The organism is Winogradskyella psychrotolerans (genome assembly GCF_018860565.1).
GTDB lineage: Bacteria > Bacteroidota > Bacteroidia > Flavobacteriales > Flavobacteriaceae > Winogradskyella > Winogradskyella damuponensis.
On sequence record NZ_JAHKPS010000009.1, the window covers coordinates 256,763 to 314,433 of the forward strand.

The 57,671-nt window shown below is 32.7% G+C and carries 44 protein-coding genes (1 of these 44 cut by a window edge); 23 read left to right on the forward strand and 21 right to left on the reverse strand.

What is annotated here, in order from left to right:
* Nucleotides 1-54 precede the first annotated feature (54 nt).
* The 4 genes from KO504_RS03710 to KO504_RS03725 form a co-directional block, all read right to left on the reverse strand.
* Entirely contained in the window at nt 55-585 is a 531-nt protein-coding gene (locus KO504_RS03710; RefSeq protein ID WP_215924979.1) for a porin family protein, read from the reverse strand.
* A 108-nt stretch (nt 586-693) separates the two neighbouring features.
* On the reverse strand, nt 694-1,599 hold the full coding sequence (locus KO504_RS03715) for a Ppx/GppA phosphatase family protein (protein WP_215924980.1): 906 nt from the start codon (nt 1,597-1,599) through the stop codon (nt 694-696).
* Nucleotides 1,600-1,608: 9 nt separating this feature from the next.
* Nucleotides 1,609-3,663: a polyphosphate kinase 1 gene (gene ppk1, locus KO504_RS03720; protein WP_215924981.1), complete on the reverse strand. Its 2,055-nt coding sequence runs from the start codon at nt 3,661-3,663 to the stop codon at nt 1,609-1,611.
* Nucleotides 3,663-4,148, reverse strand: a complete 486-nt coding sequence (locus tag KO504_RS03725) for a SixA phosphatase family protein (RefSeq protein WP_215924982.1) — start codon at nt 4,146-4,148, stop codon at nt 3,663-3,665. The genes ppk1 and KO504_RS03725 overlap by 1 nt, the downstream gene beginning before the upstream one ends.
* Before the next feature lie 333 nt (nt 4,149-4,481).
* On the opposite strand from KO504_RS03725, the gene KO504_RS03730 reads away from it, so the two are divergent.
* The 4 genes from KO504_RS03730 (at nt 4,482) to KO504_RS03745 (ending at nt 22,180) form a co-directional block, all read left to right on the forward strand.
* Nucleotides 4,482-18,260 (forward strand): HYR-like domain-containing protein, encoded by a 13,779-nt coding sequence (locus tag KO504_RS03730; RefSeq protein ID WP_215924983.1) that lies wholly within the window; start codon nt 4,482-4,484, stop codon nt 18,258-18,260.
* Nucleotides 18,261-18,270: 10 nt separating this feature from the next.
* Nucleotides 18,271-19,206 (forward strand): PorP/SprF family type IX secretion system membrane protein, encoded by a 936-nt coding sequence (locus KO504_RS03735; protein WP_215924984.1) that lies wholly within the window; start codon nt 18,271-18,273, stop codon nt 19,204-19,206.
* Nucleotides 19,207-19,218: 12 nt separating this feature from the next.
* The gene (locus KO504_RS03740; RefSeq protein WP_215924985.1) at nt 19,219-21,138 is read left to right on the forward strand and encodes an OmpA family protein; all 1,920 of its coding nucleotides are present in this window, start codon (nt 19,219-19,221) and stop codon (nt 21,136-21,138) included.
* Nucleotides 21,139-21,277: 139 nt separating this feature from the next.
* Nucleotides 21,278-22,180: a carboxypeptidase-like regulatory domain-containing protein gene (locus KO504_RS03745; protein WP_215924986.1), complete on the forward strand. Its 903-nt coding sequence runs from the start codon at nt 21,278-21,280 to the stop codon at nt 22,178-22,180.
* Nucleotides 22,181-22,213: 33 nt separating this feature from the next.
* On the opposite strand, the gene KO504_RS03750 is transcribed toward KO504_RS03745, so the two are convergent.
* Both KO504_RS03750 and pdxH read right to left on the reverse strand, forming a co-directional pair.
* Nucleotides 22,214-22,711: a CAP domain-containing protein gene (locus tag KO504_RS03750; RefSeq protein WP_215924987.1), complete on the reverse strand. Its 498-nt coding sequence runs from the start codon at nt 22,709-22,711 to the stop codon at nt 22,214-22,216.
* A 199-nt stretch (nt 22,712-22,910) separates the two neighbouring features.
* On the reverse strand, nt 22,911-23,558 hold the full coding sequence (gene pdxH, locus KO504_RS03755; RefSeq protein ID WP_215924988.1) for a pyridoxamine 5'-phosphate oxidase: 648 nt from the start codon (nt 23,556-23,558) through the stop codon (nt 22,911-22,913).
* Between the two features lie 82 nt (nt 23,559-23,640).
* On the opposite strand from pdxH, the gene KO504_RS03760 reads away from it, so the two are divergent.
* Nucleotides 23,641-24,072 carry a hypothetical protein gene (locus KO504_RS03760; RefSeq protein WP_215924989.1) on the forward strand — a complete coding sequence of 144 codons (432 nt, stop codon included), beginning with the start codon at nt 23,641-23,643 and terminating at the stop codon, nt 24,070-24,072.
* Here KO504_RS03760 and KO504_RS03765 read toward each other — a convergent pair.
* The 5 genes from KO504_RS03765 to rpsA form a co-directional block, all read right to left on the reverse strand.
* Entirely contained in the window at nt 24,059-24,967 is a 909-nt protein-coding gene (locus KO504_RS03765) for a ribonuclease Z (protein WP_215924990.1), read from the reverse strand. The genes KO504_RS03760 and KO504_RS03765 overlap by 14 nt on opposite strands.
* 75 nt (nt 24,968-25,042) lie before the next feature.
* Nucleotides 25,043-25,375 carry a ribonuclease Z gene (locus KO504_RS03770; protein WP_215924991.1) on the reverse strand — a complete coding sequence of 111 codons (333 nt, stop codon included), beginning with the start codon at nt 25,373-25,375 and terminating at the stop codon, nt 25,043-25,045.
* 3 nt (nt 25,376-25,378) lie between these two features.
* Nucleotides 25,379-26,308 carry an aspartate carbamoyltransferase catalytic subunit gene (locus tag KO504_RS03775; RefSeq protein WP_020897911.1) on the reverse strand — a complete coding sequence of 310 codons (930 nt, stop codon included), beginning with the start codon at nt 26,306-26,308 and terminating at the stop codon, nt 25,379-25,381.
* Nucleotides 26,309-26,452: 144 nt separating this feature from the next.
* Nucleotides 26,453-26,992, reverse strand: a complete 540-nt coding sequence (pyrR, locus tag KO504_RS03780) for a bifunctional pyr operon transcriptional regulator/uracil phosphoribosyltransferase PyrR (protein ID WP_215924992.1) — start codon at nt 26,990-26,992, stop codon at nt 26,453-26,455.
* Between the two features lie 183 nt (nt 26,993-27,175).
* Nucleotides 27,176-29,005 (reverse strand): 30S ribosomal protein S1, encoded by a 1,830-nt coding sequence (rpsA, locus tag KO504_RS03785; RefSeq protein WP_215924993.1) that lies wholly within the window; start codon nt 29,003-29,005, stop codon nt 27,176-27,178.
* Nucleotides 29,006-29,289: 284 nt separating this feature from the next.
* On the opposite strand from rpsA, the gene KO504_RS03790 reads away from it, so the two are divergent.
* Both KO504_RS03790 and KO504_RS03795 read left to right on the forward strand, forming a co-directional pair.
* Complete coding sequence (locus KO504_RS03790) at nt 29,290-29,667, forward strand: LysM peptidoglycan-binding domain-containing protein (RefSeq protein WP_215924994.1); 378 nt, start codon at nt 29,290-29,292, stop codon at nt 29,665-29,667.
* Nucleotides 29,668-29,752: 85 nt separating this feature from the next.
* Nucleotides 29,753-30,166: a hypothetical protein gene (locus KO504_RS03795; RefSeq protein WP_215924995.1), complete on the forward strand. Its 414-nt coding sequence runs from the start codon at nt 29,753-29,755 to the stop codon at nt 30,164-30,166.
* Between the two features lie 8 nt (nt 30,167-30,174).
* On the opposite strand, the gene cmk is transcribed toward KO504_RS03795, so the two are convergent.
* From cmk to lon, 4 genes are all read right to left on the reverse strand, one after another.
* Nucleotides 30,175-30,861 carry a (d)CMP kinase gene (gene cmk, locus KO504_RS03800; RefSeq protein ID WP_215924996.1) on the reverse strand — a complete coding sequence of 229 codons (687 nt, stop codon included), beginning with the start codon at nt 30,859-30,861 and terminating at the stop codon, nt 30,175-30,177.
* Between the two features lie 16 nt (nt 30,862-30,877).
* On the reverse strand, nt 30,878-31,909 hold the full coding sequence (porQ, locus tag KO504_RS03805; RefSeq protein WP_215924997.1) for a type IX secretion system protein PorQ: 1,032 nt from the start codon (nt 31,907-31,909) through the stop codon (nt 30,878-30,880).
* 73 nt (nt 31,910-31,982) lie between these two features.
* Complete coding sequence (locus KO504_RS03810; protein ID WP_215924998.1) at nt 31,983-32,741, reverse strand: LysM peptidoglycan-binding domain-containing protein; 759 nt, start codon at nt 32,739-32,741, stop codon at nt 31,983-31,985.
* Nucleotides 32,725-35,178, reverse strand: a complete 2,454-nt coding sequence (gene lon, locus KO504_RS03815; RefSeq protein WP_215924999.1) for an endopeptidase La — start codon at nt 35,176-35,178, stop codon at nt 32,725-32,727. The genes KO504_RS03810 and lon overlap by 17 nt, the downstream gene beginning before the upstream one ends.
* A gap of 230 nt (nt 35,179-35,408) precedes the next feature.
* Between lon and KO504_RS03820 the strand changes: the two genes are divergently transcribed.
* The 8 genes from KO504_RS03820 to KO504_RS03855 all read left to right on the forward strand — a co-directional run bounded on the left by KO504_RS03820 (nt 35,409) and on the right by KO504_RS03855 (nt 41,742).
* Nucleotides 35,409-35,951, forward strand: a complete 543-nt coding sequence (locus KO504_RS03820) for an RNA polymerase sigma factor (RefSeq protein WP_215925000.1) — start codon at nt 35,409-35,411, stop codon at nt 35,949-35,951.
* 19 nt (nt 35,952-35,970) lie between these two features.
* On the forward strand, nt 35,971-36,534 hold the full coding sequence (locus tag KO504_RS03825; RefSeq protein ID WP_215925001.1) for a hypothetical protein: 564 nt from the start codon (nt 35,971-35,973) through the stop codon (nt 36,532-36,534).
* A complete protein-coding gene (locus KO504_RS03830) occupies nt 36,512-37,600 on the forward strand; it encodes a hypothetical protein (RefSeq protein WP_215925002.1) in 1,089 nt (362 codons plus the stop codon). The genes KO504_RS03825 and KO504_RS03830 overlap by 23 nt, the downstream gene beginning before the upstream one ends.
* A gap of 92 nt (nt 37,601-37,692) precedes the next feature.
* A complete protein-coding gene (locus KO504_RS03835) occupies nt 37,693-38,412 on the forward strand; it encodes a head GIN domain-containing protein (RefSeq protein WP_215925003.1) in 720 nt (239 codons plus the stop codon).
* Nucleotides 38,413-38,630: 218 nt separating this feature from the next.
* Nucleotides 38,631-40,349 carry a DNA polymerase III subunit gamma/tau gene (dnaX, locus tag KO504_RS03840; protein ID WP_215925004.1) on the forward strand — a complete coding sequence of 573 codons (1,719 nt, stop codon included), beginning with the start codon at nt 38,631-38,633 and terminating at the stop codon, nt 40,347-40,349.
* A gap of 29 nt (nt 40,350-40,378) precedes the next feature.
* Nucleotides 40,379-40,549 (forward strand): hypothetical protein, encoded by a 171-nt coding sequence (locus KO504_RS03845; protein WP_215925005.1) that lies wholly within the window; start codon nt 40,379-40,381, stop codon nt 40,547-40,549.
* 24 nt (nt 40,550-40,573) lie between these two features.
* Nucleotides 40,574-41,158, forward strand: coding sequence for a hypothetical protein (locus KO504_RS03850; RefSeq protein ID WP_215925006.1), 585 nt, complete (start codon nt 40,574-40,576; stop codon nt 41,156-41,158).
* Between the two features lie 2 nt (nt 41,159-41,160).
* A complete protein-coding gene (locus KO504_RS03855; RefSeq protein WP_215925007.1) occupies nt 41,161-41,742 on the forward strand; it encodes a tRNA-(ms[2]io[6]A)-hydroxylase in 582 nt (193 codons plus the stop codon).
* 98 nt (nt 41,743-41,840) lie between these two features.
* On the opposite strand, the gene KO504_RS03860 is transcribed toward KO504_RS03855, so the two are convergent.
* Genes KO504_RS03860 through KO504_RS03875 form a run of 4 tightly spaced genes read right to left on the reverse strand, consistent with a single transcriptional unit; the run spans nt 41,841 to nt 47,011 of the window.
* Nucleotides 41,841-42,794 (reverse strand): AAA family ATPase, encoded by a 954-nt coding sequence (locus tag KO504_RS03860; RefSeq protein ID WP_215925008.1) that lies wholly within the window; start codon nt 42,792-42,794, stop codon nt 41,841-41,843.
* 3 nt (nt 42,795-42,797) lie between these two features.
* On the reverse strand, nt 42,798-44,255 hold the full coding sequence (locus KO504_RS03865; RefSeq protein WP_215925009.1) for a peptidylprolyl isomerase: 1,458 nt from the start codon (nt 44,253-44,255) through the stop codon (nt 42,798-42,800).
* Nucleotides 44,203-45,054 (reverse strand): peptidyl-prolyl cis-trans isomerase, encoded by an 852-nt coding sequence (locus tag KO504_RS03870; protein ID WP_215925010.1) that lies wholly within the window; start codon nt 45,052-45,054, stop codon nt 44,203-44,205. Before KO504_RS03870 ends, KO504_RS03865 begins: the two co-directional genes overlap by 53 nt.
* 10 nt (nt 45,055-45,064) lie before the next feature.
* The gene (locus tag KO504_RS03875) at nt 45,065-47,011 is read right to left on the reverse strand and encodes a peptidylprolyl isomerase (RefSeq protein ID WP_215925011.1); all 1,947 of its coding nucleotides are present in this window, start codon (nt 47,009-47,011) and stop codon (nt 45,065-45,067) included.
* A gap of 284 nt (nt 47,012-47,295) precedes the next feature.
* On the opposite strand from KO504_RS03875, the gene KO504_RS03880 reads away from it, so the two are divergent.
* The 4 genes from KO504_RS03880 to KO504_RS03895 all read left to right on the forward strand — a co-directional run bounded on the left by KO504_RS03880 (nt 47,296) and on the right by KO504_RS03895 (nt 49,757).
* Nucleotides 47,296-47,754 (forward strand): SRPBCC family protein, encoded by a 459-nt coding sequence (locus KO504_RS03880; RefSeq protein WP_215925012.1) that lies wholly within the window; start codon nt 47,296-47,298, stop codon nt 47,752-47,754.
* Nucleotides 47,755-47,767: 13 nt separating this feature from the next.
* Nucleotides 47,768-48,007 (forward strand): hypothetical protein, encoded by a 240-nt coding sequence (locus KO504_RS03885; RefSeq protein ID WP_215925013.1) that lies wholly within the window; start codon nt 47,768-47,770, stop codon nt 48,005-48,007.
* A gap of 208 nt (nt 48,008-48,215) precedes the next feature.
* Nucleotides 48,216-49,427, forward strand: coding sequence for a CotH kinase family protein (locus KO504_RS03890; protein WP_215925014.1), 1,212 nt, complete (start codon nt 48,216-48,218; stop codon nt 49,425-49,427).
* A 57-nt stretch (nt 49,428-49,484) separates the two neighbouring features.
* Complete coding sequence (locus KO504_RS03895; RefSeq protein ID WP_215925015.1) at nt 49,485-49,757, forward strand: hypothetical protein; 273 nt, start codon at nt 49,485-49,487, stop codon at nt 49,755-49,757.
* 93 nt (nt 49,758-49,850) lie between these two features.
* Here KO504_RS03895 and KO504_RS03900 read toward each other — a convergent pair whose 3' ends face one another.
* A complete protein-coding gene (locus KO504_RS03900; protein ID WP_215925016.1) occupies nt 49,851-50,735 on the reverse strand; it encodes a patatin-like phospholipase family protein in 885 nt (294 codons plus the stop codon).
* On the reverse strand, nt 50,735-52,708 hold the full coding sequence (locus tag KO504_RS03905) for a M1 family metallopeptidase (protein ID WP_215925017.1): 1,974 nt from the start codon (nt 52,706-52,708) through the stop codon (nt 50,735-50,737). Before KO504_RS03905 ends, KO504_RS03900 begins: the two co-directional genes overlap by 1 nt.
* Before the next feature lie 402 nt (nt 52,709-53,110).
* On the opposite strand from KO504_RS03905, the gene recG reads away from it, so the two are divergent.
* The 4 genes from recG to KO504_RS03925 form a co-directional block, all read left to right on the forward strand.
* Nucleotides 53,111-55,213 carry an ATP-dependent DNA helicase RecG gene (gene recG / locus KO504_RS03910; protein WP_215925018.1) on the forward strand — a complete coding sequence of 701 codons (2,103 nt, stop codon included), beginning with the start codon at nt 53,111-53,113 and terminating at the stop codon, nt 55,211-55,213.
* A 236-nt stretch (nt 55,214-55,449) separates the two neighbouring features.
* Nucleotides 55,450-55,926 (forward strand): TlpA family protein disulfide reductase, encoded by a 477-nt coding sequence (locus tag KO504_RS03915; protein ID WP_215925019.1) that lies wholly within the window; start codon nt 55,450-55,452, stop codon nt 55,924-55,926.
* A 7-nt stretch (nt 55,927-55,933) separates the two neighbouring features.
* A complete protein-coding gene (locus tag KO504_RS03920) occupies nt 55,934-56,701 on the forward strand; it encodes a thioredoxin family protein (RefSeq protein WP_215925020.1) in 768 nt (255 codons plus the stop codon).
* A 150-nt stretch (nt 56,702-56,851) separates the two neighbouring features.
* Nucleotides 56,852-57,671: the 5' portion of a helix-turn-helix domain-containing protein gene (locus KO504_RS03925; RefSeq protein ID WP_215925021.1), read on the forward strand. Its footprint extends 44 nt past the window's final position; only the first 820 of its 864 coding nucleotides appear in the window; the start codon lies at nt 56,852-56,854; the stop codon falls past the right edge of the window.

Below are 57,671 nucleotides of genomic sequence, written 5' to 3' on the forward strand. Positions count from 1 at the left end.
TTTGAAAGGCTTTTTTATTATATCGTGCTAATTTTTTTAGCTTCTTTTCAATTTTTAAAGTTTCATTCCAAAACCAAATTGTATGACATGGTTTTTAGCTTCTAGCTTTTTTAGATCTTGATCTATCACATTTGTAACACCATAAGATAAACGAGCATCTACAAAAAATTCATCTGTAACCATATACTCTAATCCCGCAACTCCAGAAAAAGTAGCTGTTGAAAATAAGTCATTAGCTTTCCATGTCTTTAGACCTATTTTTGGTCCTACACCTAAAATGAAACGATCAGATAAAGAAAATCGCAATAAAATAGGTAAGTGAATATAATCTGCTCTAATCTCCTCTTCTTTTCCACCTTCTGCAGACCATTGCAATTCTAACAATAATGATGTTTTCTCTGTAAAACCAAAATCTACAAATCCACCAAAAGCAAATCCATTTCGGTGTTTGTTTTCAAATTCAGCATCTGGTTCAAAATCAAGATTTGATACATTAAGCGCTCCTCGTACACCGTACATAATATCTTGAGACATACCAACAGTTGCAAAAGAAACAAATAACAAGGAAAATAAATATTTTTTCATAATTTTAAATTTGAGATAACGAAGATATATTAAATTCTAAAATACCTAATGAATTAATAGATTTTAATAAAGAAAAATCGGACAAATGGGAATTTCAATACCCAAATATTACAAGACAACACTAGAAACTGTTTCATAATACATACTTTTTATAATACCATCCGAAAGTCCTATTTTGGGTACATAAATGTCCTTTGCACCACTCCATTTCATTGCAGACAAATAAATTCGAGTAGCAGGTATAATAACATCTGCCCTATCTTGGTTTAAGTTTAATTTTATAATACGCTCTTCGTAAGAATAATTTTGAAGCATTTTATAATAGCTCGTAAGATAAAAATAGGTTAAAGGTTTACCGACATCTTTGCCTGATATTTTAAAAATTTTATTAATGTTACCACCAGAGCCAATAAGTTCAATTTTATCATATTGTTGGGTATTACTTTTAATCCAACGCTCTAGATCTTGCCATGTTTCATTTTTTACAATATCGTTTAACAATCTTACGGTTCCTATTCTAAAAGATTTAGATTGCTTTTTTTCACCATTATGAATAATTGAAAACTCCGTACTTCCACCACCAACATCTACATAGAGATAGGTCTTATTTGGATTTATAAATGAATTTAAATCTGTTGCAGCAATAATTGCAGCTTCTTCTTCACCATCAATAATTTCTATATTAATACCACAAATTTCAAATATTTTTGCTGATAACTCAGGACTATTCTTAGCTTCTCTCATTGCAGATGTAGCACATGCTTTATAACGTGTAACACCATGAGCTTTTATAATGAGACTAAAAGCTTTCATAGTGTCTATCATTCGTTCTTGGTTATATTCTGATATTTCTCCTTTTAAAAAAACATCTGCTCCTAATCTAATTGGTACACGCACCAATGAATTTTTTTTAAACACTACGGGTTCGTCATCTAATTCTATAATGTTTGATATTAATAACCTTACAGCATTGGATCCGATATCTATGGCTGCATATTTCTGTATCTTCAGCATAATTATAATTTATCCTTCTAATTTATTTAAGTAATACTTATACGTATCAAATTGAGCTCTTACTTTAGGTTTGTTATTTCTGCGATAAGTATTGTCTTGATTTTCGTTAATTATACGTGCTTTTACATTATCATTCCAACATATATTATACAAATACTGTAACTCTTGTTTAATATCTGCATCGTAAATAGGACAACTTACCTCTACTCTATTGTCTATATTTCTAGTCATCCAATCTGCTGAAGAAATATAAACCTTTGGATCATTTTCGTTAGAAAATATGTATAACCTTGTATGTTCCAAAAATTTATCAATAATACTAATAACTTCAATATTCTCACTCATGCCCTTTACTCCTGGTACCAAACAGCAAAGCCCTCTAACAATCATTTGTATTTTTACACCTGCTCTACTCGCTTCATATAATTTATCTATCATTTTATAGCTACTTATGCTATTTATTTTCAACTTTATATAAGCTGGTTTTCCTCTTTTAGCACTTTCTATTTCCTTATCTATTAAAGCAAATATTTTTGTTTTAGTATAATGTGGCGATGTAATAATGTGCTTATATCTATTAACTTTATAATTAACTTCAAAAAAGTCAAATACTTTATTAATGTCTTTTAGAATTTTAGAATTAGAGGTCATCAATGTAAAATCAGTATAGATTTTTGCTGTAGACTCGTTAAAGTTACCTGTACTAATAAAACCATATCTTACTAGCTTTTTATTTTCTTCACGTTCTATAACACACATTTTACAATGCACTTTTAAACCCGTCACCCCAAAGAGCATCTTAATCCCTTCATCTTGCATTTGCTCTGCATAATTAATATTTGCTGCTTCATCAAAACGTGCTCTAAGCTCTATTGATACGGTTACTTTTTTTCCGTTTTTTGCTGCATTAATTAAAGAACTAGCAACATGCGAAATCTGGGCTAATCTATAAATAGTAATTTTTATGGTTTTAACATTAGGGTCTAATGCGGCTTCTCTTAAAAATTTTACGATATAAGAAAAGGTGTGATAAGGAGTATATACTAAATAGTCTTTTTTAGCAATAGTCTTAAAAATACTTTCTTCTAAACTTAGCCCTTTTACAGGAAGTGGTTCTATTTTTTGGTATAGTAAATCTGTCCTACCTAAGCTTGGAAAATTCATATAATCCCTACGATTATGATAACGACCACCAGGAATAATGCTTTCTTTTTTATGAATAGCCATTCTATCCAAAAGAAAATTTAAAGTACTCTCTTCTATATTTTTATCATAAACAAACCTCACAGGATCTCCGCTCTGTCTATCCTTAACACTTTCAGAAAGTTTATCTATAAAACTTTTACTTAAATCACTATCAAAATCTAATTCGCCATCTCTTGTGATTTTAATCATGTGTGCACTAATACTATCATAATGAAAGATGTTAAAAATATCGTCTAAACAATACCTTAATATATCATCTACCATTATAATATAGTTGTTATCACCTTTACTTGGTAAAACAACAAAACGATTCATAGTCGATGAAATCTCAATCAAAGCGACCTGATCTTTAGCTTTTGAGCTTGACATTTTTACCGTTAAATAAGCAGAAATATCCATAAGTTCTGGCAATGCTACATCTTCATTAAGCATAATAACGACGAGAGCAGGACTAATTTCTTGATAAAAATAGTTCTTGATAAACTCATGATGGTCTTTATCTATTTCTGTTTCATTAATTATATAAATATTCTCTTTTTCAAGTTCTTTATCAATTTCATCAAGAATTTCTAAACTATAACTTTGTTGCTCTATAACAACTTGAGTTATTTCTTCTAAAAGATCTCCAGCTTTTATACCACCTAATTCACTTTTACCTCCTTTTCCTGCGTCATAGATTCGCTTAACAGTTGCATATCTTACTTTAAAGAATTCGTCTAAATTATTTGAAAAAATTCCTAAAAACCTTAGACGTTCTATAAGCGGGACTTCTTTATCTGCAGCTTCTTGAAGCACACGTTCATTAAACTTTAACCAACTTAATTCCCTATTTATATATATGTTTTTATCTTTTGTCATTATTTTAATTCCTTTGGAATAATTATAAATTCTGTAATTCCTTTTTTTAAATCGTTCCAATCGTTGATATCAAATTTAAGTTTTACCAAACCGCTTGTTGGAAGATTATCTATAAAAGTATCCCCAAATATATTAGAAATTGATGTGAAAGCATGGTTGTGTCCAAAAATCATAACTTCATTATATTCATTTGATAAATTTTTAATAAAATCTATAACATTTCTCCCGTCAAAATCATATAACTCTTCCACTACAACTACCTGTTCTTTAGCAATATTAAGTGTATTCATAAAAATCTCACAGGTACTAAGTGCCCGACGTGCTGGACTTGAAAAAATAATTTCTGGAACACTGTTGCTATTAAAAAAGTGATTTGCAACAAGTTTAATATCATTAATACCCCTTGTTTTTAATGGCCTTTCTCGGTCTATAACATCTTGTTCCCAGGATGATTTGCCATGTCTTATCAGTGTAATTTCTTTCATATAATATCGATTAAATGCATTTTTTTTCGACAAAAGGTTGCTTATTTCCTTTTTAACGATTAAATTGCCGCCTTAACTCTAATGTTTGTTTATGATTATAGTTATAAGTTCTTTTGTTAGGTAAATTTAATGTAAATGCCCCCAAATCAAAAAATATATTAATCCATTATATATTTCATTTACGTTAAAATACTTCCCTCTTTTTATTTAACAAAGAACAAATAATTGTGTTGTTTTCAACCAAGTAGTTTTCGCTATAGTTTTTTAAACTATGGTATTAGGTCTATTTAGTTTTAACAGCATCATTTGCATGATAAGTTATATCGATAAAATATGAAAAATAACTTTACTTTATCTTTTTTCAGGTTATTAACAATTAGTGTTGTTTCATTATTATTTATAAATAATGGATTTGCACAAGAACAATTTGAAAAAGAATCTGATTATTGGCCTAAAACAGCCAAATTATCCGAGGTAGAATTGAAAAATTATATGGAGGTACTAAAAAAACGTGCCAAAATATATAATGATAATAAATCATTTTCAAGTTATAATCAAAGATCCTCTGAAATTAATCCTGTAGGTACTTGTAATGTAATTACTTGCGGTTCTTTTAATGCGCTTGATATAACACCGAATAACAATGGCTTGCCACCAGAATTTCAAATAGCTGTAGATGGAAGTACCTATTCTGCTGATGTTATTTACGATTGCTGGAATGATCAAGGTACAGTAGATTATTCAGAAGGACAATACATTTCATATTCAAATGTAAATGCTAACATTGATACACCTGCAATTATATCTCCTTCTCCAGATGGAGGCGGGTTTTCTATTTTTTCATACAAATTTGAAGGTATTGAGCAAAATTTAGAAGTACTCCCAAATGCAACTTACCGTGTCTGTTTTGAAATTGCTGTTATTCCTCGTTATAGTAATAGTAATGGTAGTTTTGTTGAGTTTATTCCAAATCTAAATTTTGGTATTAATTCTGGTGGAATACAAATAAACGATCCATTAACTTATACTCATGACGATTTAACTATACACCCTTTATCAGATTTCCCAGTTAGCTTATCAACAGCAACAACTGGACCTTTTCAAAACCCAGGTGGTTGGACAGAAATTGACCCTTTTTGGGAAACAGTTTGTATCACTTTTCAGTCTGATAGTTCTGGTATGGTAAATGTCTTTTATCAAACTCAAGACCCAGGAAGATCTGTAGTATTAGTTGATGGATTAAGATTAAGCCTTGAAGGCTATGCTGTACCTCCTACTATTGCTGAAGAAAATATAAATATAGATAATACCGCTATTGATGTTTTTTGTGATTCATTTTCGGTTGACTTAAATTCTTATATAACGTCTGCAGGTCCTGGTGGTTCTGAATTAACTTGGAGCACAAGTCCTGATCCTTTAGATACATCAGAACATTTAAGCAACACTGTTGTTAATACTCCTGGTACCTATTACGTCTTTTATTACAATCCCGATGACTTGTGTGCATCACCTGCAGGTTCCATAGATTTAATGATTTCTGATTTAGCAGCTTCTATTGATTCAAAATCAGATGCAGACTGTATTGACGATTCAAATGGTTCAGTAAGCGTTTTAGCCACAAATGGAAATCCTCCGTATAGTTATACTATAAATGGTGGTTCTTCACAATCTTCAAATACTTTTAGTGGTTTAAGCATTGGTAATCATTCGGTTGAAGTAACAGATTCTAATAATTGTGCTGTTAGTGTCAATTTCGATATCATGGCTAATGATACTGAAGCGCCTACAGCTTCAAATCTAGATCCTATAAGTGTTGAATGTATAGATGAAGTGCCCGAATACAATATAGAAGATGTTGATGATGAAATAGATAATATTACTGCGCATCCGATTGTTACTTTTATTTCGGATGTTTCAAATAATTCATCTTGTCCTGAAACAATTACAAGAACATATAGTGTTACAGATGAATGTGGAAATTCAATTAATGTTACTCAATTAATTACTGTTATTGACACAATACCTCCTACAATAGATACACCTGCTTCTGATATCATTATTGAATGTGGTGTAACACCTAGTGGAACATTACAATCTTGGTTAGATAATAATGGTGATGCTGTTGCCTCAGATACTTGTGGAAATGTAACATGGTCAAATAATTATAACGATGGAGTATCAGATTGTTCTGCATCTACAACAGTTATATTTACAGCTACTGATGATTGTGGAAATACAGCAACAACAAGAGCTACATACACTATTCAAGATACAACACCTCCGGTAATAACAAATCCTGCATCTGATCAATCAGTTGAATGTAATATAGATAATAATGCACCTCAAAGTATTCAAGCTTGGCTAAATACTAATGGTGGTGCTACTGCTACTGACGATTGTTCTGCTATTATTTGGACTAACAATTTTACCGCTCTTTCTGGTGGTTGTGGTCAAACAGGCTCTGCTACAGTAACTTTTACAGCGACAGATGGTTGTGGTAATTCAACATCTACAACCGCTACTTTTAGTAATACTGACACCTCTAATCCTATTGCTCCTAATGCACCTGATGATTTAACCTTGCAATGTATTGATGAAGTCCCTAGTCCTGGGCAATTAACAGCTACTGATAATTGCATGAATACTATAACTGTTACAGGAGTTGATAATATTGATAATTCTAATCCTTGTCATACAACTATTGTAAGAACCTGGACATTTGTTGATGATTGTGGAAATTCGTCTTCTGTGTCCCAAAATATCACAGTAGCAGATACTACAGCTCCAACATTTACGGTGCCTGCAAATTTAAATATTGAATGTGATGTTGATCCTAACAACCTTAGCATAACTGGTGATGTTACAGACGAAAAAGACAACTGTTCTTCTGGACTAAATGCAACATATACAGATAATATAACTAATGGTAGTTGTGCCAACACAAAAACTATTAGACGTACTTGGTCTCTAACTGATGATTGTAATAATACAACAACACATGTACAAACCATTAACGTTGTTGATACAACAGCTCCTACTTTAATTATTCCTAGTAATGTTACTGTAGAGTGTACAGCCCCTACAGACCCTTCTGCTACTGGTACAGCTACAGGAAGTGACTCTTGTAGTAATGTAACAATCTCCTATAATGATACGTCGTATGCTAATTGTGGTAATACAGAAAAAATAAAAAGAACTTGGACTGCGACTGATGACTGTGGTAACACTAGATCGCGAAATCAATTCATAACTGTAAAGGACACAACACCTCCTACAATAGATACGCCTGCTTCTGATATCATTATTGAATGTGGTGTAACTCCTGATGGAACATTACAAGCTTGGTTAGATAATAATGGTGGTGCTGTTGCCTCGGATACTTGTGGAAATGTAAAATGGTCTAATAACTATGATGATGGAGTTTCAGATTGTTCTGCATCTACAACAGTTACTTTTACAGCGACTGACGCTTGTGGTAATACAGCTACAACAAGCGCAACATACACCATTCAAGATACAACACCTCCAGTAATAACAAATCCTGCATCTGATCAATCTGTTGAATGTAATATTGATAATAATGCAACTCAAAGTATTCAAGCTTGGCTAAACTCTAATGGTGGTGCTACTGCTACTGACGATTGTTCTGCAATTGTTTGGTCTAACAATTTCACCACCCTTTCTGGTGGTTGCGGCGAAACAGGCTCTGCTACAGTAACTTTTACAGCTACAGATGGTTGTGGTAACTCAACATCTACAACCGCTACATATAGTAATACGGATACCTCTAATCCTGTCGTTCCTAATGCGCCAGCCGATTTAACCTTGCAATGTATTGATGAAGTTCCTAGTCCTGGTAGATTAACGGCTAGTGATAACTGTATGACTACTATAACTGTTACAGGAGTTGATAATATTGATAATTCTAATCCTTGTCATATAACTATTGTAAGAACATGGACATTTGTTGATGATTGCGGAAATTCGTCTTCTGTGTCACAAAATATCACTGTAGCAGATACTACAGCACCTACATTTACGGTGCCTGCCGATTTAAATATCGAATGTGGTGTTGACCCTAACAACCTTAGCATCACTGGAGATGTTACAGACGAAAAGGACAACTGCTCTTCTGGGCTAAATGCAACATATACAGATAGTGTAACTAATGGTAACTGTACCAACACAGAAAAAATTACACGTACTTGGTCTCTAACCGATGATTGTAATAATACAACAACACATGTACAAACCATTAACGTTGTTGATACAACAGCTCCTACTTTAATTATCCCTAGCGATGTTACTTTAGAATGTACAGATCCTACAGACCCTTCTGCTACTGGTACAGCTACAGGAAGTGACTCTTGTGGTAATGTAACAATCTCTTATAATGATACGTCGTATGCTAATTGTGGTAATACAGAAAAAATAAAAAGAACTTGGACTGCGACTGATGACTGTGGTAACACTAAATCACTAAATCAAATCATAACTGTAGAAGATACAACACCTCCTACAATAGATACACCAGCTTCTGATATAATGATTGAATGTGGTGTAACGCCTAGTGGAACTTTGCAAGCTTGGTTAGATAATAATGGTGGTGCTGTTGCTTCGGATACTTGTGGAAATGTAAAATGGTCTAATAATTATAATGATGGGGTTTCAGATTGTACTGCATCTACAACAGTTATATTTACAGCAACTGACGCTTGTGGTAACACAGCAACAACAAGTGCAACATATACCATTCAAGATACAACACCTCCAGTAATAACAATTCCTGCATCTAATCAAACAGTTGAATGTAGTATTGATAGTAATGCAGCTCAAAGTATTCAAGCTTGGCTAAACTCTAATGGTGGGGCTACCGCTACTGACGATTGTTCTGCAATTGTTTGGACTAACAATTTTACCACTCTTTCTGGTGGTTGTGGTGAAACAGGCTCTGCTACAGTAACTTTTACAGCTACAGATGGTTGTGGTAACTCAACATCTACAACCGCTACATTTAGCAATAGTGACACCACTAACCCTGTCGTTCCTATTGCTCCAGACGATGTAAAGTTGCAATGTATTGATGAAGTTCCTAGTCCTGGGCAATTAACAGCTACTGATAATTGTATGAACAATATTACTGCTACTGGAGTTGATACTATAAATGACTCTAATCCATGTCGTATAGTTATTGAAAGAACATGGACATTTGTTGATGATTGCGGAAATTCGTCTTCTGTGTCACAAAATATCACAGTAGCTGATACTACTGCACCTACATTTACAGCACCTGCTGATTTAGACATCGAATGTGGTGTAGACATTAATAATCTGGCGATTACCGGTGATGTTACCAACGAAAAAGACAACTGTTCTTCTGGGCTAAATGCAACTTATACAGATAGCGTAGCTAATAATAACTGTGGAAATACAAAAACAATTAGACGTACTTGGTCTCTGACTGATGATTGTAATAATACAACAACACACGTACAGACCATTAACCTTATCGATACAACAGCTCCTAGTCTAACTATCCCTAGTGATATTACTATAGAATGTTCTAGTTCTATTGATCCTACTGCTACTGGTACAGCTACAGGAATTGACTCTTGTGGTAACGTAACAATTTCTTATAATGATACCTCGGTTGCTGATTGTGGCAATACAGAAAAAATTACAAGAACCTGGATTGCTACTGATGAGTGTGGCAACAGTACGTCATTAAATCAAATCATAACTATAGAAGACACAACACCTCCTACAATAGATATACCTGCTTCTCAAATAATGATTGAATGCGGTATAACTCCAGAAGGAACATTACAAGATTGGTTAGATAATAATGGTGGTGCTGTTGCCTCGGATACCTGTGGTAATGTAACATGGTCTAACGATTTCGTTATGAATACTGACGTAGATTGTGATAACAGAGGAATAACTGTAACCTTTACAGCTACTGACGATTGTGGTAATGCATCAAAAACAAGAGCAACATATATCATTCAAGATACAACACCTCCTGTAATAACAAATCCTGCATCTGATCAATCTATTGAATGTAATATTGACGGTGGAGTAACTGAAGATATTATAACTTGGCTTGCTACAAACGGTGGTGCCTCTGCTACTGATCTTTGTTCTACAATTACTTGGTCGCATAATTTCACATCTCTATCTGATGGTTGTGGTGAAACAGGATCTGCCACAGTGACTTTTACAGCTACAGATGATTGTGGTAACTCAACATCTACAACCGCTACATTTAATAGTATAGATACTACTAAGCCTGTTGCGCCTAATGCTCCTGATGATTTAACTTTTCAATGTATTGATGAAGTTCCTAATCCTGGTCCATTAACTGCTACTGATAATTGTATGGACAATATAACTGTTACAGGAGTAGATAATGTAGATGATTCTAACCCTTGTCATACCTCTATATTAAGAACATGGACGTTTATTGATGATTGTGGAAATTCATCATCAGTATCACAAAACATTACAGTAATCGATACTACAGACCCTAGCTTTAACGAAAGCTTACCAACAAATATCACTGTAGATTCAAGCAGTATTCCAACAGCTTCAATTTTAACAGCATCTGATAATTGTAATGATAATATTGATGTTGTCTTTTCAGAAACATTAATTGGTAATAAATGTGATACCTCTTATACTATTGAAAGAAATTGGACAGCCGAAGATGATTGTGGAAATGATATTGAGCATACACAAATTATTAATGTTAATCAGTCTGTTCTTTCAATAACCCTAAATTCTAAAACCAATGTGAATTGCTTTGGGCAAACCACAGGTGCTATTGATATAAATGTAACTGGTGGTCTGCCTCCTTATTCTTATTCTTGGAGTACTGGAGCTACAAGTCAAGATTTAACCAATATATCTGCCGGTGTTCATTCTGTGACAGTAACAGATGCTAATGGATGTACTTCTACAAAATCATATACAATATCGGAACCTACTGCTTTTAGTTTATCGATTGATCAAGCGAATGCAACCTCAGCTCAAGGCTGTGATAATGGAACAGCGACAGCTACAATTACAGGTGGCAATGCTCCTTATACATACCAATGGTCGACTTCTGCTAATAACCAAACAACAGCTACTGCTACGGACTTATCTGTAGGAGACCATACTGTTATTATTACTGATGATAATGGCTGTACAACCTCACAAACGATTACTATTAATTGTACTGATGATTGTGATACTGCTATTACTACTGACAACATAACTAATGTACTTTGCTTTAATAGTACAACTGGTGAAGCTACGGTTTCTGCGAGTTCGGTTATTAATCCAACAGCAACTTTCACATTTACATGGTCTAACGGTCAGGTAGATACAGGTGCTGAATACAGTACGTTATCTAATGTAATTGCAGGTACATATACTGTTAGCGTAACTATGGATGGTTCGTCTTGTGATCCTGTTGAACAGGAGATTGAAATTACACAACCTAGCGCTTTAAATGTCTCTATAGATAAAGTAGATGCAACTTCAGTTCACGGCTGTGATGATGGTACAGCAACAGCTACAGTTACAGGTGGCAATGCACCTTATACTTATGAATGGTCTGCTTCCGCAGATAATCAAATAACAGCTACAGCTACTAATTTACCAGTAGGTAACCATTCAGTTGTTGTAATAGATGCTAATGGTTGTAAAACGGTAAAAAGTGTTAGCATCACATGTACCGACGATTGTGATACTGCTACAACTACTGATAATATAACTAATGTGCTTTGCTTTGGTGATGCTACAGGTGCTGCTACAGTTTCAGCGAGTTCGGTTATTAAACCTACAGCAACTTTTACATTTACATGGTCTAATGGACAAGTAAATACTGGTGTTGAGTACAGTACATTATCTAATGTAATTGCAGGCACCTACACCGTTAGCGTAGTTATGGATGGCTCATCTTGTGCCCCTGTTGTACATGAGGTTGAAATTACACAACCTAATGCTTTAAGTGTATCTATAAATAAAGTAAACGCAACATCGGCTCAAGGCTGTGATGATGGAACAGCGACAGCCTTAACTACTGGTGGAAATGCGCCTTACTCATATCAATGGTCGGCTTCTGCTAATAACCAAACAACAATGACGGCTACTAACCTACCTGTTGGTAATCATACTGTTATTATTACTGATGACAATGGTTGTACAACCTCACAAACGATTACTATTAGTTGTACTGACGATTGTGACACCGCTACAACTACTGATAATATAACTAACGTACTTTGTTTTGGTGACGCTACAGGTGCCGCTACAGTTTCGGCGAGCTCTGTTATTAATCCAACAGCTACTTTTACATTTACATGGTCTAATGGTCAAGTAGATACAGGTGCTGAATACAGCACGTTATCTAATGTAATTGCAGGTACATACACTGTTAGTGTAATTATGGATGGTTCGTCTTGTGACCCTGTTGAACAGGTGATTGAAATTACACAACCTAACACAAGTTTATCGGCTTCGATATCAACACAAACAAATATCCTTTGTGGAAGCTTAGGTCTATTTACAATAGAAGGAACTGGTGGTACATCACCTTACACATACTCTATTGATAATGGAAATAACTTTTTAACAAATGGAACTTTCACAAACCTTATTGAAGGGGATTACTCTGTTATTGTTAAGGATGCTAATGGATGTACAGAAACGGTAACTATTAATATGCTTTCAAACTGTACAGATGCCATTGCTGATATTAACAATACTTTTGTTAATCAATCAGTTACCGGAAATGTTCTAACTAACGACGAAGATTATGAAGGAGATAATCAAATAGTAACTGCTAATACTAATCCTACTAATGGAAATGTCGTAATTAATGATAATGGATCATACACATACACACCTAACCCTGGATTTATTGGTGAGGATACGTTTGAGTACACGATCTGTGATGATGGTAATCCTCAAGCCTGTGACTCCGCTATCGTTTATATTGAAGTATTACCTGAAAGCAGTACTGAAAATGAACCGCCAATTGCTAATGCAGATACAGCAACAACTCCAGAAGGAACTTCTATTGCTATTGTAATTCTTGCTAATGATTTTGATCCCGATACTGACCCAATTACTATTACAGGAACTACAAATCCTTCTAATGGAACAATTACAGTAAATAATAATGGGACAATTACTTATACTCCTAATGATGGATTTACAGGAGAAGATACGTTTACATATACGATATGTGATGATGGCAATCCTCAACTTTGTGATACAGCAACAGTAACTGTAACTGTTCAAGATACTAGCATGGCTAATACAACTAATGCTAATGATGATGCCTATCACCTTACTCCAACTAGTGTTTTAATAGGAAATGTTTTATTAAACGACAATGATATTGAAGACGATATACAAACTGTAACCTCTACAACTGTTATAACCACTCAAGGTGTTACTGTAAATATTGACCCTAATACTGGTGAGTTTACCTACACTCCTAATGCTGGATATTCTGGAACAGACTCTTTTATTTACACAATTTGTGATAATGGAACCCCTATGGCTTGTGATCAAGCAACTGTTTATATCACTATTGACGGTGTTGCAGGACTTAGTATCGTAAAATCTGCATCTAGTAATAGTACTGATTGTGTTGCTGCTGGTGATACAATAACTTACACATTTACAGTGACTAATTCTGGTGATATCCTTATTAATACTGTAACAATTATTGATGATTTATTAGGTGGTAATATCACTGATTCACTTACGCTTACTGGTGATAATGGTGATGGTATCCTTGATCCTTCTGAAACATGGATATTCACAGCACCTAATTATACTATAACTCAAGACAACGTAGATGCAGGAAGCATTACTAATAATGTAACAGTTAGCGGACTAGAACCTGACGGAACAACATCTGTTCTAGCAACTGACACCTATATTATAGATGCTAATAATCCAGATGTAACACTTTGTGATAATGGTAGTATTGAAATCGTAAAAGCAGCTTCTAGTACAGCTAGTGGTTGTGTTGGCGAAGGAGATATAGTCACTTATACTTTCACTGTAACTAATAATGGTGATGTATCTATTAATTCTCTTACAATTACTGACGATTTATTAGGTGGTGATATTACAGCTTCTCTAACACTTACTGGTGATAATGGTGATAGTGTTCTTGACCCTTCTGAAACTTGGATATTCACCGCTCCGGACTATACAATAACTCAGGCAAATGTAGATGCTGGAAACATTACAAATAATGTAACAGTTAATGGCTTACAACCCGATGGAACTACACCTGTTCAAGCAACTGATACCTATATTATAGATGCTAATAATCCAGATGTAACACTTTGTAACGAATCTGGTATACAGCTTATAAAAACTGGAGTATTCAATAACGACAACGGAAACGATTGTACTGAAATTGATGAAACTATAACTTATACATTTACAGTGATTAACTCTGGAGATGTAGCATTAGAAAATGTAATTATTACCGATTCTTTATTAGACAATGCAACACCTTCTATAAGTATTGCATTTGTTTCTGGTGATACAGACAACGATAACCAATTAGATCCAAATGAGACTTGGATATATAGTGCAACATATTTAGTTACTCAAGCAGATATAGATGCTACTGAAGTTATTAATAGTGCAACTGTAAATGCCGAAGAAGTAGTAAATGGATCAAATGTAACTGCAACATCTCAAACTACAACTGAATTAATCAAAGACACAACACCTCCAGATACATCTAATTGTGCTGTTCTAGATGAAACTTTTGAATGTAGTGGCACTGATAATGAAACACTTGCCAATGCATGGAATACTGCTAATATTTTAGCGTTAGAAAATTGTGCAACTGATGCTTGTGATAATAACATTACAATAACTTCAGATTACAACTTTGATAATCTAGTTACTAATTGTGGGGCTAGTGGTACAATCACTGTAATCTACACGTTAACAGATGCAACAGGTAACGCAAGTACGTTAAGCGCTACACTTATCATTGAAGACACAACGGGTCCTGATTTATCAGCATGTAATGTCGCAGACGAAACTATAGAATGTGATGGTTCTGATACAGAAAGTGTTGTTATAACATGGAATGCGGCCAATATTGCTGCGCTTGAAACATGTGGTACTGATACTTGTGACACAGAGCCAACAAACATAGTAACTTCCAATTATGACTTTAATAACCTAGTGCCTACTTGTGGATCTGGTGGTACAATTACAATACAGTATACAGTAGCTGATGATTGTGGAAATACAACAACTATAGACGCAACATTAACTATAGAAGATACAACACCGCCTACATTTTCTGTTCCTGCAAATATTACAATAGAATGTGATGAAGATGCAACAGACTTAACCCTTACTGGTGATGTAACTGACGAATCGGACAACTGTTCTACAGGACTTGAAGCTATTTTTACTGATAGTATTGCAGACGGTAGTTGCCCAAGCAGCTCTATTATTACACGTACTTGGTCGTTAACTGACAGTTGTGACAATACAACAACTTTTGTACAGACCATTACAATTCAAGATACTACAGCACCAAACATTGATGAATCTGCAGTAGAAAACATCAGTATTGAATGTGGAATTACTCTAGCTGGGACTCTTGAAGATTGGCTTGCAAATAATGCAGGAGCAACAGCTACGGATAACTGTAGTACAATTACTTGGACTAACGATTACGACTCTAATACAGACATTGATTGTGAAAATGGCGCTATTACTGTAACATTTACAGCAACTGATGAATGTGGAAATGCAGCAACAACTTCTGCTACATATTCATTGATAGATACACAAGCACCATTATTAACAATTCCTCTTGATGTTACAATAGAATGTAATGAAGATTCTAGTCCTGACAATACAGGAATGGGTAAAGCTATAGACGAATGTAATATTACTGCCACAATTACTTACAGTGATAGCGAAACCGATGCTTGTGGCACAACTAAAACAATTATAAGAACATGGACTGCAACTGATGCATGTGGGAATTCAGTTTCTGAAGATCAAATTATTACTGTTCAAGACTCTACACCACCAACATTTACTGTTCCTGAAGATATTACAATTGAATGTGATATAGATGCTACAGACTTAACTATAACGGGTGAAGTTACTGATGAAACTGATAATTGTTCAACAGAACTTGAGGCTACATTTACAGACAATGTTATTGACGGAGACTGTCCTAATTCTTCAATCATTACACGTACATGGTTATTAGTTGATGATTGCAATAACGCGACCTCTTTTGTTCAAACTATAACAGTTCAAGATACTACAGCACCAACATTCTCTGTGCCTAATGACATTACAATAGAATGTGATGCGGATGCTACAGACTTGACTATAACGGGAGATGTCACAGACGAAGCAGATAATTGCTCTACTGGACTAGATGCCATTTTTACAGATAGCGTTGCTGATGGTAGTTGCCCAGGTACTTCTATAATCACACGTACTTGGTCATTAACTGACGATTGTGATAATACGACAACTTTTGTACAGACCATTACTATTCAAGACAGTACTCCACCTACTTTTAGTGTTCCTGCTGATATCACTATTGAATGTGATGCAGACGCTACAGATTTAACACTAACGGGTGATGTAACAAACGTAACTGATAACTGTTCTTCAGAACTGGAAGCAACGTATACAGATAGTGTCGCTGAAGGCAGTTGCCCAAGTGCGTCTATTATTACACGTACTTGGTCATTAACTGATGATTGTGATAATACTACAACTGCTATCCAAACAATTACGGTTCAAGATACAACTGTTCCTACATTCTCTGTTCCTGCAGATATTACTGTTGAATGTGATATTGATATTACAGATGTCACACTTACAGGTGATGTTACTGACGAATCAGATAACTGTGCAACAGATTTAGAAGCTGTATTTACAGATAGTACTGCAGAAGGAAATTGTCCAAATGAGTCTATAATTACACGTACTTGGTCTTTGACAGATGATTGTGACAATACAACAACATTTGTTCAAACCATTACTGTTCAAGACACAACTGCACCAGCATTTAATGAAACGTTACCTGCAGATATTACTGTAGAATGTGATGACGTACCAACTGCAGAAACATTAACTGCTACCGATAATTGTGGTACAGCTGAGGTTACTTTTGAAGAAGAGATTACAAACGGAGATTGTATAGGATATTACATTATAGAACGTACATGGACAGCTACTGACAGTTGTGGAATTGAAGCTGTACACACGCAATTTATATCTGTTCAAGATACTTCAGCACCAACGCTTGTTACTGCATTTGATGAAAACATAACTGTTGCATGTGATGATATTCCTGTAAAACCAAATTTAGGATTTGAAGATTCATGTTCAAATGATATTAATGTTGAATACGAAGAAGTATCATATCAAGAAAATGATTTTGAAGATTATAATATAGTGAGAACTTGGACCGTTACAGACGATTGTGGTAACCAAGCACTATACACTCAAAATATTGCCGTAGAAATCAGTAATGTTATTAATGTACAAGAAGGCTTTAGATGTGTCCTTGATATTGAATTCGACTTATTTGAATTACTATCTGGAGACTTTAGCATGGATGGTACATGGAGTGTTATAGCAGGAGACACAACATTAAATGGAAGTTACTTTGACCCTTCTACTGCAGATGTTGGTGTATACACCTTTTTATACGCTATTACTGAAGGACCATGTCCTAAAGAAGTAGAAGTAAATGTAACTATAGATGACGACTGTTTAGTATTACCTTGTAGTTCTGCAGATAATGTTGTGATTTCTAAAACCGTTACTTCAAATGGAGATAATATTAACGATTACTTTACTGTAGATTCTATAGAACAATGTGGTTTTGTTATAGAGTTACAAATATTTAACCGTTGGGGAGCGCAGATATATAAATCCAACAATTATAAAAATGATTGGGGTGGTGAAGCTCATGGCTCATCTGTAGGAGGTTCAGGAAAAGTTCCAACTGGTACATATTATTATATTATTAATGTAAAAAATAGTGGTTTAGCACCGTTTTCAGGTCCTATCTACGTGGCAACAAATTAAAACTTAACCTATGAAGTTATCAAAATATCTAAGTATTGCCATACTTTTATTGAGTGTTTCTACTGCCTTTGCGCAACAGTTACCTCAGTTTACGCAATATATGTTTAACACCATATCTATAAACCCTGCTTATGCTGGTAGTAGAGAAACATTAAGTATTGTAGGTTTACATAGAAGTCAGTGGGTTGGCTTAGAAGGCGGACCGGAAACACAAACTTTATCGGTACATACTCCCTTAAGAAACGAAAATATGGGTTTGGGTATTTCCTTTATCAATGATAAACTAGGCTATGAAAACTTCTCATACCTGTATGCAGATTACTCTTATACCATTAAAACAAGTGAAAATACAAAGCTTGCTTTTGGATTAAAAGCGGGTATGACACATTACACTTTAGATGAAACCTTATTAAACGATCCTTCTGTCGTAAACGATCCGTTTTTTAATGATGTATCTAACCGTTGGAGCCCAAATGTTGGTGCTGGTTTATATTTACATTCGCAAAAATGGTATCTTGGATTATCTACTCCAAGAATATTAAATACAGATTACAACAAAGGTAAAAATGGTACATTAGACTATGTGGCACTAGAACGTGTTAGTTACTATTTTACTGGTGGTTATGTTTTTAACCTTAGCGAAAATACAAAGTTAAAACCTTCCGCATTATTAAAAGCTACAAATGGCGCACCCTTATCTTTCGATATTTCTGCAAACTTTTTATTTTATGAGAAATTTTGGGCTGGAGCAGCTTATAGAGCCAATGAGCATGCCGCTGCAATTGGCGGTATAGCAGATTTTCAAATTTCTAAACAAATGAGAATTGGTTATGCTTATGAATATCCTATTTCTGATATAGCACCCTATACTAGTGGTACACACGAAGTATTATTAATGTTTGAAGTCTTTAAAAGTAAACGTGTTAAATCGCCAAGATATTTCTAAAAAGAACGTATTATGAAAATCAAAATATTAACGCTTGTTTTAATTTTAAGCTCTTCGTTGTCTTTTACTCAGACGAAATTAGCCGATAAGTTTTTTGATAATTATGGTTATCTAAAAGCCATAGAGTTATATGAAAAAGTAGTTGAAAAAGGTAAAGCTGATACACATGTCTTAACCCGACTTGGTGATGCCTATTACAATAATTCTAATTCTGAAAAAGCGGCTTATTGGTATGAAAAAGCATTAAGCGAAAACAAAGATGTTGAAGCTGAATACATTTATAAATATATACAATCGCTTAGAAGTATTGGAGACTATAAAAAAGCAGATATCTGGTTTAAAAAACTAAGTGAAGCGCAACAAGGAGATAGTAGATTAAAAGGCTATAATCCTGATGATGTTAGTATTTTTGATAAATTAACTTCAAAAAATGAAGATCGTGTTGTGACACTCGAAAACTTATCATTCAATTCTGAAAAGTCAGATTTTGGATCATTCTTGCATGATAATACCCTTTACTTTGCCTCTGCTCGTGGCGATGAAAAAAAAGTATACAATTGGAATAAAGAACCTTTCCTAGATCTATTTCAATTGGAAGTAAAACAAGAAGAAAATGGAATGGAATCTTATAGCTCACCAATAAAACTGGCAGGTGAAGATGTCAATTCAATTTATCATGAAGCTTCAGTTGCAATTACAAACGATGGAAAAACGATGTATTTTACAAGAGACAACGTTAATGACCGAAACAGATTAAAATACGATAAAGAAGGTACAACGCATCTCAAAATATATACCGCTACATTAAAAGGTAAAGCATGGACCAATGTAACTGAATTACCATTTAATGATGATGTTTTTTCAACAGGCCATCCTACATTAAGCCCAGATAACAAAACACTTTTCTTTGTTTCTGATCGCGATGGAGGTATTGGACAAACTGATATTTATTCTGTAAAAATTAATGATGATGGTTCATATGGAGAACCAAAAAATTTAGGAGACAAAATAAATACTGAGGGCCGAGAAATGTTTCCTTTTGTTGCCAAAGACAGTACGTTTTATTTTTCTTCAGATGGTCACCTTAACTTAGGATTACTAGATGTTTTTAAATCAAACATCTTAAAAGAAGAGCCTACAACTCCAGAAAACTTAGGTGCACCTTTTAATAGTGGTTATGATGATTTTGCTTATTTTATTAATAGCGAAACCCAAAAAGGATATATTTCTTCTAATAGACCTGAAGGAAAAGGAGGTGACGATATATATAGCTTTAATATTGAAGAATGTAACCAACAAATTACAGGTATTGCAAAAGAACACAGAACTGAAATTATTTTAGCAGATGTAACTGTACAACTTATTGACGAAACTGGTAAAATAATTGAAGAAGTCCTTACAGCAGAAGATGGAGCCTATACTTTTGACGTAAAATGTAGTAAAACATATACTATTCTTGGTACTAAACCAGATTATAAAGAAGACAAAAAAACCGTTACTACAGCTAATGAAGACAAAAAAGTTAATACTGTAGATTTAGTATTACAACCTTTAATTTTAGACAGCCAGATTATTATAAACCCAATATTCTTTGATTACGATAAATCTGATATTAGAACAGATGCACAATACGAATTGGAAAATATTGTAGATGTGCTACGTAAGCATCCAGAAATGATTATTAAAATTGAATCTCATACAGATAGTAGAGGTCGTGATAAATACAATTTAAAATTATCAGACAGACGTGCAAAATCTACTGCAAAATATATTATATCTAGAGGTATTGATGCTAATAGAATAGAAAGCGCTAGAGGTTATGGTGAGACCCGTCTTTTAAATAAATGTGCCAACGGAGTGAAATGCTCTGAGGAAGAACACCAAGTTAACAGACGTTCTTATTTCTATATTATAGATTCTGAAAAAAAATAATATTACATTCCCAAACTAAATGTAAACTAAGATGAAGAGCAAGCTTGTAATGAGCTTGCTTTTTTATTATTTATTTTTTAAGCTTAAAAAAAAATTAAAGATGGTAACTTCGTTATACTAAACGTTGACATATTACCATATGAAATATCCTTTGCTATCAATACTGCTTTTATTACAGCTTTCTATACATTCTCAAACACTAAAAGGGCATGTTTTAAATAGCATTACTGATGAAAAATTAGCATATGTAAACCTTGTTATTAAAGACAAAAAAATTGGTGTTTACAGTAATGAAAATGGTGTTTACAATTTAGATTTAACTAAAACAACTACTAAAGATACCTTAGTCGCTTCTTTAATTGGTTATGAAAGTAAAAAGATTAGCCTTTCGCGTTTTATTAAACCAAATGAATATACCTTAAATTTTCAATTGGTTCCAAAGGTGGAGTCTTTAGATGAAATATTAATAGTTGGTAAGATAAAAACATATAGCAACAACAAAACTCAACTTTCGTCTGGAAATAGGAAACAAGTTTTTCCGGTTTCTATTCCTTTTGGTTATGAAACAGCTATTTTAATAGACAACCCAAAACATAAAAAAGGAAAGCTAGTAGAATTGCATTTAAAATATAAAGATTCTAATAACGATAATTATGAAACATATCAAACCTACTACAGATTAGCATTTTATAACATAGATGATTTAGGGTTTCCTGGTGAGCTTTTACATTTTGAAAATATAATTATAAAGCCAAAGAACGATACGAAGAATTATAAACTATCTTTTGAAGACAAAAGCATTCCTTTTACTGAAAAAGGAATTTTTGTAGGTATAGCAACTGTTCAACCTGGTTATATTGAAATAAAAAACACAATGTATTTAACAACACCTAGTCTCTTACATACGCATACAAAAAACATACAAAAATATACACGTTTTAGATCTAATGATTGGTCAAAAAATTCTAGAAAGTCGGTGTTAAAAAAAAAGTTATATGCTGTGCCTTTTATTAAAGCTACAGTCGTTTATGAAAAAACATAAGTATTGTAAATAGCAACGTGAGTTTAATACAATCTATCGCTTGATAAACATATTAGTAAAATACCATTTTCCATTTTCGTCTTGTTCAGCAGAAACATCAAAATCAGTATAATCACCTTTAATATTATCTCTGTGTCCAGGACTATTTAACCAAGCATTTACTACAGACTCTGCAGAATTAAAACCATAAGCAACATTTTCTGAAACCAAATTAGCACTTGCATAAGCTTGTAAGCTCTGTTGTCTTAAAAAGAAATTATCATGAGATACATGATCTACTTCTATCATATATTCTGTATGCGTAGAAGCTACCGCTTTTACAGTATCATGATTTTGCAAAGAGTTTAATCCTTCATTAATTCTATAAGCATTAATAAGCTCCATAATTTCTATTTCTATTAATTTGGCTTGCGGAGCAACAGGAACTTCAATCGTATTAACAGCATTATCCTCCATTGTATCTGTAGAACAAGAAGTAAAGCTAAAAATTACAATTATAGCCAATAAAGGCAGGAGTTTAAAAGCTTTCATAATGTAGGTTATTTAGGTTTGGGATTACTAAATTAACCACACAGCTGAGTCAAACTGTTAATGAAATGTTAAAATCGACAAACAACGTGTCGTTTGTCGATTTTTATTGTAAAACATCGACGAAATGCACTTTAAAAATCAAAAATTACGCATTTGACCGTCAAGAAGCAACCGTTAGTCGATTATTTTAAATATTAAACTAAGGAGCTAAACGTTCCTTTTTCCAATTAAAATCATTTTGAAGTTGGTAACGAATTCTATCGTGCAATCGGTTAGGCCTGCCTTGCCAAAACTCTAGTTCTACGGGTTTAATTATAAAGCCGCCCCAATTTTTAGGGCGCTCAATTTCTTTACCTTCAAACTTAGATTCTAATGCTTTTAGCTTATTTTCAAGTTCGGCTCTATCTTTAACAACTTCACTTTGATTAGAAACTATAGCACCTAATTGACTACCTCTTGGTCGTGATTCAAAATAACCATCACTTAGATTTTCTGAGATTTTTTCGGCTTTACCTTTTATAATAATTTGTCGTTCTGCAGAATGCCAAAAGAAGGATAAACAAACATTAGGGTTTTCTATAATGGCTTTTCCTTTTTCACTATTGTAATTGGTATAGAATATAAAACCTTCGTGCGTATATTTTTTAAGTAGCACTACTCTACTTTTTGGATAACCATCTAAACCTAGTGTAGAAATTGTCATAGCATTAGCTTCTTCAATATCAAAATGTGTATCAACTTCTACAAACCAATCTCTAAACAATTCAATTGGATTTTCTGGAACGTTATCTAACAACAATTCTCCTTTTTCGTAAGATTTTCTATAATTGCCTAAGTCTGCATTCATTACGTTTTTATTTTAATTTTTCTTCTTCTATTATTTTTTACACCGCAATTTTCCCTATAAATTTAAGGATTAAATTACAAAAATGAAGTTTGAAGACAGTAAATATTCTACGCAAATAGAATATAGAAAAGAAGTATTTTCTTTTGGCACAATATACGTAACAGAACATTTTTTATTATCTGAATTTAACGAAGGTATACATGTTGATTACAATATCGCTAGTGAGTTAATTTCTAGATTTAGTAACTTTATATCTAAAGGTGTTAAAATAGGCTATATCGCTAACCGTTACAACTCGTATTCTTTTGACCCACAACTTTGGGTAGATTTTAATAAGGACTATGATGCCTTTATTGCATCTGCTATTGTCACTTACACAAACTTTAGCTACCTCAATGCGTCTTTAGAAAAAAAATTTTTTAATAAAAGTTTAAAACGCTGTAAAAATATAGAAGAGGCTATAGAGTGGATTATGAATTTAGAGGAATTTAAGACTCGTGTTAATCAAAATTAAATGTTTTACCATCTTTAGCTAGTAATACATTATCAAAAATAGTTTTTGCTTCGGCTTTAAACTCATTATAACCACTGTAACGCGTAGAATAATGTCCCAGTATTAAAGTCTCTACATTTGCTTTTTTAGCAATAGTAGCAGCATGTTTTGCAGTACTGTGTTTTGTAGGTATACAGAGCGATTCGTTTTTGTCTAAAAAAGTAGATTCGTGATATAAAACTGTTGCGTCTTTAATTATGGGAATCATCTCTTCATTATAAACAGTATCACTGCAATAAGCATAGCTTTTAGCTAAAATGGGATCTTTTGTTACTTTTTCGTTAGCAATTAAAACACCATCTTCATTAACAACATCATATCCTTGTTTTAATTTTCTAAAATATGCTGTATCAATATTAGCTTCGTATACTAAATTAATATCTAGTTTACGTTCATTTTTTTTCTCTTTAAATAGAAATCCATTGGTATAAATTCTATGTTTTAGAGGAATCGTATAAACTTCTACTTTATCATCTTCAAAAATTAATTCTGAGACTTTTGAACTTAATTCATGAAAGACAAGTGGGTACTTTGTCCAACCTCCAGATAATTTCATTTGAAGTAATATGACTTCCTTTAATCCTTCTGGCCCATAAATATGAAGTTCTGTTTCGCGTGTTAAAAGACTAAAGGTATTAACCAATCCAATTAATCCAAAATAATGATCTCCGTGAAGATGCGAAATAAAAATATGCTTAATCCTTGAAAATTTAACCCTATTTCGTCGCAACTCTACTTGTGTACCTTCTCCACAATCAATTAAAAACATATGATTTTTAATTTCTAAAACCTGAGATGTTGGATTGGTATTAGTTCGTGGCGTCGCACTGTGACAGCCTAGGATTGTTAATTTCATTAATTAATAAGTTGCTTGTTGTTAAGTTGTTGAATTATTAAAATAAGCGATAACAACTAAACAACTGTACGTTTTTTAGATTCCTAAATCACGTTCAATATCTTCCATTTCAATAATATCATATGCTTCTTGCATTGTTGGTACTACAACAATTTCATCTGGCATTTGATCTAAATCTACTTTTTCAGAAACTACTACAAAACTCTTTTTATCGGCTCTGTGGTTATTACTTAAACGTAAAAATTCTATAATTTCTTCTAAAGACACCTTGTCTAAACTTGATAATCTAACTATAAGATGATAGTTTTTATACTTATCATAAGCTTTTTCTATATTACTAACCAAGGTTTTAGTTGAAGCTTTTTCTTGTGTTATTATGGTAACACTACCATCTCTATCTATAATCATAATTTATTGTTTTATTTTAGACGCTAAAAGATAAATCACTGCCATCCTAACCGCTACTCCATTTTCTACTTGATTTAAAATAATAGCTTGTTTAGAATCTGCAACATCACTTGTAATTTCTACTCCTCTGTTTATTGGTCCAGGGTGCATAATTACAATCTCTTTATCTAAGCTGTCTAATAGTTCTTTATTAACTCCAAATTGTTGTGTATATTCTCTTGTAGAAGGAAAATAACTAATATCCATACGTTCGTTCTGTACACGTAGCATATTAGCAACATCGCACCACTCTAACGCTTTTTTAAGGTTGGTTTCTACTTTAACACCTAAATCTTTTATATATTTTGGAAGCAAGGTTTTTGGACCACACACCATAACATTGGCTCCTTGTAATTGTAAGGCATAAATGTTTGAAAGCGCGACACGACTATGTAAAATATCGCCAACGATAACCACATTCTTACCTTTAACACTTCCTAATTTTTCTCTAATTGAATACGAATCTAATAAGGCTTGTGTAGGATGCTCATGTGCTCCATCTCCTGCATTAATAATACTAGCGTTAACATGTTTAGATAAAAACACACCTGCTCCAGGATTGGGATGACGCATTACTACCATATCTACTTTCATTGAAAGTATATTATTAACTGTATCTATAAGTGTTTCTCCTTTTTTAACTGAAGATTGCGAAGCTGAAAAATTAATAACATCTGCCGACAATCGTTTTTCGGCCAACTCAAAAGACAATTTTGTTCGTGTTGAATTTTCAAAAAACAGATTCGCAATAGTAATATCTCTAAGTGATGGTACCTTTTTAATGGGTCTATTTATAACCTCTTTAAACTGATCTGCAGTTTCAAAAATAAGGTCTATATCTTCTTTGGTAAGATATTTAATTCCTAATAAGTGATTGACACTTAATTCGCTCATTTTGTTTTGCTTTATTTAGCTTTTGGCTATTAGCTTTTGGCCTTTAGCGCTTCATTTTTATTTTTCAACTTCAACTTCAACTTCAACTTCAACTTCAAGTTCGAGTTCAACTTCAAGTTCAATTTCGAGTTCGAGTTCATCTTCTTACTTATCTACCAAATAAACAGCATCTTCTCCTTCATTTTCAACCCATTTCACTATAACTTTCTGATTATCGATTGCATCCACTTGACGTCCTCTGTAATTAGGTTGAATTGGTAAATGTCTACTAAACCTCCTATCGATTAAGGTTAATAACTCAATATCTTTAGGTCTACCAAAAGATTGAATTGCTGTTAATGCCGACCTGATACTTCGTCCTGTATATAAAACATCATCAATAAAGACGACATTTTTATCTTCGACTATAAAATCTATTTTGGTTGTGTTAGCTTCTAGTGGTTTGTCTCCTCTTCTAAAATCGTCTCTAAAAAACGTGATATCTAAATGTCCTAATTGAATATTCTTAATCTTATAATCGTCAGTGAGTAGCTGTGCTAAACGATCTGCTAAAAATTTTCCTCGTGGTTGAAGACCAATTAATACAGTTTCAGAAAAATCATCATGATTTTCAATGAGTTGACAAGCCAATCTATGAAGGGTAATATTGACTTCTTTTGAGTTAAGTAGTACTTTGTGACTCATATCGTTTCCAAACGTTGTTGGCTTACAAAGTTAGGATAAATTATTTTGTTGACAATACTTTTTTCTTGCAAAGGCAGTGTGCTGTATAGACAAGCAAACTATGGTATAAAAAAAGCCTCTCGAAAAAATCGAGAGGCTTTAAATTATAGATTAATGAGATTCCTTTTTTCAAAGGAATTGGGATTATTTCTTCCCGTCCATTTTATCTTTAAGCGCTTGTAAAGCATCATTTGCATCACCTAAAGTTGGCTTAGCTTCTGCCGCTTGAGCTTCCTGTTTTCTAACAGCTTGCTTAACGATTTTAGCTTCTTCTTCTCTAAATACTGCTGTATGAGATGCTACAACACGTTTGAATTCTTTATTAAATTCAATGATCTTGAATTCTGCTTCTTCACCTTTAGCAAGTTTAGAACCATCTTCTTTCTCTAAGTGACGTGCTGGTACAAAGGCAACGATATCTTCGTTAAAATCAATTGTTGCTCCTTTATCTACCATCTCTGTGATAGCTGCTTTATGTACAGTATCTAATGCAAACTCAGTTTCGTACTTGTCCCAAGGGTTTTCAGTAGTTTGTTTATGACCTAAAGATAATTTACGTCCGTCTACATCTAACTCTAATACAACTACGTCTAAAGTATCACCTACGTTACAGAACTCAGATGGGTGCTTAATTTTCTTAGTCCAAGATAAATCTGAGATATAAATTAATCCGTCGATACCTTCTTCTAATTCAACAAAAACACCAAAGTTTGTAAAGTTACGTACAATACCTGTGTGTTTAGAACCTACAGGATACTTAGTTGTGATGTCAGTCCATGGATCTGGTGTTAATTGCTTAATACCAAGAGACATTTTTCTGTCTTCTCTATCTAAAGTTAAGATAACAGCATCAATTTCATCTCCAACAGATACGAAATCTTGAGCAGAACGTAAATGCGTAGACCAAGACATTTCACTTACGTGAACTAATCCTTCTACACCTTCTTCTACTTCAACAAAAGCACCGTAATCAGCGATTACAACAACTTTACCTTTTACTTTATCTCCAACTTTTACATTTTCACCTAAAGCTTCCCAAGGGTGCTTAGATAATTGTTTAAGACCTAATTGGATTCTTGATTTGTTTTCATCAAAATCAAGGATTACAACATTTAATTTCTGATCTAACTCAACAATCTCATTTGGATGGTTGATACGAGACCAAGATAAATCTGTAATATGAACTAAACCATCTACACCACCTAAATCGATAAACACACCATAAGAAGTAATATTTTTTACAATACCTTCTAATACTTGTCCTTTTTCTAGTTGACCAATGATTTCTTTCTTTTGTTCTTCAATATCTGCTTCAATTAAAGCTTTATGAGAAACTACTATGTTTTTGAATTCGTGGTTGATTTTCACAACTTTAAATTCCATAGTTTTATTTACATACTGATCATAATCTCTAATAGGCTTCACATCGATTTGAGAACCTGGTAAGAAAGCTTCTATACCAAATACGTCTACAATCATACCACCTTTAGTTCTACATTTTACAAAACCGTTAACGATTTCGCCAGTATCGTGTGCATTATTTACACGATCCCATGCTTTGATTACTCTCGCTTTTCTGTGAGATAATACTAATTGACCCGTTGCATCTTCACGCACATCAATTAATACTTCAACTTTGTCACCAACAGCTAAGTTAGGGTTGTAACGGAACTCATTAAGAGAAATTACACCTTCAGACTTTGCGTTAATGTCAATAATTGCATCACGATCTGTGATTGTAATTACAGTACCTTCTACTACTTCGTCATCTAAAGTGTCAACGAAATTTTCTGATACTAATTTTTCAAACTCTTCTAATTTAGTGTCTGCAACCTGCTCAATTCCTTCTTCGTAATTGTGCCAATCGAACTCTTTTAAGAATTTTTCTGGGTTTGCTTGAGCTTCAGAGATTACTGGAGCTTGAACTGCTTCAGTTGCTTCAACCTCAGCTTGATTTGTTTCTTTTTCAGACATGTGCTGAATTAAAATTTGTATTCTGTATACTTTGAAAGATTAGCGAAAATCTACAGAAGTTATTATTAAATTTGTTTTGTTCCCTTTCCTTACTTTCTTAACATCGCTAAAAAGGAGTGCAAAAGTACTATATATTATTCTGAAAACCAAACACTAATAATGTGACTTTATTTTAAGTCTCGTGTCTTATATAATAGTATATCATAATGATGCTTAGAAACACAAAAAAATGGCACATAATTTGGTATATTTACAATACTATTAACAATTAAAAACTTAAAACAATGGTTAAAGCAAAATATCAAGGTGTATTAGACTTAGGCGAAAAATTAAATATCCAAAACGGAGATGTTAGTGAAAAAGATGGAGTACTACAAGTAAAAGGTACTGCAGCGACACAATACGAAAAAAACTTAATTTGGGATAAAATTAAAGAAATAGGAGGTGTTGATCCTTCTGACATTATGGCCGACATAAAAGTAGCAGATGAATCTGTTTATGCAAGACATACAGTTGCTTCTGGTGAAACTTTAGGTAAAATTGCAAAGCATTATTATGGTGATGCTATGAAATACAAAGAAATCTTTGCTGCTAATTCTGATTTACTTAAGAATCCAGATGTAATTCATCCTGATCAGGAGTTAATTATTCCTAATTTGTAATAGGACTGATAGATTAGATAAAAAAGCGATAAACTAAATATTTATCGCTTTTTTGTTATCTTAGATTCCTTAATTATAATGACAAATGAAATCTGCTAAAGCTATTTTTTTAAGTTTAATCTTATTAATAAATGCTCTATCATGTGATTCTTCTAGTGATGAACTCAATAATAGCACAACCGATGATTATAACAATAGAATAGCATTAATGCAGTTTGACCACAACAACAATATAACGAACGACCTTAAACCCATAGAGTTAGATAAAACAAACCAAACTTTTACCGATAAGTCAAATAATAATCTTTTTGGATATGCAACTCCTTCAGGAACGTCAATCTATAAAAATGACGAATATATTAATCTATTCTCATCTGCCGATTTAGAGATTTACTATGGTATTCTTAAATGTAATTTTGAAACAAATACTATTGATATGGTTACGATTAACTCTACAACGATCAATAGGAATATGGTAATATTAGGAACGGTAGATTAGTTATTTTATTACTGTATTAAATCATTTGCCAAACCAACAATAGTCTCCAGCTGCTCTTCTATGGTCAAATCAGAGTTATCAATTTCAATGGCATCCTCTGCTTTTACTAAAGGAGAATCTTCTCGTGTAGAATCTATATGGTCTCTAGTGGTTACATTTTCTAAAACATCTTCATAACTCAATTCATGGCCACGATCTGTTAATTCTTTATAACGTCGTTTGGCTCTAGTTTCTGCAGAAGCGGTCATAAATATTTTTAATTCGGCATCAGGAAAAACAACGGTTCCAATATCGCGTCCATCCATAACAATACCTTTATCTTTTCCCATGAGCTGCTGTTGTTCTACCAATTTTCGTCGTACAGCAGATAAAGTAGCTACAGGGCTTACAAATTTAGAAACTTTAAGTGTTCTAATATCAGCTTCAATATTTTTACCATTTAAATAGACTTCGGCAAAACCAGCTGCCTTATTAAATTTAAAAGTAATACTAATATCTCCTAGCCTATTTATTAACTCTTTTTCTTTAAAAAAATCGTCTCCGATATACTCATGCTCTAAAGCAAAGTAAGTTACAGCTCTATACATAGCTCCTGTATCTACGTAAATATAATTTAGTTTTTTTGCTAATTGTTTAGCAACAGTACTTTTTCCTGTTGATGAAAAGCCATCTATAGCAATAACAATCTTTTTCATTGTTGATTTATTTAATTTATCTTCTTCGACCATCTAAATCTATTTGAAGTCCAAAAAAACTAGTGTTTGAAGCACTTGTATATCTTGCATGCGTATAACTAAAACGCATATTATTTAATTTAATACCAATACCTACTGAGAGGCCAGAAAAATTTCTTTGATCTACAATACGCAATTCTTCTGCTCGTCTAAAGTTATAACCTAATCTAACATTAAAACCTCCTTCGGGAAACAACTCTGCCCCCAATATAAGGTGTCTTAATCCTTTATTTAAAAACCCTACTTTTTCTTGGGTTTGATTGCCATCTAAGTCGGTAGTAGCTCGTGCAGGATTAGAAACTCCAATAGGCCATTTTTGTAAATTCTCTAGGGTTAAATGCCAACGTAGAGGCACGTTTTCTAGGGTTTGAGACATCCCAAAATTAATTTCAAAAGGCAAAGGTTCGTTTTGACCTGCATAAGTTGTAAACTGCGTTCCTATATTTCTAAGCGTTAAAGCGGCATGAAAATCGAGTTTTTCATTAATATACATAGCTCCTAAATCTACCGCACCTCCAATAGAACTGTATTGTTCTAATCCAGAGGTTATAAGCTTTACATTGGCTCCAATATAGATATCTGTATACGGAATATTATAATTATAACCTGCAGATAATGCTGCCTCATTTCCTTTAAAAGTTCCTGTTGAATTACCATCAACATCGTAACCATCAAAAGTGCCATAATTAACATATGTAATACCTGCATGAAAGGTTTGTACGTGTCTGTCCCACGTATAAGCATAAGCTGCTGTTCCGTATGTAATTCCGCCTAAATGGCTAGAAACATTAACAGCTAACTGATTGTGCATTTGGTAATTTATAGAAGCCGGATTGTAAAGTGCTTCTGTAACATCATGATCAAAGTTAGTAATGATTTTTCCACCTAAAGCAGCTTGTCTTGGTGAGGATACTAAATTCAAAAATTGATAAGTGGCCTCACCACCCAATTGCGCGAGCATAGGCAGAGAAGAAAGCATTAAAAATAAGGTAGTAATCCTCTTAATCATAGATTTTGCAAAATAACTAAATCTATCTTAAAACGATGATATGATTTTTTTATTTTTTGAGTGTTGTAGTTTTCTATTTTAACTGTAATTTTTGACCTATTTGAATGGTATTGCTTGTTAATCCATTTAAACGTTTAATTTCATCTACAGCTGTTCCACTATGTAAAGCAATACGATATAAGTTATCTCCTTTTTTAACAATCCAAACAGACAGGTCGCTAACTTCTTTTGATGTATTAAAATCAGTAACATGAAGTTTTTGACCTACTTTAATTAAATTTGAATGTAAGTTATTCTGATCTTTTAAATCCTCTACCTTTAAATTATATCGTTTTGCTATACTGTATAAAGTTTCATTTAATTCTACAATATGAATGCTTGAATGGTTACTTTCTAAATTGCTTTCATAAGTTGTTTTATGTTCAACTTCAACTGTTGGATCTGTAACTACGTCAAAGTTTTTTACACGAAGTCTTTGTCCTTTATCTATTAATGTTGTCTGTAAATTATTAGCGCGTTTCAGTTCGGTTAAAGAGACCTTGTATGCTTTAGAAACATCTAATAAAGTCTCATTAGATTGAACAATATGAAAATCGGAATCCACAGCCTTAACAATAGTGTCTTGCTTTTTTGTTTCATCCGTTTGCGGTGTTTTTACATTGTTTTCTGTTTTAGCTTTTACTAGAGTAATTTCACCAGTTGCAACATTTAATTTTGCAGGTTTTCCGTCTAATAGCACATCTTTATACTCTACTTTAGATTGTGCTATTAGACTTATATTTACTGCTAAAATAAATACAACTGATAAAATAACTTTAAAGCTTTTTCGCATTTTTAACTTTTTGATTTGTAAGCGCCAGTTTTAAAACATCGCTCATATCTGTAACGTAATGAAACGTTAATCCTTTCAGATATTCTGGCTTAATTTCCTCTATATCTCTTCTATTATCTTCACAAAGTAAAATCTCTTTAATACGCGCACGCTTGGCTGCTAATATCTTTTCTTTGATACCTCCAACAGGTAATACTTTACCTCGTAATGTAATCTCACCAGTCATGGCTAAACTCTTTTTCACTTTACGCTGTGTAAACAAAGATACTAAAGAAGTTAACATAGTAACACCTGCACTTGGTCCATCTTTAGGAGTTGCTCCTTCTGGAACGTGAATGTGAACATTATATTTTTCAAACACTTCTGGATTAATACCAAATTCATCTGCATTTGCCTTAATATATTCCATAGCAATTGTAGCAGACTCCTTCATTACTTTACCTAAGTTTCCTGTAATAGATAGCGCTCCTTTTCCTTTAGATAAAATTGATTCAATAAAGAGAATATCGCCACCTACGCTTGTCCACGCCAATCCTGTTACAACACCTGCAACATCATTGTTTTCGTATTTATCGCGCTCCATCCTTGGACTTCCTAGAATTTCAATAACATCTTCATTTGTAACCTTAACGTTATACGCTTCTTCCATTGCAATATTTTTTGCTGCATAACGCACCATTTTTGCAATTTGCTTTTCTAAACCTCTCACTCCAGATTCACGTGTATAACCTTCAACTATTTTTTCGAGTTGTGGCTTTGCTATTTTTAAAGCTTTATCGTCTAAACCATGTTCTTTTAATTGCTTTGGTAGTAAATGACGTTTAGCAATCTCTACTTTTTCTTCAATAGTATAGCCTGTTACATTAATAATCTCCATACGATCTCTTAATGCTGGCTGGATTGTATTCATGTTATTAGCCGTCGCAATAAACATCACTTTAGATAAATCATACCCCATTTCTAGGAAATTATCGTAAAATTCATTGTTTTGTTCGGGATCTAATACTTCTAACATAGCAGAAGATGGGTCACCTTGATGACCTGTAGATAATTTATCTATTTCATCTAATACAAATACAGGATTAGACGTTTGCGCTTTCTTTAAACTCTGAATAATTCGTCCTGGCATAGCACCAATATACGTTTTTCTATGGCCTCTAATTTCTGCTTCATCGCGTAAACCACCTAATGAAATACGCACATACTCTCTTCCTAAAGCTTCGGCAACAGACTTCCCTAAAGACGTTTTACCAACACCTGGAGGTCCATAAAGACATAATATTGGAGACTTCATATCATTTCTAAGCTTTAAAACGGCTAAATACTCAATGATTCTCTTTTTTACGTCTTCTAATCCAAAATGGTCACGGTCTAAAATTTTCTGTGCGCGTTTTAAATCAAATTTATCCTTGCTAAACTCATTCCATGGTAAATCTAAGAATAGGTCTAAGTAATTACGTTGAATAGAATACTCGGCAACCTGAGGATTCATACGTTGCATTTTTGCCAATTCTTTATCAAAATGCTCTTTTACCTTATCGTCCCATTTCTTTTTCTTAGCACGTGCTTTCATATCTTCAATTTCTTCACCAGAAGACACTCCACCACCCAATTCTTCTTGAATGGTTTTCATTTGTTGGTGCAAGAAATACTCACGTTGTTGTTGGTTCATATCACTCTGAACCTTAGACTGAATATCATTTTTAAGTTCTAGTTTTTGATATTCAAGATTCATGAATTTCAAGGTTTGAAGTGCACGCTCCTTTAAATCGTTAATCTTTAACAATTCTTGCTTTTCCTCTACTCTAAGATTCATGTTAGACGACACAAAATTCACCAAGAACGAATCGCTTTCAATATTCTTAATTGCAAAACTTGCCTCAGACGGAATATTAGGACTTTCCTTAATAATGTCTAAAGATAAATCCTTAATAGAATCTATAATTGCTCTAAATTCTTCATTCGCTTTTGCTGGTTTTGCTTCAGGAATATCAGAAATTGTTGCCGTTAAATAAGGCTTCTCAGAAATTACTTTGTTAATAGAAAAACGTTTTTTACCTTGAATAATAACCGTGGTATTACCATCTGGCATTTTTAATACCTTTAAAATACGTGCAACCGTTCCGGTTTTGTATATGTCTTTTGCTGTTGGATTTTCTACCGCCTCATCCTTTTGAGAGACTACACCAACGACTTTACCTCCTTTGTTTGCGTCATTAATTAATTTAATTGAAGCATCACGTCCTGCTGTAATTGGAATAACTACACCTGGAAATAAAACCGTATTTCTCAATGGTAGAATTGGTAACGACTCTGGTAACGATTCGTTATTTATTAACTCTTCATCTTCTGGTGTCATCAATGGAATTAATTCTGAATTCTCATCGAAATCCTGAAATGACAGATTGTCTAAATTTAAAAATTTTGATTTTTTCATATATATTTTCTAGCCATTCTGTCATTAACATCAACAGAACAACATTATTTTAAATGTATTAATAATTAACTTTACACTGAATATCAATTTGTTATAAGATATTCAAAGTTATTCACACTGTTATATTTTCAATTGTTATGCCATTACCTTTATAACGACATAAAACTTTTTTCATTTTAAACTGTAACACTAAAAAAAAAACTCCATCTATAAGTAAAAGCAATTGTTTTTTGACATCAACCAATCAAAATATCGAACAGTTATTACAACTTTGTCAATCTGGAAACCAACGTGCACAGTTGGAAGTTTACAACAGATACAACAAAGCTATGTATAACACAGCAATTAGAATTGTAAAAGATTCTTTTAAAGCTGAAGACATTATGCAAGAGTCTTTTTTAACGGCTTTTACAAAATTAAACACTTTACAAGACGTCAACTTGTTTGGCGCATGGCTAAAACGTATTGTTATAAACAACAGTATTAGCTATTATAATAAAGTGGTTAAACAAAATGAAGTGCCTTTAGAAAATGTCCTTTATAAAGTTGAAGACCATCAAGGTATTGATGAAGACCATCATAAAAATGAAAAAGTTAAACAAATAATGAGCGCAATGAAAACCTTAAAACCCAATTACAGTTTAGGATTATCATTACACTTAATTGAAGGGTATGATTATGAAGAAATCTGTGACATCATGGATATTTCTTATGCCAATTGTAGAACAATGATTTCGAGAGCGAAAGAAAGTTTACGTAAAAAAATAATGTAAACCGCTTAATAAAAAAACTATGGAAAAGAATACTATAGATGATTTATTTGATGACCTAAAGGGTCGTTTTGATATAAGCGAACCTAATCAAGGGCATGAAAATAGATTCTTAAATAAATTGAACGCAAATGATTTGGCTTCAACCAAAACTAAAGAACAATTGCGTTTTAACTGGAAACCTTTTTTAGCCATTGCAGCATCAGTAATTATTTGTTTTGGTTTATTTGCAACATTACAAAATCAGCCAGAACATTTAGATTTAGCTAGTGTATCTCCAGAAATGTCTGCTACACAAGATTTCTTCACAATTACTATTGAAAACGAATTAAAGAAACTAGACAACGCACGTTCACCTTTAACTGAACAAATTATTTCGGATGCTTTAATGCAAATTCAACTCTTAGAAAAAGAGTATCAAAATTTAAAAACAGATTTAACTGAAAGCGGAAAAAACCAACGTGTTATTTATGCGATGATCTCTAACTTTCAAAATAGAATAGACATTTTAAACACCGTTTTAGAACAAATTGAAACGATTAAAGAACTTAAAACAAATACAAATGAACCTAAACATACAATTTAAAATAGCCTTTTTATGTCTACTCCTTCCGAGTATTGTATTTGCACATACAAATAAAGACATTGTAAAATCTAGCAAAGAAAAAATCATAAAAAAGTCCTTTAATGTATCTTCTAACGCCACATTAAAAGTAGATAATAGCTATGGAAGTATTGATGTTATTACCTGGGACGAAAACAGAATAGACTTTGATATTCTTATCAAAGTTACAGGTAATGATACCGAAAAAGTACAAGAGCGATTAAATGGCATCACTGTTGATTTTTCAGCGACTAAAGACTTGGTTTCTGCTATCACCAAAATAAGCAAAACTAAAAGTAGTTGGTGGAATTGGGGAAAAAATAAAAGTATTCAGTTAGAAATTAAATATGTAATAAAAATTCCTATTTCTAATAATGTAAACCTTGATCAAGATTACGGTTCTATTAACTTAGATAGACTTAATGGTGTTGCAACTATTAATTGCGATTACGGGAAAATTACCACCAAAGAATTGATGGCAGATCATAACGACATCAGATTTGACTACAGCAGTAACTGCTATTTTGAATACATAAAAAGTGGTAAAATAACAGCCGATTATAGCGGATTTACAGTTGCAAAAACAAACAACTTAATCGTAAAAGCAGATTACACAAAATCCATTATAGAAGTTGCAGAAAATGTAGAATATAATTGTGATTATGGCTCATTAAAAGCCGACAATATCAATAATTTTAGTGGCAAAGGTGATTATCTAACATTACGTTTAGGAAATGTCTTTAAAAATGTAAAAATTGATGCCAACTATGGCTCAATAAAAATTGACAGAATGGCGTCAAAAGCACAAAATATTGATATTGATGCAGATTTTACAGGCATTACCATTGGACACGATGCCAATTACAATTTTGATTTTAATATCGAATTAGAATTCGCATCCTTACGAGAATCAGATGGTTTTAATTTTACCAATAAAGAAATTGACCATACTGAGAAAAAATACAACGGTTATTATGGCTCTCAAAATTCTGGAAATAATGTTAAGATAGACTCTGAATACGGAAGTGTTACCTTTAAAATAAACTAGTTACCAAGTTTTGCTTTTAGAATAATCACTATAAAAAACCCTGCAAACTTGTAGGAATAAAAAATAAACATCAAATCAAAAACTAAAACAACATGAAACTATTACAATCAATCACAGTACTCGCATTTGTATTATGCGCAACAACTTCTAACGCCCAAAAATGGAAAAAAATAAAAGGGGATGGCAACATTACAACCGTAAAAAGATCTACGGACTCTTATAACGGCTTAAAAGCTGCAGGACCAATGGATTTTAAATTAGTGCAAGGTACAGAAGGTAACATCACAATTAAAGGAGATTCTAATTTAATGGATTACATTGTAACCGAAGTAAAGGGCAATATACTCTATGTTAAGGTTAAAGAAAAATACAACCTAAAACCAAGCCAAACCATTATTATCACCATACCTTATGAATCTATTAATTCTGTGTCGCTTGCCGGTTCTGGTGATGTTGAAAATTCAGGTACTATAAAAGCAGATGAATTTGATGTGGCTTTAGCAGGCTCTGGAGATATAGATTTAAATATTGAAGCGCAACATATAGATAGTAGAATTGCTGGTTCTGGAGACATAGAACTTAAAGGCTCTACTAAAAACCTAATCACTGTTGTAGCAGGTTCAGGCGACTTTGATGGTGAACATTTAAAAAGCATCAATGTAGATGCTAAAATATCTGGTTCTGGAGATATAAATGTGGTTTGTAACGGAGAACTTAAAGTAAAAATAGCAGGTTCTGGAGATGTAAAATACTCAGGACAACCAACAAAAAAAGACACTAAAATATCCGGTTCTGGCAGTGTTAGCAACTAAGATTTTATTCTAAAAAAAAGCCACTTAAAATTAAGTGGCTTTTTTTTAAGACATTAAAACATTTTTAAAATATATAAAGTCTTAAGATTTTTTTATCAGTACACTGTTAATAACTCAAATAAACTAAGCTTAATTTAAACTCTAAATTGAGCTTCTTTTTTTAAATTTGTATTCTAGATTTTTAAAATTAGTTAGCAAAAGCAAATTCAGTATAAACCTTGGAACACTTTGTAGTATCAGCGCGTAAATACAGACCACAAACCTTTAAGGATGTTGTGGGCCAGCAGGCTATTACAAATACGTTACTTAATGCTATTGAAAACAATCATTTAGCTCAAGCCTTATTATTTACAGGTCCTCGTGGAGTTGGTAAAACAACTTGCGCTCGTATATTGGCTAAAATGATTAATAGTGATGAAAACACAAGTGAAAACGAAGACTTTGCTTTCAATATTTTTGAATTAGATGCAGCGTCAAATAACGGTGTAGACCAAATAAGAGAACTTACAGATCAAGTACGTATTCCACCACAAGTTGGTAAATACAAAGTATATATCATTGATGAGGTTCACATGTTGTCTCAAGCCGCTTTTAATGCCTTTTTAAAAACATTAGAAGAGCCACCCAAACATTGTATCTTTATTTTAGCAACTACTGAAAAGCATAAAATCATTCCAACAATACTTTCACGTTGTCAGATTTTTGATTTTAAACGTATAACGGTTTCTGATGCTAAAGACTATTTAAAATATATTGCCAAAGAACAAGGCATTACAGCAGAAGATGACGCACTTCATATTATTGCTCAAAAAGCAGATGGAGCCATGCGTGATGCACTGTCTATTTTTGATCGCGTAGTTAGTTTTTCTGGAAAGAATCTAACAAGACAAGCCGTTACTGAGAATTTAAACGTTCTTGATTACGAAACCTATTTTACGAGTACAGATTTAATATTAGAAAATAAGATTCCAGATTTATTAGTTCAATTTAATACCATACTTTCAAAAGGGTTTGATGGCCACCATTACATTGCTGGTTTAGCTTCACACTTTAGAGACCTTATGGTTTGTAAAAATCCTGCAACCATTCCTTTATTAGAAGTTGGTGAAGAGACTAGTCTAAAATACCAAGAACAATCACAGAAAACATCACATAGTTTTCTTATGGAAGGGATTCGGTTAGCTAATGACTGTGACCTCAAATACAAAACCAGTAAAAATCAACGCTTACTAGTTGAGTTAACACTTATGCAACTTGCCTCTATCACTTTTGATGGAGAAAAAAAAAATCTTAGGCACTTCATAATTCCGCCTTCGTATTTTAAAGCAAGAGGCATCACACCCATTCCTGTTACAAAACCTAAAACAGAAGTTAAAACTCCTGAGCGTAAAACAACTGTAGGTTCACAAGCAAAACCTAAGGAAACTGTAAACGAGCCCGTTATTAAGATCCCAAAAATATCTATTAACAAACCAAAATCATCAACCTCTGGTTTATCCTTAAAGAGTATAAGAGAAAAGAAAGAACATCAATTACGACAAATGGATGTTGTAATTGATGAAGATGATTTACCAAAAGAACCGGTTACACAAGAAGCGTTAAATGAAGCTTGGAAAATATACACCGCAAAAATGGATAAGAAAGGTGAAAAAATTATGGCTTCTATTTTACAAATGGATCAACCCAAATTAAAAGACACCACCATTTACCTCACCTATTCTAATAATACCAATAAAATTGAATTGCAACGTGCCGAGTTTCCTCTGATGGCCTTTTTAAAGAAGAGGTTACGTAATTATGATCTTAAGTTAGACATTACTGTTAACGAAGAAATAGCAAAAAAATACGCATTTACACCTTTAGAAAAATACGAAAAATTGAAAGAAAAAAATCCTAATATTGAAGTTTTACGACAAACTTTTGGGTTAGATATTTAAGCTGTAATCAATTTAAAAACCCAGAATGCATGAAAAAAAACTTACCTTTAATTGTTATTATTGCAAGTGCCATTCTAATGATTGCCAATTTTATATACACTGAGGATTTTGATCGTGGATTTTGGATGTCAACACTATCGAGTGTTTTAATTATTATTTCTATGCTATTGACTATTAGAGAACGAAAAAAGAATGACTAACAAGGCGGATTAACATTCAAACAGATGAAACATTTATTAGGACTTTTTATTATAACGCTTATAGCTTTTACAAGTTGTGAAGGTAGAAAGACGCAGAGTCAAGCCTTATCAGAAAGTATTGAAGAATTCAAAAAAACAGTCAATTTTGAATCTAATGTTTACATCCCTGAAAACTATACAGAACGTGAAGTAGACACCGTAATGAGTAATGGTTTTAGAGTGAAAATAAAAATATATTCTGACATGTCTAGTGACGTATTATTCTCTAAAATAAAAGATACCATCAATTACCAGACACATTACCGAAACTTTAAATTCGATATTCGTGTGGAAAAAGAAGGCGAATTAATTTATGAAGAAAGCTTTGATAAACATAAAGCAAACCAGCTCTTTGGTTATCACAATAATTATTCACCCGATTCTCCGTTTCATGACTTCGACAAATTAGCCATCTTACAATCTATACAAGTAGATGACGAGCCTTCATTAAAAAACACAGTACTTATAGATGTAATGTTTGCTATACCAGAAACCAATCGCTCTGCGCTACACACTTTATTTGTTAATGATAATGGTACCATAAATATGGTTCATGTAACACAAAATTAATTATGTTAGGACTAAAATTACCAACCGATCCAAGATGGGTTAATATCGTTGAAAAAAATATTGAAGATATATTAACTGACCACGCCTATTGCGAACAAAAAGCAGCAAGTACAGCTATTTCACTAATTGTAGGTTTTCCAGAATACACGGAACTCGTACAGGAAATGATAGTTTTAGTAGAGGAAGAAATGAGCCATTTTAAAATGGTACACGATAAAATCATAGAAAATGGTTGGACCTTAGGTAGAGATCGTAAAGACGATTATGTACTAGCCCTTATAAAATTCTTTCCTAAAGGAGGAAGTAGAACAACACAACTAGTTCATAGACTTTTATATGCCGCATTAATTGAAGCACGTAGTTGCGAACGCTTTAGGTTATTGTCTGAAGCGCTAGAAGACAAAAAATTGGCGAAATTTTACCGCAAACTAATGATTAGTGAAGCTGGTCATTACACCATGTTTTTAAACTTTGCAAGAAAATATGGAGATAGAAAGGACGTTGACGACAAATGGGACGCATTACTCGATTATGAAGCTGAGATTATGAAAAACTTAGGCAATAAGGAAACAATACACGGTTAAGTTAAAACTTATAGACAACCAACTTAACAGATTTAAAACAAAAAAACGACCATCAAAATTGATAGTCGTTTTTTATATTTAAAATAAATTCAGAATTCTTAAAACAAACTCTCAATTATCTTCTCATCAGTAATGCCTTCAGCTTCTGCTTTATAGTTTTTAATAATTCTGTGTCTTAAAATTCCTGTAGCAACAGCTTGAACATCTTCAATATCTGGTGAGAATTTTCCTTTTGTAGCAGCATGAGTTTTAGCTGCTAAAATTAAATTCTGAGAAGCCCTTGGTCCTGCTCCCCAATCTACAAACTCTTTTACAATATCTGCAGCTGTATCTTCTTTTGGTCGTGTTTTACCCACTAAAGATACTGCATATTCAATAACATTATCTGCAACAGGTATACGACGAATTACATTCTGAAAATCGATAATTTCTTGTGCTGTATATAACGCATTTACCGAAGATTTAATATCTGTAGTTGTTGCTTTAACCACATCAACCTCTTCTTGAAACGATGGGTATTGTAAATTAATAGAAAACATAAAACGGTCTAATTGTGCTTCTGGTAAAGGATATGTTCCTTCTTGCTCAATTGGGTTTTGTGTCGCTAAAACAAAATATGGTAAACTTAACTTATATTGATAACCAGCTACTGTAACCGAACGTTCCTGCATCGCTTCTAATAAGGCTGCTTGCGTTTTTGGCGGAGTTCTGTTAATCTCATCTGCTAAAATAATATTAGAGAATATTGGTCCTTTTATAAATTTAAACTGACGATTCTCATCCAAAATTTCACTACCTAAAATATCACTAGGCATTAAATCTGGAGTAAACTGAATACGCTTAAAATCTAAACCTAAAGCTTGTGCAATAGTGTTAACCATTAAGGTTTTTGCCAAACCAGGAACACCTACTAAAAGCGAGTGACCACCAGAAAATATGGAAATTAACACTTGACTAACAACCTCATCTTGACCAATGATGACTTTAGCAACTTCTTGTTTTAGCGCTGCATATTTTTTTACAAATTTTTCAATTATAGCAACATCAGACATACTCTATTCTTTTTTTAACCAATTACTTTGAAAATCACAATCTCTATACTCTCCATTAATCTTAATGTAAGTATTTAAAATGGTTTCCTTTTGCCATTTTGCAACAGCTTTAATTTGTTTGTCTTGTAAAGCAAGATTTTTAATTTTTAAATAATCCTTTGCAAAATCAGCTTCATGGTCGTCTATACGATCTGTAACGGTTAAAATTTTAAACTTTAATCTGTTGATACGATCTTCATCTTGTAAAACCTCACTGATTTCACCATCTTTTAAATCTTGAATTTGAGAATACAATTCAGGATCCATTCGGGTTAACTCAAAATTAAAATCCTGTGTTGTAGGATTTGTCAACTGACCACCTTCGTATTTCGTTTCTTTTTGATCACTAAATTCTCTTGCCGCTTCAGCAAAAGTTAATGTACCATTTACAATTTTCTCTCTAATCTCTTCAATTTTATCCTTAGCTTCTTTTATAGCATCTTGAGTTAATTCTGGACGTAATAAAATATGTCTTACATCATACTCTTGACCTCTGATTTTTTCTAAGTATATAATATGGTATCCAAAATCGGTTTCAAAAGGTTCTGAAATTTCTCCTTCTTGCATTGAAAAAGCAACATCTCTAAACTCTTTTACCATTCTTGGCTGTTTTCTATTCAATGTATATTTTCCTCCCGTAGCTTTAGACCCAGAATCTTCTGTATAAAACAACACTTTAGTTGTAAAACTAGAACCGTTTTCTTCTACATCTGTTTTAAATCCTTTTAGCTTATCAATAACAGCTTGTTTTGCTTCTTCTGTTACTTTTGGAATAATTACAATTTCAGCCAGCTTTAATTCAGTACCAAAGACTGGTCGTTCGTCTTTTGGTATATTATTAAAAAAGGTTCTAACTTCTTCTGGTGTTACTTCTATATCTCCTGTAACCTTAGCTTGCATTTCTTGAGCGAGATAACCGTTTTTATTAATCTCAAACATTTCATCTCTTAAGGCTTGTTCTGATTCTTTTTTATACAGTTTAAGCAACCTATCCATATCACCATTTAGCTGACCCAAAATACCTTGTATTTGTTGATCTACTCGGCTTTGAATATATAATTCATTAACTATAACACTATCTTGTATAGCTTGATGTGCATATAATTTACTTTCCAGTAAACTTCCAAAAAGTTCACATCTGGTAATATCTTTTAAATCTGCTCCTTGAGCTTTTAATTGTGCTATTTCTCTATCCAAATCAGATTCTAGAAGAATAAAATCACCAACAACAGCCGCAACACCATCTGCTTTAATACGTGTTTTATTAATAACACTATCTTTAGGTTGCTCTACTTGTTGTACTTCATCATTAATGATTTCTTGAGCATTGCTAAAGTTTAATGACATAAAACAAACTAAAAGGCTTGCTTTAATTATACGTTTGAAATTTATTGTTTTTAATTGCATCTTTTGTAATATCATTTTCGAGTTGCTTGATGAGCTCTAATTTTCTTTTGTTTATAACAATTTTGTTAATCGACGTTTCTACATAATCTAAAGGCGCATAATCGTTTTGAAGACGTACGTCATTAACTTGCATCAAATATAGGTTTAATGAATCTTTGAGCTGTAAGAAATTAGTTTTTTTTAACAGTTGATTTTTATTTGAACTATTTATGATTGGTATTTTCTCTGCTACACGATTGAGTTTAATCCAAATAGAGTCATTCAAAGAATAAGATCTAAATTGAACAGAGATAGAGTCTAAATACGCTTTATCCTTAGCTTCGAAGCGTTTAAAACGTTTTTTTATAGTATCTAAATTAATAGGGTTTAATGGCAAACTGATATACCTAAACTGTATTAAATCGTCATTTAGCTTAAATGATTCTTTATTAGCTTCATAAAATAATTCTGCTTCCTTGTGCCCTACTATAGTGTCTATATTTTTTTTTACTAAACCTTCTAAATAAGCTTTAGCATATAAATCGTTTTTATATTGCTTTACTAATTTAGAAAACTCATTTTGTTTTTCTTCAGAAAGGTTTAACAAAGCACCATCCATTAAAAGCAATTGTCTTGCCCAACGGTTAATGTATGCATTGACCATTAAAGTACTATCTTCTTTAGAGGTTCCTTTTGGCACTACATCTTTAAGATCCTCTTTATAGAGGTAACTTTCGTTAACTCTGGCAATTGGTTCTAAATCGTCTGACTTTTTAAAAAAATCACAACTATTAAAAAGTAAACCAAAGAGAAATATGTATAGTGTATGTTTCAAAAAATATAAATTAGTTTCCGATTTTAGTCTTAACAGTTTTAAGAACGTCTTGATTAATTTCTACCTTAAAACGCTTGTATAATTCATTAATCCAATTGGTTTCTATTTCCTCTTGGTAATTATTAATTACATTTCCTTTAGCTTCTTCCAATGTTTTTTGTCCTGCTGGTAAAACCGCTTTTACATCTATAACATGAAAGGCTTCATTATGTTCATATACTTTAGAAACGCCTTTTACAGCTTTAAAGTCTGAAGGCAAAATAGGATCATCTGTTTTGTATGTTCCTTTTGTAAAAATCACATTTTGCTTGTCTTTAGTGTTTACTGCTTTTTTAATTTCGTCTTCAGATTTTCCTTTCTTCATCAGCTTAAGGATCTTCTTCATGCTAGATTTTTCTGCAGAAGAAGCAATAACCACATCTACTCTATCACTCCATTGATACTTAGATTTGTTTTTATTGTAGTAAGCTTCTAAACCTAAAGTGTCTTTTGCGGCTTTATTCCACACTTCTTTTTCCATAAGGTCAAATAACAATAATCCATCTCTATACTCTTTTAGGATGTTTGCAAATTCTTGGTTCTCTTCTTCTAAATTATCTTCTCTATATTTAAAAATTGAGTTTTCAAAAAAGCTTTCGAACTCCTTATCTATTACAATAGCAAAAGGTGTTTTTTTTCCTGCGTATATACGTTGTGCTTTTATTAAGTGATTTCCAAATTCTTGGTAAGTAAATGGTCTACTATTAATAGAAAAAACGGTTTCATTCGTTTTAAAATTCTCTGGTAATTTCCAAGAACGATTATAAAAATCATTGTTTAGTAACTTTGTGAAGTAAGGCTTAGCATCTGCACTATATGTTATTTCATATTGCTTCTTAAGCTTATTTAACATAGCTTCATTAATCAATTTAGATCTCGAATCTCTTTTTACTTTAGCTTCAAAAGATGCTTTTACATCTTCAAATGATTCTATAGGACTTAGTTTAATACGTTTTACAATGTGCCAACCATAAGCACTTTTAAAAGGTTCACTAACATCGCCATCATTTTTTAAAGCAAAAGCCACGTCTTCAAATTTTGCAGAACTTAACTGTCCGCTTTTAAAAGGTTTTATTTCGCCACCATTAGCAGCCGAACTTCTATCTTCAGAAAATTGCTTTGCCAAAGCCTCAAAGCGTTCACCTTGTTTTAGTTTCTTATAAATTTCCTTAATACGTTGCTCAGGATTATGTAACGAATCTTTAGTGGACTTTAAGTTTACCATAATATGAGCAGCAGAAATGGTTCCTCTAGATTTTCGCTTATCATTAACTTTAACAACATGGTAGCCAAATTGGGTTCTAAAAGGCATTGAAATTTCACCTACAGCAGTATTAAACGCGGCAGATTCAAAATCGTAAACCATCTTAAAAGCAGAAAAATACCCTAAGTCTTCAATAAAAATCGTACTACCATTGTGCATTTCTGTCTTTACTTTGTCAAAGCCCTCTTTTAAAGCTCGTTCTCTTAAAGCTAATACTTCATTGTAAGCTTTTAAGGTGTCTTTTGCCGTCTCCTCTAAACGCACTAAAATATGAGAAGCATTAATATCTATATTACTACGATCATAAGCTTCTTTGACCAAAGCTTCTGTAACTTCGTTTTCTGAAATATAATTTTTTATTAATTGCTTTTTATATCTCGAAAATTCACGTTTATAGGTTTCATCTTCATTAATTTTTAAACGCTTAGCTTCTTTTAGCTTTAATTGATATTCAGTAAATAATTTTAAATAGCCATCAACATCTTTTTGGCTTTCATCTTTTACTAAATCTAAATTTTTGTTATAAACTCTTAAAAATTCTGAAGCCATAATTGGCTCATCATCTACTTTTAGAAGCACCTCATCTTTATCTTGAGAAAAAGTAAAATTCAGTGTAAAAAGCACTAAAAACAAACATCTGTATTTAAGACTCATAATTTATTCTTCTATATTATTGTGAAATGTATTCGTTTTTCAAACTCAGCAAAAATAACATAAATAGCTTATTTAACAAGCAGTTTAAAAGGCATTATTTTAATAGTTTTTACGTGTAGCATAGCAAAAATCGCACTAGATTTACAGGCTGTATTATTTTATAACCTTTCAAGACTAAAATTGTAATAATTTAAAAAGATGATTTTAACAATTAAAACTGTTTAACGTCGATTAGTTAAAACTATTGCTAATGGTTTTAATACATTTATAAAAATTCCCTCAGCATGCGGTATTCCACTGAAATATTAATTAAAAAACCCATTTCAGAAGTCATAAAAAAACTAAAATCCTCCGATAATTTAAAACATTGGCAAGAAGGCTTAGTTAGTACAGCACATATTTCTGGTACACCAAATGAACTTGGAGCAAAAATGCGACTGAACTATAGTTTTGGAAAACGTAAAATGGAAATTATAGAAACCGTTACCATGCAAGATTTTCCTAATAAAATTTACAGTACTTATACAACCAAAGGCATTCGCAATATACAAGAAAACCATTTTAAATCGATTGAAAATGAGTTTACAAAATGGATTTCTATAAATGAGTTTCAACCTACAAATTTTAAAATGAGCATGATGTTGCTTTTAATGCCTAAAGCTTTTAAAAAACAGACAAAAACGTATATGACTAACTTTAAAAATTTTGTAGAAAAAGGAACCTCTGTTTATAATAAAGAATAAAAAAATTACATCAATGCGGAAATTAAAATTAATATGGGATTTTAGAGGACCTGCTGGACAGAAAACGGCAGAGCATCATTTAATACACCTAAAAGAATATATTGCAATTAACAAATTAAACATTACAATTACTGGCGTTGAATCTATAAGTGATATGCACAGTTTAGCATATTTAGTAGTTGATGAATCTGAAATGAAACCCATTAGAGATGCTTTAAAACCTCATAGAGGACAAGTGTATTCTGAAGCATAAATAAGTTCTTTTTTACTCCAAACAAATACCAAACACTAACCCAAACCGCTAACCACCAGTGATTTGAGTTTTTAAAAACTTTAAACTACCTTCGTTTAAAATTGAATAGCATACCTACATCTCGTTTCTTTACGTATTTAAATGCTTTTTACCAGTGAATTATTAACGGTAATTTACAATTTTGCTAACCGCAAATTAAATGTTAGTTATGAAAAAAATTATACCAATACTCTTTTTACTATTGTTATTAGGTTGTAGTGAAGACAGACGCGTTTCTGAGACACCAGAACCATCAGCAAACCTCCCAATAATATCAATAACAACCGAGAACCTATCACCTATTGTTTCTAAAGAAGACTATTTAAATGGAAGCTTAGAAATATCAGGAGAAAGTATTGACAACAACCTGTTAGCTGATCTCAAAATTAGAGGTAGAGGAAATACAACTTGGAATTTCCCTAAAAAACCATATCAAATAAAATTTGACTCTAAAGAAAGTGTTTTAGGAATGCCTGAAGACAAAAAGTGGATTTTATTAGCAAATTATACAGACAAAACAATGCTACGAAATGAAGTCGCATTTGACTTGAGCAGATTTAGCGATTTAGACTGGACTCCAGAGAGTCGTTTTGTTGAACTTTTTATAAATAGTGAATATTTAGGCGTCTATCAGATTACCCAAAAAGTAGAAGAATCTTCCAATAGGGTAAATATTGGAGATGATGGCTACCTACTAGAGGTAGACCAACTTTCTAGACTAGACGAAGACGACGTTTATTTTGAAACAAGTCATTATTTATTCAACATTAAAGAACCTAGCCTCAATACTGAAGACAATGCGTATAATATTATAAAAAACTATATCGAATTAACCGAAAGCGTACTCTTAGGAGACAATTTTAGCGACCCTATTAATGGATATGCTAAATATATAGATGTAGATTCTTTTATAGACTGGTATCTTGTAAATGAAATAACAAAAAACAATGATGCTATCTTTTACTCTAGTGTTTATATGAACTACATCCCTGGCGGTAAATTAAAAATGGGACCAATATGGGATTACGACATTAGTCTTGGTAACATTAACTATAACGGAAATGATACTACAGATGGGTTTTGGATTAAAAATGCCACTTGGTATTCTCGCCTTTTTGAAGATCCTATTTTTGTTGAAAAAGTAAAATCTAGATTTAATTATTTTTATAACAATAGAAGCCTTTTTCAAGAAAAAATTAACTCAAATTCTTCCTTTTTATATGAAGCACAAGAAAGAAACTTTAATACTTGGCCCATTTTAGGCGTCTATGTTTGGCCTAACAATGTCTTTTACCCAACATACGACGAAGAAGTCACCTATCTAGACCAGTGGCTTAATGATAGATTAGAGTGGCTTAACACCTCCTTCAATAATTTGTAATTTACTTTTTTAAACACTAATGCACTATGAGATTTTCATCCTGTTTAATCTTTATTTTTGATTTTTTCATTCGCACAAAGTCAAAGTTCAGAAAACCTCTTAACTAATAGAGCTCCTTGTACTTTTGAAATAACTAAAGACCAACTAACCGCTAATAAATTAACTTTAAAATGTGCTGCTCTTCTTGAAAATAAACCTTTTGAAATTGAAAACTTTAAAATTAAATTCAAAGGTCACGCCACAATAGCTGTTTCAGGAAATTCACTCAATGCCAAATCTCATTCTCTAGCAAAAAAGCTCAAGGTTGGTGATTATGTTACCATTTTTTAAATAGAAAATATCATTCTCAATGGGAGAAAATCTCAAGAATACAAAACATTGATTATTAAACTAGTTACACCTTAATTTAATAAATACGAACACTTATTCTTCATGTCGTCTTTCAGCATATTCATAGCCTTCTATCCACCATTTTTCCATTAATCGCTTACTAAATATCAATGAATTTTCTGTAAGACTCGTTGGAGTATAATATAAATTCAACTTCACATTATTATGCTTTGCGGCAAGCTTTCCAATGATAACATCATTTTTTTCGACCTGATCCAGCAAATGACCAAATAAACTAATCATTAATGAAAATGGATTTTTTCCTAAAACTTTTTGTTTTCCTAATGTTTCAGCTTCTAACACAATAGCGTCAACTTCTGTTGCTCCTCTTCGTATTGCCTCTCTAATAGGAATAACACTTCCTAATCCACCATCTGCATATTCATAACCATCAACTTTAGCCAAAGACATAAATGGTATATAGTTACAAGAAATCCAAATCCAATTGCAAAACTCTTCGTAAGAACACTCTTGTATAGATTTATACTCTACACGATTCATAGACAAGTTAGATACCGTAACCACGACATCGTGCTTTTCTTTTTTAATTTTTGTGTATTCGGCAAAAGTTACATTTTTTCTAATATTTCGTCTGAGCGCTTTACTTTCTCCAAAAGTTCGTCTTCGTCTTATAAACTGCCATAAAGAATTTACAAAATCAATAGACACATATTCTCTATCTCCTTTTTTACGTTGTATAAAAGGACTTACACTAAAAATGTCGTGTTGTTGCACATTTGTAAAAATATCGTAGAGCTTTCCTATTTCATTAGCAGCCAAGTGTGGTACTAAAAGACTTCCTGTAGAGGTCCCTAAAAACATATCGTAATTATGTTTTTCACGCTCTATTAAGTACTGAGCAACACCACCCGCAAACGCACCTTTACTTCCACCTCCAGATATTACTAATGCTCGCATTAATTTCTTTTTTGTTCTAATTCTTCAGATAACTGCTTGGCAAACTTAACCAAACGCCAATTATGATGTGATTTTGCGTTTTCTAAATTAGACATACAGTCTTCATTACAAGATTTTATCATTTTTAAATACTGAAACGCCTTAATTCTTAAATCTGCATTGTACTTCTCACCTGTATAACCTATCAATTCTTGAAATAAAGCTTGTTTGTTATCTGCTTTATAAAACGGTGTACTAAGATTTAAAACAATCCATAACAACCGTACATTTTTATCATTAAAACCAACAATATCTCTTGTTTTAAAAAGATAAGCCGATCGATCCTCAGGAAAACTAGACCAAAGATTGTACAATGCGTTTTCTATGGTAATGTACGACTTATCATCCAAAAGCGACTCATAATCTTCCTTTAAATTAACAGGTATTTGCCTCACATATTTAGAGATAGCCTGACGAACTTTTAAACCATTGTTAAAGGTTTCAGGTGTTACCAATTCTGGTACTTGTGATATAATTTTCGCTTTTGCCTCATCAGACACGTAATACTTGAGATATTCAGAACATTTAGATGATTTTGCCTGACAGTCTACCATCAAAAACTCATTGATATAAGTAGATTGTTGTTTCAATATATCAAAAGCATTATCCACAGGAAAATCTTTTTGCTTTATCCATAAGTTCACAAAACTAGACAAAGAGCGTCCATATATACGCTCTACTTCCTTTATAAAATCGGAAGTTTCAGCATTTTTAAATTTATATTTTTCCAAATAATTTATTACAGCTTGCCTAAAAACTCGATCTCCAACTTTAGTTCGTAGCGCATGTAAAACCCACGCCCCGCGCTGATAAAATGTTAGACTACTAGATTTAGGATTTAGAAGCGATGTTCCATTGCCTGAAATATCTTGCTTTCCTAAATCTATTGATGATTCTAAAAGTTTAAAATAAAAATAATTTTCACCAAAAACATCCTTTTCTGCTAAAAGCGCATAATAAGTTGCAAACCCTTCTTGTAACCAATGATGCGCTCCAGACTTAGCTGTTACCAAATCACCAAACCATTGATGCGCAAGCTCATGAGCATTAACGTTTACATAGTTTTTATCATTAAAACCTATAGAATCTACCACAAAAGCATCAGAAAAAATAGTAAGGCTTGTGTTTTCCATACCTGCATACAGAAAATCATGTACAGGCACTTGTTTATAATTTTGCCATGGGTAAGCAACTCCAATTTCTTCTTCTAGAAAATCGAACATTTGCTTAGAATAACGATACGTTGGCTCAACTTTTAAAGAATCTTCTGGATAGTAGTAATATTCTAAAGGAATACCACTTTTAGAGGTTTCTGTTTTCTTATCATATTTACCAACAACAACAGCAACCAAATAACTAGACATTGGATGCTTCATATCATATTCCCAAAGCACATGTCCATCATTGTCTGATTTAGATTTTAAAACTCCATTTGAAATAACCTGATATGTTTTTGGTGCAACAAATTTTAAATCAAACTCAATTTTATCATTTGTATCATCTAGACTTGGCAACCAATTACTTGTATATTTCCCTTGACCTTGTGTCCAAATTTGATTCCTTCCTTCATTTTCCCAACCAACAAAATACATCGCCTTTTTAGGAGAAGCAAAAAACAAAAAACTTAGATTATAAGTCTTCCCTTTTTCAAAACTGTGATATATTTTTAGCTTTTTACCATCATTACTAAAGTTTATTTCAGAACCATCAATAGCAACATGTATAAACTTCATATTAATGGCGTCTAAATAAATAGAATCAGTAGATCTAAGAATATCAAACTTTGCATCATAGGAGTTATATTTTGTGCTATCAACCTGAAATTGATTAAAAACAATTAAAGCTTCTACTTTTTTAAAATCCACATAGTCTGTTTGTTGTGCAACCGAAACACTAGCTAAACACGCACACAAAATGATAAAAAAATTCTTCATAGATAATATTAAACAACAATATGACCAAAATACATCTTTCTATAATTTTATATTGGTCATTTAACAAAATAGTAAGTTTTAGATTCAATACATAACAACTGAGTTACAGACAAAGTTTTCAAAAAGCTTAGCTCCTTCAATCTAATTCCTCAAAAATTTGTTTTTAAAAACACTATACTAATGAGTGCCACTGGTAAGAAAAAGTGTTAAGAAAATCACTAAAACTACAAATATTCAATTTGACAACGTTTTGAGATAAAGCACCTTATTAACGAAAACATTTTCCTGTAATATCAAATTAAAATCTTTGCGCCTTTTCACACCATTAATTTATTTCAATAAAATAATCAAAGAGCCGTTTTGAACTTTTACTTTATAACGAAATAGTTTAATTTCGTTCTCATGAGCGTGAATTTACAAACTCCCATTGATTATCTCAAAGGTGTCGGCCCAAACCGAGCGGATTTGTTGCGCTCAGAGCTGGGTATTCAAACATATCAAGACCTCATCAATCTATTCCCTAATCGTTATATAGATCGCACCAGATATTATAAAATAAATGAATTACAGCGTAACAACGCCGAAGTTCAAATCGTTGGTGTCATAACTGGATTTAAAGAAGTGGCCCAAAAACGAGGCAAACGCCTAGTTGCTAACTTTAGAGACGACAGCGGAATAATGGAACTCGTTTGGTTTAGAGGACAGAAATGGATACGAGAAAACCTAAAAACAGGTCAACCTTACGTGATTTTCGGAAAAACCAATTGGTTTAACGGAAAATACAGCATGCCACATCCCGAAATTGAATTACAAGCTGAGCATGAGAGCAACTTGCGTTCTGCCATGCAAGCCATATACCCATCAACCGAAAAATTATCAAATAAAGGCATCACAAACAAAGTCGTTACCAAAATTATGCAGCAGTTGTTTTTGGAATCAAAAGGACGCTTTGTTGAAACCCTGCCTGATTCAGTGATGACTGAATTAAAATTAATTCCTAAATCAGAGGCACTTTTTAATATTCATTTCCCGAAGACTCCAGAGCTTCTTGCAAGAGCTCAATTTCGATTAAAATTTGAAGAATTATTTTACATTCAACTGCAATTAATTATTAAAAATCTCATTCACAAATCAAAAATCAAAGGCTTCTCCTTTGATAAAGTTGGCGACTATTTTAACACCTTTTACAAAAACCATTTACCCTTTGAATTAACCAATGCACAGAAGCGTGTTTTAAAAGAAATTAGACTTGATTTAGGTAGCAATGCACAGATGAATCGACTTTTACAGGGAGATGTCGGCTCTGGCAAAACTATCGTAGCCTTTATGTCAATGCTCATGGGACTTGACAACGATTTTCAATGCTGCCTAATGGCCCCAACTGCTATTTTGTCAGCTCAACACTACCAAGGAATAAGTGAATTATGTAAACCACTCAACATCAGTGTTTCATTATTAACAGGCTCAACAAAAACTTCATATAGAAAGATAATTCATGAAAATCTAGAAAATGGGAATCTACAGATCTTAATTGGCACACATGCACTGCTTGAAGACAAGGTGAAATTCAAAAATTTAGGCCTTGCGATTATAGATGAACAGCACCGATTTGGAGTCGCCCAACGGAGTAAGTTATGGCATAAAAATGAATTACCTCCCAACGTTTTGGTGATGACCGCTACTCCAATTCCGAGAACTTTAGCCATGTCTGTATATGGTGACTTAGACATCTCTGTAATTGATGAATTACCAGCAGGTCGAAAACCTATAAAAACAGTACATCGCTACGACAATAATCGCCTAAAAGTTTTTAAATTCATGAAAGATGAAATCGCTTTAGGAAGACAAATTTATATTGTCTATCCCTTAATTCAAGAGAGCGAAAAAATGGATTATAAGGATTTGATGGATGGCTACGAAAGTGTCTCTAGAGAATTTCCTATGCCAAATTATCAAATTTCGATTGTGCATGGTAAAATGAAACCAGCCGACAAAGATTACGAAATGGAACGTTTTGTTAAAGGTGAAACCCAAATTATGGTAGCTACAACCGTCATTGAAGTTGGCGTAAACGTCCCAAATGCATCGGTAATGATTATTGAAAGTGCAGAACGTTTTGGCTTATCGCAATTGCACCAATTACGTGGTCGTGTTGGTCGTGGTGCCGAACAGAGTTATTGTATTTTAATGACGAGCCATAAACTGAGCCAGGATAGTAAAACCAGACTAGAAACTATGGTACGTAGCAGTGATGGCTTCGAAATTGCTGAAGTGGATTTAAAACTGCGTGGACCAGGTGATATTATGGGCACGCAACAAAGTGGTATTTTAAATTTACGAATCGCAGACATTGTTAAAGACAAAGACATCTTAGAACAATCGCGCTATTACGCTAAAAGTATTCTAAAACAAGATCCTAGCCTGGCTGCGCCTGAGCATAAAGTTATTTTGAACACTTACCGACAAATGAGTAAGTATCGTAATATATGGAATTATATAAGTTAAAAAGTGTCAAAACAAACATTTACAACCACTTACTAACACCTTATTTTTAGAATAAGTAAATTCCATTTTCATATCAATAACTTACCTCAGAAAAACATAAAAAAATCACTTTTAAATTAAACCTTTTGACTTTGACGGAGTCTAACCAAAAATATATAGAATACATCATCTTGAAGTTATTAAAGTTAAAACCCCTAAAATCAACACCATATCTAGTTTTAGCACTCTGTTTTTTTATGAGTTGCAACAATACAAACACAGACAAAACTTTAAAATCTAACACAACTACGAATCATAATCAAGACATTCCTGTTTACGATTTTAATCAATTTGAACCCTTAATTTATACAGATTCCAACAAAACCTATCTCATTAATTTTTGGGCAATGTGGTGTGCTCCTTGCGTCAAAGAATTACCATATATTGAGCAATTTGCAGTAAAACACCCTGACGTTGAAGTCATTTTAGTAAGCTTAGATTTCCCAAAAGACATTGAAACAAAACTTAAGCCTTTTTTAAAGGAAAAAAATATAAGCTCTAAAGTGGTGCTATTAGATGATCCAGATTCTAATACTTGGATAAACAAAATTGCCCCTAATTGGTCTGGCGCCATTCCATTTACCATTATGTTCAACAAAGATGAACGCTTATTTTATGAACGTTCATTCGAAAATTTAGAAGACCTAGAAAACCAAATAAACAAACTTAATTAAAACAAACATGAAAAGAATCAGTGTTCTAATTGCCATTATTGGCTTATCTGCAAGTGTACTTGTATCTTGTAAAAATGAAGGAAATACAACAGGAGAACCTTCTGCTGAAAATCAACATAAAGATCATAAAGGAGAACACCCTCCACATGACGGAGACCGAAAAGGACCACCACATGGAGGTGATAGAAAAGGACCACCTAAAGGAGGTAGTCCAGAACAAACCAAAACCCTAGAAGAAATTGGAGGTTACAACATTGGTGATGTTGCTACTGGTTTTAACTTAAAAAACATTGATGGTTCAATGGTTTCTTTAGCTAGCATTGAAAACGCCAAAGGATACATCGTCACATTTACTTGTAATGAATGTCCATTTTCAAAATTATATGAAGACCGCTTAATCGCTTTAAACAATGAATATGCACCAAAAGGTTATCCTGTAATCGCTATTAACCCAAATAGTCCAGAAAACGAAAAAGAAGGTTATGAAGCAATGCAAAAACGCTCAGAAGACAAAGGGTTTACATTTCCTTACTTAGTAGACGAAGGTCAAGAAATATATCCTCAATATGGCGCTGTAAGAACACCTCATGTATTCTTATTAGATGCAGAACGTAAAGTACAATATATTGGTACTATAGATGATAACGCAAAATCACCTAAAGATGTTAAGGTTAACTATGTAAAAGACGCCATTGATGCTTTAGAAAAAGGAGAACAACCAAATCCGAATTTCACAAAAGCTATAGGTTGTCCTGTAAAAGCTAGCAGAGCCTAAAAGACACACTAAAACAACAGTTATAAAAACAGCATCTTCTCGATGCTGTTTTTGTTTTTATAGCACTGATTAAGGGGTCGCTAACTTACATTACTCAACACAATCCATATTAATTACTATTTTTATTCAAAATTTACAAGCAATTCATTAATGAATCATTTCCCTAATATAGCTTTCAAAAGTAGCGAAGGAGCTACAGATATTGAATGCATTCCATTAGCTGAATTATTCTCTCGTATAAAAAAAGATCCTAGTCACAATCCACATCAGCCTCACCGAATTTCCTTTTTTGCCTTATTGATTGTCACAGAAGGTAAAGGTGAACATCAAATTGATTTAAAGACTTACAACATCCAAAAAGGCTCTGTACTTAAAATTGCGAAAGGTCAAGTACATGCTTTTCAAGATAATTTACAGTACGATGGTTATCTGGTCATATTTACAGAGGATTTTATTTTAAAATACTTCTCAAAGTCTTCTATTGAATTTATTTCGCATTTATACAACTATCATATTTCGGATCCATTAGTTGAAAACAGCTCCTTAACCGATTTTTTTTTAGAACGATTAACCGAAGAGATCCAAAGTAAATACACTTATGCTCAAAAAGAAATAGTAGCTACTATATTAGAACTATTTCTATTAAAACTAGAGCGCGAAACTCATAAAATCTCTAATAAAACGTTTAATAAAAAACATCAAAGCCTTTTTATGAACTTCAAAACTTTAGTTGAAAAACATTATACCAAAACACGAAACGTCAAAGATTACGCACAGTTACTCAACATATCTACAAAACACCTCAACTCTATAGTTAGAGCAAGTACCTTAAATACTGCCAAACATTTTATTGATAATTACGTGATTTTAGAAATTAAGCGTGTTATTTTCAGTAGCTCTTTAAGCCTAAAAGAAGTGGCTTATCAAAATGGATTTGATGAAGTCACCAATTTCTCTAAGTTTTTCAAAA

Excerpts from the sequence above, each read along its gene's own strand:
- KO504_RS03760 (WP_215924989.1), top strand. The coding sequence starts at position 23,641 with ATGAAGTTTGAAGACAGTAAATATTCTACGCAAATAGAATATAGAAAA.
- KO504_RS03905 (WP_215925017.1), bottom strand. The coding sequence starts at position 52,708 with ATGAAGAATTTTTTTATCATTTTGTGTGCGTGTTTAGCTAGTGTTTCG.
- KO504_RS03835 (WP_215925003.1), top strand. The coding sequence starts at position 37,693 with ATGAAACTATTACAATCAATCACAGTACTCGCATTTGTATTATGCGCA.
- KO504_RS03860 (WP_215925008.1), bottom strand. The coding sequence starts at position 42,794 with ATGTCTGATGTTGCTATAATTGAAAAATTTGTAAAAAAATATGCAGCG.
- KO504_RS03810 (WP_215924998.1), bottom strand. The coding sequence starts at position 32,741 with ATGCGAAAAAGCTTTAAAGTTATTTTATCAGTTGTATTTATTTTAGCA.
- recG (WP_215925018.1), top strand. The coding sequence starts at position 53,111 with ATGAGCGTGAATTTACAAACTCCCATTGATTATCTCAAAGGTGTCGGC.
- KO504_RS03735 (WP_215924984.1), top strand. The coding sequence starts at position 18,271 with ATGAAGTTATCAAAATATCTAAGTATTGCCATACTTTTATTGAGTGTT.
- KO504_RS03765 (WP_215924990.1), bottom strand. The coding sequence starts at position 24,967 with ATGAAATTAACAATCCTAGGCTGTCACAGTGCGACGCCACGAACTAAT.
- KO504_RS03890 (WP_215925014.1), top strand. The coding sequence starts at position 48,216 with ATGAAAAAAATTATACCAATACTCTTTTTACTATTGTTATTAGGTTGT.
- rpsA (WP_215924993.1), bottom strand. The coding sequence starts at position 29,005 with ATGTCTGAAAAAGAAACAAATCAAGCTGAGGTTGAAGCAACTGAAGCA.
- KO504_RS03725 (WP_215924982.1), bottom strand. The coding sequence starts at position 4,148 with ATGAAAGAAATTACACTGATAAGACATGGCAAATCATCCTGGGAACAA.
- cmk (WP_215924996.1), bottom strand. The coding sequence starts at position 30,861 with ATGAAAAAGATTGTTATTGCTATAGATGGCTTTTCATCAACAGGAAAA.
- KO504_RS03825 (WP_215925001.1), top strand. The coding sequence starts at position 35,971 with ATGGAAAAGAATACTATAGATGATTTATTTGATGACCTAAAGGGTCGT.
- KO504_RS03875 (WP_215925011.1), bottom strand. The coding sequence starts at position 47,011 with ATGAGTCTTAAATACAGATGTTTGTTTTTAGTGCTTTTTACACTGAAT.
- pdxH (WP_215924988.1), bottom strand. The coding sequence starts at position 23,558 with ATGAATGCAGACTTAGGCAATTATAGAAAATCTTACGAAAAAGGAGAA.
- KO504_RS03710 (WP_215924979.1), bottom strand. The coding sequence starts at position 585 with ATGAAAAAATATTTATTTTCCTTGTTATTTGTTTCTTTTGCAACTGTT.
- KO504_RS03730 (WP_215924983.1), top strand. The coding sequence starts at position 4,482 with ATGAAAAATAACTTTACTTTATCTTTTTTCAGGTTATTAACAATTAGT.
- porQ (WP_215924997.1), bottom strand. The coding sequence starts at position 31,909 with ATGATTAAGAGGATTACTACCTTATTTTTAATGCTTTCTTCTCTGCCT.
- KO504_RS03750 (WP_215924987.1), bottom strand. The coding sequence starts at position 22,711 with ATGAAAGCTTTTAAACTCCTGCCTTTATTGGCTATAATTGTAATTTTT.
- KO504_RS03885 (WP_215925013.1), top strand. The coding sequence starts at position 47,768 with ATGCGGAAATTAAAATTAATATGGGATTTTAGAGGACCTGCTGGACAG.
- ppk1 (WP_215924981.1), bottom strand. The coding sequence starts at position 3,663 with ATGACAAAAGATAAAAACATATATATAAATAGGGAATTAAGTTGGTTA.
- KO504_RS03900 (WP_215925016.1), bottom strand. The coding sequence starts at position 50,735 with ATGCGAGCATTAGTAATATCTGGAGGTGGAAGTAAAGGTGCGTTTGCG.
- KO504_RS03770 (WP_215924991.1), bottom strand. The coding sequence starts at position 25,375 with ATGATTATAGATAGAGATGGTAGTGTTACCATAATAACACAAGAAAAA.
- KO504_RS03715 (WP_215924980.1), bottom strand. The coding sequence starts at position 1,599 with ATGCTGAAGATACAGAAATATGCAGCCATAGATATCGGATCCAATGCT.
- KO504_RS03915 (WP_215925019.1), top strand. The coding sequence starts at position 55,450 with ATGAGTTGCAACAATACAAACACAGACAAAACTTTAAAATCTAACACA.
- lon (WP_215924999.1), bottom strand. The coding sequence starts at position 35,178 with ATGAAAAAATCAAAATTTTTAAATTTAGACAATCTGTCATTTCAGGAT.
- KO504_RS03790 (WP_215924994.1), top strand. The coding sequence starts at position 29,290 with ATGGTTAAAGCAAAATATCAAGGTGTATTAGACTTAGGCGAAAAATTA.
- KO504_RS03795 (WP_215924995.1), top strand. The coding sequence starts at position 29,753 with ATGAAATCTGCTAAAGCTATTTTTTTAAGTTTAATCTTATTAATAAAT.
- pyrR (WP_215924992.1), bottom strand. The coding sequence starts at position 26,992 with ATGAGTCACAAAGTACTACTTAACTCAAAAGAAGTCAATATTACCCTT.
- KO504_RS03845 (WP_215925005.1), top strand. The coding sequence starts at position 40,379 with ATGAAAAAAAACTTACCTTTAATTGTTATTATTGCAAGTGCCATTCTA.
- KO504_RS03740 (WP_215924985.1), top strand. The coding sequence starts at position 19,219 with ATGAAAATCAAAATATTAACGCTTGTTTTAATTTTAAGCTCTTCGTTG.
- KO504_RS03850 (WP_215925006.1), top strand. The coding sequence starts at position 40,574 with ATGAAACATTTATTAGGACTTTTTATTATAACGCTTATAGCTTTTACA.
- KO504_RS03920 (WP_215925020.1), top strand. The coding sequence starts at position 55,934 with ATGAAAAGAATCAGTGTTCTAATTGCCATTATTGGCTTATCTGCAAGT.
- KO504_RS03880 (WP_215925012.1), top strand. The coding sequence starts at position 47,296 with ATGCGGTATTCCACTGAAATATTAATTAAAAAACCCATTTCAGAAGTC.
- KO504_RS03775 (WP_020897911.1), bottom strand. The coding sequence starts at position 26,308 with ATGAGCGAATTAAGTGTCAATCACTTATTAGGAATTAAATATCTTACC.
- KO504_RS03830 (WP_215925002.1), top strand. The coding sequence starts at position 36,512 with ATGAACCTAAACATACAATTTAAAATAGCCTTTTTATGTCTACTCCTT.
- KO504_RS03865 (WP_215925009.1), bottom strand. The coding sequence starts at position 44,255 with ATGATATTACAAAAGATGCAATTAAAAACAATAAATTTCAAACGTATA.
- KO504_RS03745 (WP_215924986.1), top strand. The coding sequence starts at position 21,278 with ATGAAATATCCTTTGCTATCAATACTGCTTTTATTACAGCTTTCTATA.
- KO504_RS03855 (WP_215925007.1), top strand. The coding sequence starts at position 41,161 with ATGTTAGGACTAAAATTACCAACCGATCCAAGATGGGTTAATATCGTT.